Origin of the sequence: Limnohabitans sp. (assembly GCF_044361985.1) — a bacterium.
Taxonomy (GTDB): domain Bacteria; phylum Pseudomonadota; class Gammaproteobacteria; order Burkholderiales; family Burkholderiaceae_C; genus Limnohabitans_A.
On the sequence record NZ_JBIKHV010000012.1, the window covers coordinates 1 to 54973 of the forward strand.

The following is a 54973-nucleotide window of genomic DNA, read 5'->3' on the forward strand; positions in this document are numbered from 1 at the left end:
CACCTCAAAAGCCAGACCAAAGGCCAGGAACATGGACAACACAAAGCTCAAATACGCCTCGATGTCAGGTGCGGCGGTGATGCTTTTGGGCGCAAAGCTCTGAATGAAGCTGAACACCTGACCGAACACAAAAAAGTAACAGAAAGCCACGCCAATGAAAAACAGCAAAGTGCTGGACACCACCAGAGGCATCACCAGTTTCTTCTCGTGGGCGTAAAGGCCTGGCGCAATGAAGGCCCACACCTGGTAAAGCACCACGGGCAGTGCGATCAGGAATGCGGCCATCAGCAAAATTTTGAGGGGCACCATGAAAGGCGAGATGACCGAGGTGGCGATCAGCGTTGCCCCTTTGGGCAAATGCACCACCAATGGCGCAGCCAAAATGTCGTAGAGATTGCCGGGCCCTGGGTAAATCGCCAAGGCAGCCGCGGCAACAGCTACCGCAGCGACGGCCCACATCAACCTGTCTCGCAACTCGATCAAATGCGCCACAAAAGGTTGCTCTGAACCTTTGAGTTCGTCGTCGGGCTGGGAAGGGGTTTCAGACATTGGATGGGTCAGTCAAACGGGCGCGCAACAATCGCGCCAAAGTCAAAAGGAATTGAGAGGCTTGGGCCGGTAACGGGCAACGCGGGCAGCACCCGACAAGGCTTTGGTGCGAACCCCGGAACGGGCTTTGTACCACTGAGGCATTGCACCGCGCTTCAGACGCCAGTTTTTGGCAGGGCGGACGTAATAAGGTGGCGGTGGCTCAAGGGCAGGCAAATCAGTGCCCAACCCCGCCGTCGTGTCTGCCCAGTCTTTTTCAAAATCAGAGGCCGTGGTTTGAACCGACTGCTCAACATCTCGAGCCGCCGTCTCCATGGTCTCTTTCATTTTTTTGAGTTCTTCCAGGTCCATGGACCGGTTGACCTCGGCTTTGACATCGGCCACATAGCGCTGGGCTTTGCCCAGTAAAGCGCCCAGCGTACGCGCCACTTTGGGCAGCTTTTCGGGACCGATGACAATCAGCGCCACCACCCCGATCAGCGCCATTTTGGAAAAACTTAAATCCAGCACAATGAAGCGTTCAGTCGTTCAAAAGATCAAGACTTCGTCTTGGCTTCGACGTCAATGGTGGTTTTTTCAGCTTGTGAAGGTGTAGAGGCCGTCACCTGACCTGCAACGGGCGCTGCCTCATCGCCTTTAGTGCCGCCCTCTTTCATGCCATCCTTAAAGCCTTTGACGGCTCCACCCAAGTCAGAACCCATATTTTTGAGCTTTTTGGTGCCGAACACCATGATCACAATCAACAGCACGATCAACCAATGCCAGATGGAAAAAGTACCCATGAAAATCTCCTGTTAATGCTCGGATTCTAAGGGGATCGACCCCCCTCTGAGGTTCGGCCCTGATGAATGAAGGATTTGAGGGACAAAGCCCTGATTTCAAGCCCGCATCAGGCCCGCAACCAAGGACGCGGACCCCCCATGACATGCATGTGCAAGTGGTGCACTTCTTGTCCGCCCTCGCTGCCGTTGTTGACCACAATGCGAAAACCGCCTTCCGGGTAAGGGGTGCAACCCTCTTGCAAGGCCAATTTGGGGGCCAAAGTCATCATATGCCCCATCAAGGCCGCATGCTCGGGCGCCAGTTGCGCCATCGAGGGGATGTGCAACTTGGGAATGATCAGAAAATGGACCGGTGCCCAAGGGGCAATGTCATGGAAGGCGAACACATGGTCGTCTTCATGGACTTTGCGCGAAGGGATCTTGCCCGCGATGATTTTGCAAAAAAGGCAGTGGTCGTCGGTCATGGTGAAATCAGGTAAAAAAATCAGCAGGCTTCAGTCCGTCACGGGGCGTTGCCCGTTCAGGCGCACCATGCCCAACACGATGCGGTACAAAAACCAGATGGAGATGGCCACCCAGGCCAGCCATCCAGGAAAAACAAAGAAAAACCACAAGGGCAAAGTCAGCAGATAGAGCAAGCCCGCCCACAGCACGGTACGAATGCGAAAACCAAAATGCGTGGCCTCCCAGCCGCGCGCATCGCCTTTTTTGACCAGATCAATGACCAGCGCGACCACCAACAAAGCCGGGCCCATTTGCGCCCCGGGGACGATGGCGCTGACGGCCACCAGCAGGTGCAGGATGTAGCTTACCCAGCTGATGGTCTGGGTGCTGTCGTCCAGGGGTTGGTCGTTCATGGCTTATTCGCCCAGGCGCTCGCGTTCGGTGGCTTTGCGCAAGGCTTTTTCTTCGAGCCCGCTCAGGCCTTCACGACGGGCCAGTTCATTGACCACGTCAGCGGGTTTGAGGCCATAGTGCGCCAGGGCGATCATGCTGTGGAACCACAGATCGGCCACTTCATAGACCAGCTTGGAGGCATCGCCCCCATGGTCGACATCTTTCGCGGCCATCACGGTTTCGGTCGCTTCTTCGCCGATTTTTTTCAAAAATGCATCAGGGCCTTTGTGCAAAAGGCGCGCCACATAGCTTTTCTCGGGGTCGCCGCCATTCGCCACTTTGCGGGTTTCGATGATGGCCGCAAGCCGTGCCAGCGTGTCGTCGGTGCTCGGGGCCAAGGTGGGATTAGGGCTCATGGCAGTCATTTGTATATGGTTTCGGGGTCCTTCAGGACCGGTTCGATCGCTTGCCAGCCTTCTGGCTGCAGACTCTGAAAAAAGCAACTGTGGCGGCCCGTGTGGCAGGCAATGCCCGGCTCGTGGCCCAATTGCGTCACCTTGAGCAGCACCACATCGTTGTCGCAATCGGTGCGGATGTCGTGCACCGTCTGCACATGGCCCGACTCTTCGCCCTTGAACCAGAGCTTGTTGCGCGATCGACTGAAATACACCGCGCGCTTGAGCTCGGCCGTTTTTTGCAGGGCCTCACGGTTCATCCAGGCGAACATCAACACATCGCCGCTGTCTTTTTCCTGAGCGATGACCGGCACCAGGCCTTGGTCATCCCATTTAATTGTGTCGAGCCAGTTCGTGTTCACAGTCGCACCGGTATGCCACGTTCGCGCATGCGCGCTTTGGCTTGTTGCACAGTGTATTCACCATAATGGAAAATGCTGGCGGCCAGCACGGCGTCGGCCCCACCCAAGCTCACGCCGTCGGCCAAGTGGTCGAGGTTGCCCACGCCACCCGAAGCGATCACGGGCACGCTGACCGCCTCGCTCACGGCGCGGGTCAGCTGCAGGTCAAATCCGCTTTTGGTGCCGTCGCGGTCCATGCTGGTGAGCAGTATTTCACCCGCACCGTACTCGGCCATTTGGGTGGCCCAGGCCACGGCGTCCAGGCCGACGTTCTTGCGGCCGCCGTGGCTGTATACGTCCCAGCCGGGGCCCATGGGCAAACCATGCGCGCCGATGCGCTGTTCGTCCTCTGCGCTGCGGCGTTTGGCGTCGATGGCCACCACGATGCACTGCGCGCCATATTTGGCCGAGGCATCGCGGATCACCTGTGGGTTGCTGATCGCAGCCGAGTTGAAGCTGGTTTTGTCAGCCCCGGCATTGAGCAAGCGGCGCACGTCTTCAACGGTGCGCACACCGCCACCCACGGTGAGCGGAATGAAGACCTGGCTGGCCACGGCTTCGATGATGTGCAAGATCACGTCGCGGCCGTCGCTGGTCGCTGTGATGTCCAGAAAAGTCAATTCGTCGGCGCCCTGCTCGTTGTAGCGGGCAGCGATTTCGACCGGGTCTCCGGCATCGCGCAGTTCGACAAAGTTGACGCCCTTGACCACGCGACCACCGGTCACGTCAAGGCAAGGAATGATGCGTTTGGCAAGCATGGAAAAATCGTTGTGCGTTGAAATTTGGTGAAAGCGTTGTGAAAGCATACGCGACAAGTACGCACCTTACACCACGGACAGGCGCTGTCCGCCCTGCCAAAAATCACCTGCTTGCAACCGAACAGGCTCGAACACCTGCGCGGCTTCGACACACAGCATGTGCTGCCAAGCTTCTGCAGGCATGTCGACAAGCGTTGAACATTTCGCAGCCCCCGGATTCCAGACGACGGTCTGGGCCCAGGCCTGGTCTTGCTGGATGGAAAGCCTGTGCGGGCCGTCGTGCAATACATAGCCCGCATCGGAGGCGGCATAGACACGGTCAAATTCACCCACGAAGCGCAATTCGGGTGCCCCTGAGGCGTGACGGTCTGTCACTGCATCCCATTCGGCGTGACCGCCCAGCCCCAGCAAGCGGGTCTGGGCCAAATCACTGACGGAGAAATAGGTGTGCAGTGCGCCAGTAAAGCAAAGCGGTTTGCTGTCGGTATTACGCACCACCAATTGCACTTGCAAGTCACCCGGTGTCAAGTCAATCAACAAAAGGGCTTCAAAGGCCTGCCCCCACCACTGGCGCGTACTGACGCTGTCACTCAAACGCAGTGCCAGGTGCGCCTGGTCGGCCGCCAGCCGGACAGGCTGGGTTGTCCAGCAAAGATGGCGCGCAAAGCCGTGCTTGGGCAGGTCACCGCGCTGGTTAAATTGGGGAAAGCAAACCGGAATACCGCCCCGGATGGCAGCATGGCCGTCCATCACACTTTGAGGACTCAGGTAAAGGCGCTCACGCCCCCCAGCCAGCCAGGACAACACATGCGCACCGTGGTGGGCCACGACCACACGATCACCACAAGGCAATAGCAATTCGGTGGCGGGCAGTCCTGCAAAGTCAAGCTCACGGCTGGTGGCGCCCGTGCTCATGTTCAGCCGTTAAGCTCATCGGCACGTTGCTGGGCCAGCGCAAAGTCAAGATCGCCCGAATACACGGCACGGCCACAGATCACACCTTCCACACCTTCGTCTTGCACGGCGCACAGTTGCTCGATGTCGGTCATGTTGGACAGGCCGCCCGAAGCGATGACGGGAATGGTGAGGGCTTGCGCCAGCTTGACGGTGGCGTCAATGTTGATACCGCTGAGCATGCCGTCACGACCGATGTCGGTGTAGATGATGGACTCGACGCCCCAGTCCTCGAACTTCTTGGCGAGATCCACCACCTCGTGACCTGTCAGCTTGCTCCAACCATCGGTGGCAACCTTGCCATCCTTGGCGTCCAGCCCGACGATGATGTGACCGCCAAACGCAGTGCAAGCGTCTTTCAAAAAGCCGGGGTTTTTCACGGCCGCCGTGCCAATGATGACGTAGCGCAAGCCGCTGTCAATGTATTTTTCAATCGTATCCAAGTCACGAATGCCGCCACCCAGCTGCACCGGGATGTCGTCGCCCACCGCCTTGAGGATGGATTTGATGGCGCTGAAATTTTGTGGCTTGCCAGCGAATGCACCGTTCAGATCGACCAGGTGCAAGCGTCGGGCGCCTTTTTCGAGCCAGCTGCGGGCCATGGCAGCGGGGTCTTCCCCAAAAGTCGTGGCTTGGTCCATATCGCCTTGCTTGAGGCGAACGCAGTGGCCGTCTTTGAGGTCAATAGCGGGGATCAGAATCATGGCAAATTAACAGCAGGTGAAAGAAACGGCAGTGAAAACCAGTCAAGGCTGCCAGTGGAGGAAATTGCGGAACAAAGCCAAGCCTTGGGACGCACTTTTTTCGGGGTGAAACTGGGTGGCAAAAATATTATCACGTGCAATCGCGCTGGCAAAGCGGCCGCCGTAATCGGTTTCGGCGGCACAGTGCACAGGGTTAGCCACCTGGGCATAAAAGCTGTGCACAAAATAATACCAGCTGCCGTCGTCAATGCCTTGCCACAGGGGGTGCGCAAGCTGCGTATCGGGGGACGTCTGCCAGACCTGGTTCCAGCCCATTTGCGGCACTTTGTAACGGCTGCCATCGGGTTGAATTTGCCCTGCCAGCTCGAACTTGATCACCTTGCCAGGGATCAGAGCCAGGCCAGGGGTGTTGCCCTCGTCGCTGTGCTCCAGCAACATCTGCATGCCCACACACACACCAAACAAGGGCTTGCTGGCGGCGGCTTCGAGTACAGCCCCCATCAAACCCGACTCGCGCAATTCGCGCATGCAGTCGGGCATGGCGCCCTGCCCTGGCAAGACCACACGGTGCGCGTTGCGCACCACCTGCGGGTCCGAGGTAACGGTGACTTCGGCGTGGTCGACGCTGGACGCAGCATGGATCACCGCCTGTGCCACCGATCGCAGGTTGCCCATGCCATAGTCCACCACAGCAACGCGATTGGCGGTCATGTCGGCCCTTCAGCGGGCTCACCCCTGTGAAGTGCTGCGCGTGGGGGCATTACAAACTGCCTTTGGTCGACGGAATGACGCCCACCGAACGCGGGTCGAGTTCGAGTGCAGCGCGCACAGCGCGGGCGAAAGCCTTGAAGATGGTCTCGCACTGGTGGTGTGCATTGACGCCTTTGAGGTTGTCAATGTGCAGCGTGACCAGTGCGTGGTTCACGAAGCCCTGAAAAAACTCGTACACCAATTGGGTGTCAAGAGCGCCCAGAGACCCCGAGGTGAACTTCACATCCATGTGCAAACTGGGGCGGCCCGAAAAGTCCACCACCACGCGGCTCAAGGCCTCATCCAGCGGCACGTAAGCGTGGCCATATCGGCGAATGCCTTTTTTATCACCGATGGCCTGGGCAAAAGCCTGGCCAAGGGTGATGCCGATGTCTTCCACGGTGTGGTGGCCATCAATGTGCAGGTCACCCTGGCAAGAGATGTCCAGATCGATCAGGCCGTGGCGCGCAATCTGGTCCAGCATATGGTCCAGAAAACCAATCCCAGTGGCCAGTTTGGACTGCCCTGAGCCGTCCAGGTTCAGGGCAACACGGATTTGCGTTTCCGCCGTTTGGCGGGAAACATCGGCAGTACGGTCAGCGGGGCGGTTCATAGTGAATCTTTCAAGGCGGCCAGTAACTGGTCGTTTTCTTGCGCCGTACCGACGGTCAGGCGCAGGCAGTTGGACAGCAATGGGTGCATTTTAGAAACGTTCTTGATCAGCACACCGTGTGCCTTCAGACCGTCAAAGCTTTTGGCCGCATCGGGCACGCGCACCAAAATCATGTTGGCTTCGCTGGGAAAGGGTGTCACACCCGGCAAATTTGCCAGCTCTTTTTGCAAGCGCGCACGCTGCTCACGCAGGTCTTTGGCTTGGGCAGCAAAGACCTCGGCATGTTCCAGAGCAAACAAGGCGCATTCGTAATCGAGCACGCTGATGTTGTAGGGCGGACGGACCTTGTCGATCTCGGCCACCAAGGCCTTGGGGCCGATCATGTAACCCAGGCGCACACCAGCCAGGCCGAATTTGCTGAGCGTACGCATCAGCAGCACATGCCCGTGGCCTGTGATTCTGTCGATGTAGCTTTTGCTGGCAAAAGGCTGGTAGGCCTCGTCCATCACCACCAGGCCACCTTGCGCGCCTTGGGCCAGAATGATTTTCTCGATGACCTCGTCGTTCCACAGGTTGCCCGTGGGGTTGTTCGGGTAGGCCAGGTACACGATGGACGGCTTGTGCGCGTCAATGGCGACCAGCATGGCGGCTTCATCGAGCTCAAAGTCGGCTGTGAGCGGTACACCATGAAAGGCCACGCCCTGCAACTGGGCGCTCATCGCGTACATCACGAAGCCCGGCAAGGGCGCCACAATGGCAGCGCCTGGCACATCACAAGCCAACGCCAGCATCGAGATCAATTCGTCCGAGCCATTGCCCAGCATGATGTCAAAGCCTTCGGGCATGGCCGCGTAGCTGGCCAGCGCCTGGCGCAAGTCGTTCACACGGCCATCGGGGTAGCGGTTCAGAGCCAAGGCACCCAGGCGTTTGCCCAAGGCTATTTGCAAGTCGGTCGGCAAGCGGTATGGGTTTTCCATCGCATCGAGCTTGACCATGCCCGCCGAATCCTGGATGGCGTAGGCGTGCATGGACTGCACGTCCTGGCGAATACGTTGCATCAATTTTGGGCTGACGGTCATGGGGCTTCTCTCATTGGCGGCACAGGGTTCAGGCGCAGTTCAGCAGCTCGGGCATGGGCTTGCAAGCCTTCTCCATAGGCCAGTTCGGCAGCAATTCGGCCCAATGACTGGGCGCCCGCCTCACTCACTTCGATCAGGCTGGAACGCTTTTGAAAGTCATAGACACCCAAAGGTGAAGAAAAACGCGCAGTGCCGCTGGTGGGCAGCACATGGTTCGGCCCAGCGCAGTAGTCGCCCAAAGACTCGCTGGTGAATGCCCCCAAAAAGATCGCCCCGGCATGGCGCAAGAGTGGCTCCCACTGGTGCGGGTCGCGGCTAGAGACTTCGAGGTGTTCAGGGGCAATGCGGTTGCTGATGGCGCAAGCCTCTTGCATGCTGCGCGTGTGGATCATGACACCCCGGTCATTGAGCGACTTGGCAATGATGGCAGCGCGCGGCATGGTGGGCAGCAAACGGTCTATCGCAGCTTGCACTTGAGCGATATAGGCCGCATCGGGGCACAACAAAATACTTTGTGCCAACTCGTCGTGCTCGGCCTGGCTGAACAAGTCCATCGCCACCCATTCGGCAGGCGTTGTGCCGTCTGCCAGCACCAAAATTTCACTGGGGCCGGCGATCATGTCAATGCCCACAGTACCAAACACACGTTTTTTGGCACTGGCCACATAAGCGTTGCCGGGGCCAGTGATCTTGTCTACTTTGGGAATGGTGGCTGTGCCGTAGGCCAATGCGCCCACCGCTTGGGCACCGCCCACAGTGAAGGCGCGGCTCACACCCGCCACACAAGCGGCGGCCAGCACCAACGGGTTGCGCAAGCCCTGAGGGGTTGGCACCACCATGATGATCTCTTGCACCCCCGCCACATGGGCAGGGATCGCGTTCATCAGGACCGATGAGGGGTAAGCCGCCTTGCCACCTGGCACGTAGATGCCCACGCGGTCGATTGGCGTGACCTTTTGGCCGAGCAGATTGCCGTCTTCGTCGCGGTACGACCAGCTCTCACCAGACGCTTTTTTTTGCGCTTCGTGGTAGGTGCGGACACGGGCAGCCGCCGCGATCAAAGCATCGCGCTGTGCCGCGGGCAGGCTCTCCAGCGCGGCTTGCAGTTCGGCCTGGGTGATTTCCAAGGCCTTCACGTCGGCAGCTTGCAGGCCGTCAAAACGCTGGGTGTACTCCAGCACCGCCTCGTCTCCGCGCTGCTGCACATCCGCCAGGATGTCGGCCACGCGCCGCTCAATGGCTGCGTCGGTCTCGGCAGACCAATGCAGGCGTGCCGCAAAGGCCTCTTCAAAACCGGCGTCGCCCGTGTTCAGTTGCAATGGTTTGGCTTGCAGACCCATGTTTTTTAATCTTTCTTCACCGCACCAGCAAAGGCGTTAATGATCGCGCGGATGGGTGCCTGCTTGAGTTTGAGCGCAGCCTGGTTGACCACCAAGCGAGAGCTGATGTCCATGATGCGTTCAACCTCAACCAGGTGGTTGGCCTTGAGTGTGCTGCCGGTGGACACCAGGTCCACGATCGCATCGGCGAGCCCCGTCAACGGTGCCAGTTCCATGCTGCCGTAGAGCTTGATCAGGTCCACGTGCACGCCCTTGGTGGCAAAAAAGTCACGGGCAATGGTGGTGTATTTGGTGGCCACTTTGAGGCGCGAGCCGGTGCGCACAGCACGGGCGTAATCGTAGTCGGCCCGCACCGCCACGCTCATGCGGCATTTGGCGATGTTCAGGTCCAGCGGCTGGTACAGGCCCTGACCGCCGTGCTCGATCAGCGTGTCCAGACCGGTCACACCCAGGTCGGCCCCCCCATATTCCACATAGGTGGGGACATCGGTAGCACGCACCAGCACCACACGCACATGGGGCTGGTTGGTGGGCAAGATGAGCTTGCGGGACTTCTCGGGGTCTTCGAGCACCTCGATGCCAGCGGCCTGCAGCAGCGGCAGGGTTTCGTCAAAAATGCGTCCTTTGGACAGGGCGAGGGTGATCATTTCACTCTTTCAATGTCGGCGCCCAGGCCGCGCAGTTTCAACTCCATCCGGTCATAGCCGCGGTCCAGGTGGTAAATCCGCTCGATGGTCGTCTCGCCATCGGCCACCAGGCCCGCAATGACCAGGCTGGCAGAGGCTCGCAAATCGGTGGCCATCACGGTGGCACCCGATAGCTTTTCAACGCCTTCGATCACCGACACCTTGCCGTCGATCTGGATGTGCGCACCCAGGCGCACCAGTTCGTTGACGTGCATGAATCGATTTTCAAAAATGGTTTCAGTCACTTTGCTGGTACCTTGAGAAATGCAGTTGAGCGCCATGAACTGGGCCTGCATGTCGGTCGGAAAGCCAGGATATTCGGTGGTGCGAAAGCTCTGGGCTTTCAGACGGCCAGCAGACCTGACCCGAATAAAACCCTCACCCACCTCGATGGTCACGCCGGCATCGCGCAATTTTTCGATCACGACCTCCAGGTGATCGGCACGACCATGACGCAAGACCACATCACCACCCGTCGCGGCCACAGCGCACAAAAAGGTGCCCGCTTCAATGCGGTCTGCCACCACCTGATGCTCGCAGCCCTGCAAACGATCCACACCCTGGATGCGAATGCGGCGAGTGCCATGGCCTTCGATCTTGGCGCCCATCTTGATCAGCATCTCGGCCAAATCAGGGATTTCAGGTTCCTGTGCCGCATTCTCAAGAATGGTCTCGCCTTCGGCGAGCGCCGCTGCCATCATAAAATTCTCGGTGCCGGTCACGGTGACCATGTCGGTGGTGATGTGCGCACCCTTCAACCGGGTGCGGCCTGCCGCCAGGCTGGCCAGCATGTAGCCATGCTCCACCGCGATCTCGGCACCCATGGCCTGCAGGCCCTTGATGTGCTGGTCTACCGGGCGCGAGCCGATGGCACAGCCACCGGGCAAGGACACTTTGGCTTGGCCAAAACGCGCCAGCAAGGGCCCCAGCGCCAACACCGAGGCCCGCATGGTTTTCACCAGTTCGTAAGGCGCTTCAGGCTTATTCAAACCGCCCGCATCAAGGATGACGCGGCCGTCTTCATGGTGCTCAGCACTCACGCCCATGTTGCGGATCAGCTTGAGTATGGTCGACACATCCTGCAGGCGGGGCACATTGGCCAGCGTGACAGGCTCGGCGCTGAGCAAGGCCGCGCACAACTCCGGCAAGGCGGCATTTTTGGCGCCGGCCACTTCCAGCGTGCCTTGCAGGCGCTTGCCGCCACGAATGATCAGTTTGTCCATGGGTACGTTCTTGTGCGTTCAGTGCGCTTGGGCTGCCCACTCGGCAGGCGTGTAGGTTTTCATCGACAAGGCGTGCACTTCGTCGGTGTGCATTTTTTGGCCCAAGGTGGCATAGACACGTTGGTGGCGTGCGATGGGGCGCATGCCGGCAAAGGCTTCGGACACGACCACAGCACTCCAGTGACGGCCATCACCGTCCACTTCGAGGTGGGTGCAATCGAGACCTGCGGCAATGATGGCTTGAAGTTGCTCTGCATTCATGGGGTTTCAGCTCCGGATTTTGTAGCCGGTGCGCAAAAGGTAAAGGGTGAGGCTGCTGACCAAGACCAATGCCGTGGCGACCACGGCCAGACTGATCCAGGGAGAAACATCGCTTTGGCCAAAAAAGCCATACCGAAAACCGTCGATCATGTAGAAAAACGGGTTCAGATGGCTGAGCTTTTGCCAAAAAGGCGGCAGCGAATGGATGGAGTAAAACACCCCTGACAAAAACGTCATGGGCATGATGATGAAGTTCTGAAACGCGGCCATCTGGTCGAATTTTTCAGCCCACAATCCGGCGATGACCCCCAGTGCCCCCATCATCGCGGCACCCATGAAGGCAAAGGCCAGAATCCAGAGCGGGTAAACAAAACTGATGTTCACCATCCAGCCGGTGATGACGAAGACGCCCAAGCCCACCGCCAGGCCACGCACCACCGAAGAGCCCACGTAGGCGACAAACCAGCTGCGATGCGACAGCGGCGTCAGCAACAAAAAGACCAGGCTGCCCATGATCTTGCTTTGCACCAAGCTCGATGAGCTGTTGGCAAAAGAGTTTTGCAACACCCCCATCATGATCAGACCGGGAAGCAGGAAAGAGGTGTAGGGCACCTGGTCGTAGACCTTGACATGGTCTGCCAGCACATGGCCGAAGATGAGCATGTACAGCACCGAGGTGAGCACAGGGGCAGCGACTGTCTGGAACGCCACTTTCCAAAACCGCAGCACTTCCTTGTAAAGCAGTGTTTGCCAACCCAACATGAACCCGCTGCGCGCCATCACGGCCAGTGGCTCACGGTCCAAGGTGGCGGGCTTGGTGACAGGAGAAGACTCTGTGTTGCTCATGCGGCAAGCCCTTTTCGGTTCATGACTTCAAGGAACACGTCTTCCAGATCGGCTTGGCGAATTTCAACATCTTCGACCACCAGGCCCGCTGAGCGAAGGGTGGCCAAGTGGTTTTCAATTTCCAGGGCGTTGTGCACCGGCAATTGGACAATTCGGCCCGTGACGCGGGCAATGGCCGCCACATCGGGTGGCAACTCGCCATCCAGCTTGAATCGCAAGACCTGGCTGGTGGCTGCACGCAACAAATCCGAAGTGCGCTCCAAAGCCACCACCTGACCGCGTTTGAGCATGGCGATGCGTCCGCAAAGAGCTTCGGCTTCTTCGAGGTAATGGGTGGTCAGCAAAACCGTGTGGCCTTGCTTGTTGAGTTTGGCGATGAACTGCCACAGCGTCTGGCGCAATTCGACGTCGACACCGGCCGTAGGCTCGTCCAGCACAATCACCCGCGGCTTGTGCACCAGGGCTTGCGCTACCAGCACCCTTCGCTTCATGCCGCCAGACAACTGGCGCATGTTGGAGCCCGCCTTGTCGGCCAAGCCCAGACTGTCTAGCAACTCATCAATCCAGGCATCGTTTTTCTTGACACCAAAATAGCCAGACTGGATACGCAAGGATTCGCGCACAGTAAAAAACGGGTCAAAAACAAGCTCTTGAGGCACCACACCCAGCAAGCGGCGGGTGGTGGCGTATTCGGTCTGAACATCGCAGCCATGCACCAGTACGCGCCCCTCTGTGGGTCGGGTCAAGCCAGCCAGGGTGCTGATCAAGGTGGTCTTGCCAGCGCCATTTGGACCCAGCAGGCCAAAGAATTCACCTTCTTCCACATCAAAACTGACTTGGTCGAGTGCTTTGAACGCGGTTGCACCGGCCTGTTTGGCCAGGTAAGTTTTGGAAACGGATTGGAATGAAAGCGCGGGCATGGAAGAGAAGTATTTTAAGTGCTGGCCCGCTGACCCCGAGCCAATGCAGGGTGATCTGGGCAAAAAGACCCTGAAACCTGGTGTTCAGGCCTGCTCAAGCAGGTCAAGTACGCCATACAGGCTGGCCAATTCACTCAAACGTGGGGTCATGCCGTTGATTTGCACTGTACCGCCGCGCGACAGGACAAGCCGCCGCAAACCCAACAAGACTGCCAAAGCGGAAGAGTCAAACTCAATGAGCGCCGACGCATCGACCTGCACTGTGGGCTTCGGATCCAGTGGCAATTGCGCCACCCACCGGGCAAGACAGGCATCTGCCTGATCGTGCAGCAAGGTGTTGGGCAACTTCAAGGTGCTCATGTCGAAAGGCAATCAGGGCGCTTTGGCGTTGGTTTTGTTGCGTGCAGCCAAACTGGCGACCAGCGCGTCGATGCCACCGGCATTGATTTCTTTGGTAAATTGCGTGCGGTAATTTTCGATCAACCAGACACCGAGCACGTTCAGGTCAAAGATCATCCAGCCGGCCCCTTCACCAGGTGTTTTTTCAAGGCGGTAATCTAGCTGAATCGGGTCGCCCTTGCCTCGCACCTCGGTGCTGACCACCAGGTTTTTGTTTTCCTGACCTGCACGCAATGGTTTAACCACCACCATCTGATCACTGACTTGACTCAGCGCGCCTGAGTAAGTTCGCACCAACAAGATTTTGAATTCATCTTGCAAACGCTTTTGTTGTTCAGGGGTCGCTTTTCGCCATGCGGGACCGGTTGCCAAGGCCGTCATTCGGCGAAAGTTCACGTGCGGCATCAGTTTGGCGTCGACCAACTGGATGATTTTGGTCATGTCTCCATTGCGCAATGATTTGTCAGCCTTGATCGTTTCCAGCGTTTCATGGGTGATGCGCTGGATGAAAGCCTCAGGGGCTTCATCGGCTGCCCACACGGGCGACATGGCCAAGCACCCTGCCAAGGCAACGGCCGTGGCAGTAGCCAAAAAATCACGGCGGTTAAAGGGCAATGCGGCAGTGGGCTTCATGGGTGAACTGTAGGGTCAAAAAACAAGCTTGTTACAAAATATTGTAACCAAAGCTTGCTTGAATTCATGGGGCGAAAATCAGGGCGCCTCTGACTCGGAGTAGTCAAAAATTGAAGGCGGGTTGCCGTCGTAAACGTCGCTTTCACGTTTTTGCAAATACCCGTCGCGCACAAATGTGTAGGGGTCCAAGGCCGCTGCCTTGATGACATCCAAGGTCTGAAGCAAGCCTGAACGGACATCCATCACACGCGTGACGGACAAAGCACTTCGGGTCGAAGCTTCGTTGAACTGCTGTACCAAATCACCCTTGATATCAAGTGGTATGGCCAAGGTGTCGCGCAAAGTGGAGGGGCCAAAAACGGGCAGCACCACATAGGGGCCCGGCTTGACACCCCAATAGCCCAGGGTCTGGCCAAAATCTTCTTTGCGTTTATCAAGTCGCATTTCAGTGGCCACATCGAGCACACCACCTAAGCCTATAAAAGTGTTGACCTGGATGCGCATCAAAGTTTCAACCGTGGCTTGGCCTTTCAATTGAAGGGCACTGTTCACCATCGACCACACATCGCCCAGGTTGCCCAGGAAGTTGTGAATGCCTTTGCGAACCGGGCTCGGCAGGGCATCGGCGTAAACCTTGGCAGCCGGCTTGATGGCCACGTTGTCCAACACATCGTTGAAGGCGTAGATACGCCGATTCATTGACTCCCAAGGGTCACGCGCATCGGCATTGGGCACACTCGAGCAAGCTTGCAAAGCCAACACAACGCAGAGGGCCAGCAATGTACAAATTCTTCGCTTAAAGGGGTTCATGGTTTCCGACCTTCTGCCGCAGGTTTCTCGGCTTGGCTGTAAAGAAACTGGCTGATCAGGTTTTCAAGAATCACCGCCGACTGGGTGGAGCCAATGCGGTCACCAGCCACCAGATTTTTTTCGTCTGCTCCTGGCGAGACATCCAGATATTGCTCACCCAGCAATCCACTCGTCAAAATTTTCAGGGAACTGTCCTGTGGGAACCCCACACCTGACTGCAAGGCCAGGGTGACCTTGGCTTGGAATGACTCGCCATCGAATTCGATTTTCTTGACGCGCCCGACCACCACCCCTGCGCTCTTGACGGCAGCGCCAGGCTTGAGGCCGCCGATGTTGTCGAATTTTGCACTGACTTCGTAAACTGAATTGAAATTCAGGGTCAATAAATTAGCCGACTTGAGCGCCAGGAAAAGCACCGCAATGGCACCGATCAAAACAAACAAACCCACCCACACGTCATTTTTTGAACGTTGCATACCGTCTTCCTCAAATGCTAAACATCATCGCGGTCAGGATGAAATCCAGTCCCAACACCGACAAAGAAGAAACCACCACACTGCGTGTGGTGGCATTGGCCACACCTTCGGGCGTGGGTTTGGCCACGTACCCTTGAAGCAAGGCGATGAAGGTCACTGCGACGGCAAACACCACGCTTTTGACAATGCCGTTGCCCACATCCTTGAAGACATCGACACCGCCCTGCATCTGGCTCCAGAAAGAGCCTGAATCCACACCGATGAGCAACACGCCCACCACGTAGCCGCCCAAAATGCCCACCGCACTGAACACCGCAGCCAGCAAGGGCAAGGCAATGATGCCGCCCAAAAAGCGTGGCGCCAAAATGCGCTGAACCGGGTCAACCGCCATCATTTCCAAAGCTGTGAGCTGCTCGCCAGCGCGCATCAGGCCAATCTCAGCCGTGAGCGACGCCCCGGCTCGGCCTGCATACAACAAGGCAGCGACCACAGGGCCCAATTCACGCACCAGGCTGAGCGCCACCAGCAGGCCCAGCGCCTCGGCCGAACCGTAGCGCTGCAGCGTGTAATAACCCTGCAAACCCAACACAAAGCCCACAAACAGGCCCGAGACGGTGATGATGGCCAGAGAGTAGTTGCCCAGAAAATGCACCTGGTCGCGCACCAGACCAAAGCGCTTCAGCGCAGCACCTGACAGGGCCAACAACTTCAAGAACAAGCGTGCAGCAAAGCCCCAGTCGGCCATCATCTGACGGGTGGTTGCCCCCAAGGCGGCCAAAAGACTCAAAACCTTGTTCATGCCGATCTCCGGTCATAGTCCTCAGCCACCGAAGGGGCCGGGTAATGAAACGGCACAGGCCCATCGCTCAGCGCATGCACAAACTGGTGAATCAAGGGATCGGTGCTGGCACGCAACTCGGCAGGTGAGCCCTGCTGCGCCACGCCGCCATTGGCCAAAATAACCACATGGTCAGCGATCTCGAAGGTCTCAGTCACATCGTGCGAGACCACCACGCTGGTGATGCCCAAACTGTCGTTCAGGCGCCGAATCAGGCGCGCTGCGGTGCCCAAGGAAATCGGATCAAGGCCAGCAAAGGGCTCGTCGTACATGATCAGGTCAGGGTCCAGTGCAATGGCACGGGCCAGTGCCACGCGTCGGCTCATGCCTCCGGATATTTCCGATGGCCGCAGGTCTCGCGCACCGCGCAAACCGACCGCATCGAGCTTCATCAGCACGATGTCGCGAATCAGATCTTCTGACAAGCGGGTGTGCTCTCGCAAGGGAAAGGCCACATTGTCGGACACACTCATGTCGGTGAACAAAGCGCCAAACTGAAACAGCATGCCCATGCGGCGACGGGCAGCGTACAACTCGGTCTGGTGCATGGTGGTGATGTCATGGCCATCAAACAGCAACTGACCTTGGCTGGCGCGAATCTGCCCGCCGATCAGACGCAACACCGTGGTCTTGCCACCGCCCGACACACCCATTAGAGCCGTGACTTTTCCCCTCGGCACATTGAAGCTGAGGTTCTTCAAAATGACACGGTCGCCGTACCCAAAGGTCAGATCGCGCAGTTCAACAAGGGGGGGGGTGGCTGTGGTGTTCATGAAAAACAAAAGCCGGTTGGACCGGCTCTTGTGGGGTTATGGCGCCCGGGCCAACAGTCTGTCGGCCGGGTCTTGCAGGGATTTTACCTAGAACCGCATGCACTCAGCGCGGCAGGTCGCTGGCGCCCATCAAGAACTCGTCCACCGCCCGCGCCGCCTGGCGGCCCTCACGGATGGCCCAAACCACCAAAGATTGGCCACGGCGCACATCACCTGCAGCAAACACCTTGTTCACATTGGTGGCGTAACCGCCAATGAAGTCTGTGCTCGCCTTCACATTGCCACGGGCATCTTTGTCCACACCAAAGGCTTCAAGCACGGAGGCCACCGGGTTCACAAAACCCATGGCCAGCAAAACCAGGTCGGCTTTGTATTCTTTTTCGGTACCGGGCACCTCGACCATCTTGCCGTCCTTGAACTCGACATGCACAGTCTTCAGACCCGTGACCTGGCCTTTTTCACCGATGAAGGCCTTGGTGGAAACCGCAAACTCACGGTGCAACAGACCTTTTTCGGCACTTTCTTCGTGGCTGGAGCTGGTGCGCAGCTTCATGGGCCAATAAGGCCAGACCATTGACTTGTTTTCCTTTTCGGGGGGCTCGGGCATCACCTCGAACTGGGTGACGCTGGCCGCGCCATGCCGGGTGCTGGTGCCCACACAGTCGCTGCCAGTGTCACCGCCGCCAATCACGATCACATGTTTGCCATCGGCACGCAACTGGCCTTTGATCTTGTCACCCGCATTGACCTTGTTTTGCAAAGGCAGAAACTCCATCGCAAAGTGAATGCCGTCCAGGTCACGGCCGGGCACGGGCAGGTCACGTGACTGCTCGGAGCCACCGGCCATCAACACAGCATCGAAGTCTGACGTGATCTGTTCAGCACTGATGGTTTCCTTGGCCCAGTTGATGACCTTCGAATCCTTGGGCCAGGTTCCGATCAAGGTGCTGGTGCGGATGGTGACGCCTTCGGCTTCGAGCTGCTTGACACGGCGGTCGATGTGCGTCTTTTCCATCTTGAAGTCAGGAATGCCATAACGCAACAAGCCACCCACACGGTCATTTTTCTCAAACAGCGTCACATCGTGGCCAACGCGGGCCAACTGCTGCGCTGCAGCCAAGCCTGCAGGGCCCGCACCGATCACAGCGACTTTCTTGCCGGTCTTGACCTTGGCGGGGCGCGGGGTGACCCAGCCCTCGGCCCAGGCGCGGTCGATGATGGCGTGCTCGATCGACTTGATGCCCACCGCATCGTCGTTGAAGTTGACCACACAAGCCGCTTCGCAAGGTGCCGGGCAGATGCGCCCCGTGAACTCGGGGAAGTTGTTGGTGCTGTGCAGCACTTCGATCGCGTTCTTCCAGTCGCCCTGGTACACCAGGTCATTGAAGTCAGGAATGATGTTGTTGACCGGGCAACCGCTGTTGCAAAAGGGCGTCCCGCAATCCATGCAACGCGATGCCTGAGTTTTAGCTTGCGCATCGGTCAACCCGATCACGAACTCACCGTAATTCTTCAGGCGCTCGGCAACCGGCTTGTAGCCTTCCTCGATGCGCTCGTGTTCCATGAAGCCTGTGATTTTTCCCATGATGATGTTCCTTCAATCTTGACGTTGGGCTCAGGCGGCAACCGTTGTGCCAGCCGCGGCTTGGGCAGCCTTGCGGGCATTGATTTCACCCAGGGCACGCTTGTATTCGTTCGGGAAGACTTTGACGAACTTGGCGCGTGCCGTGGCCCAGTGGTCGAGCAACTCGCGGGCCCGCTGGCTGCCCGTCCACTTGTGGTGGTCTTCCAGCAATTTCTTCAACTGTGCTTCGTCGGTCTGGTCGCGGTGCCACACATTGCGGTCAATTTGCGCTTGCTGCTCGGCGGCTGTCAGCACCTTGTCCATGCTGACCATGGCGGTGTTGCAACGCGTTGCAAACTGACCGTCTTCGTCGTAAACGTAAGCGACGCCTCCGCTCATGCCAGCGCCGAAGTTGCGGCCAGTTTTGCCCAGCACAGCCACGGTACCGCCGGTCATGTATTCACAGCCGTGGTCGCCCGTGCCTTCCACCACCGCAGTGGCGCCCGACAAACGAACCGCAAAACGCTCGCCTGCCACGCCGGCAAAGAAGGCTTCACCGGTGGTGGCACCGTACATCACGGTGTTGCCCACAATGATGTTTTGTGCAGCAACACCACGGAACTCCAGGCTGGGGCGGACCACCACGCGGCCACCCGACAAACCTTTGCCGGTGTAATCGTTGGCTTCACCGATCAAGTACAAGGTGATGCCTTTGGCCAGGAATGCACCAAAAGACTGTCCGCCAGTGCCTTCCAGCTGAATGCGCAGCGTATCGTCTGGCAGGCCGTCAGGATGCACCTTCGTCACAGCGCCCGACAGCATCGCACCCACTGAACGGTTCACGTTGCGGGCAACCTCCATGAACTGGACCTTCTCGCCCTTGTCGATAGCGGCTCGGCTCTTGGCGATCAACACGTTGTCCAGCGCCTTTTCGAGGCCGTGGTCCTGGGTGGACACATGGCGCACGGCGACCTCGGAACCCACTTGAGGCACAGCCAGCAAGCGGCTGAAATCGAGGCCCTTGGCTTTCCAATGCGCCACGCCAGCTTTCATGTCGAGCAAGTCGGCACGCCCCACCAGATCGTCAAATTTGGCAATGCCCAGCTGGGCCATGATCTGACGCGCTTCTTCAGCGATGAAGAAGAAGTAATTCACAACGTGCTCAGGCTTGCCAGTGAATTTTTTACGCAGCGCCGGGTCTTGTGTGGCCACACCCACTGGGCAGGTGTTCAGGTGGCATTTGCGCATCATGATGCAGCCCTCGACCACCAGCGGTGCGGTGGCAAAGCCGAACTCATCCGCGCCCAGCAAGGCGCCGATGGCCACGTCTCGGCCTGTCTTCATCTGGCCATCGGCCTGCACACGGATGCGGCCGCGCAAACCATTGAGCACCAGCGTCTGCTGGGTTTCGGCCAGACCGATTTCCCAGGGTGAGCCCGCGTGCTTGACCGAGGACCAAGGCGATGCGCCCGTGCCGCCGTCGTGACCAGCGATCACCACGTGATCGCTTTTGCACTTGGCCACACCCGCAGCGATGGTGCCGACGCCAATTTCAGACACCAGCTTGACGCTGATGTCGCTGTGCGGGGCCACGTTCTTCAGGTCGTGGATCAGCTGGGCCAAGTCCTCGATCGAATAGATGTCGTGGTGCGGTGGCGGCGAAATCAGGCCCACACCGGGCACCGAGTGACGCAGCTTGCCGATGTAATCGGACACCTTGCCACCTGGCAACTGGCCGCCTTCACCGGGTTTGGCACCTTGGGCCATCTTGATCTGGATCTGGTCGGCGCTGGAAAGGTATTCGGCAGTGACACCGAAGCGTCCTGAAGCCACTTGCTTGATGCGCGAACGCAGCGAGTCACCAGCCTGCAAGGGCAAGTCGACTTCGACGTTTTCTTCGCCGATCACGCTTTTGAGGGAGTCCCCCAGCTTGATCGGTATGCCTTTGAGTTCGTTGCGGTAACGGGCCGCGTCTTCGCCACCTTCACCCGTGTTGCTCTTGCCGCCAATGCGGTTCATGGCCACGGCCAGAGTAGCGTGCGCTTCGGTGGAGATAGAGCCCAGCGACATCGCACCAGTGGCAAAACGCTTGACGATCTCGCTGGCAGGCTCAACCTGATCCAGCGGTATGGCCTTGGCCGGATCGATCTTGAACTCAAACAGGCCGCGCAGCGTCATGTGCCGCTTACTCTGGTCATTGATGATCTGGGCGTATTCCTTGTAGGTGCTGAAGTTGTTGGCACGGGTGGAGTGCTGCAACTTGGCAATCGCGTCCGGCGTCCACATGTGCTCTTCGCCCCGGGCACGCCAGGCGTATTCGCCCCCTGCATCCAGCATGGTGGCCAGCAACGGGTCATCGCCAAATGCTGCGTTGTGCATGCGGATGGCTTCTTCGGCGATTTCGAACACGCCAATGCCCCCCACCCGGCTGGCGGTGCCGGCGAAATACTTGTCGATGGTGGGGCTGTTGATGCCAATGGCCTCAAACAATTGCGCACCGCAATACGACATGTAAGTGCTCACGCCCATCTTGGACATGATCTTGGACAAGCCCTTGCCGATCGCCTTGACGTAGTTGTAGATGGCCTTTTCTGCAGACAGATCTGCCGACAACTCTTTGTGCAACGCCGCCAGGGTTTCCATGGCGAGGTAGGGGTGAACCGCCTCGGCACCGTAACCGGCCAGCACAGCAAAGTGGTGCACTTCGCGCGCGGTACCGGTTTCCACCACCAGACCCGCCGTGGTGCGCAGGCCTTCGCTGACCAAGTGCTGGTGAATGGCCGACAGGGCCAGCAAGGCGGGGATCGCCACCTGGGTTGCGCTGACGTGGCGGTCGCTGATGATCAGGATGTTGTGACCGCCCTTGATGGCGTCAACAGCTTCTGCGCACAAAGATGCCAGCTTGGCCTCCACCCCCTCATGGCCCCAGGACACGGGGTAGGTGATGTCGAGCGTGGCGCTCTTGAACTTGCCTTTGGTGGCTTGTTCGATGTTGCGCAGCTTGGCCATGTCGGCGAAGTCCAGCACAGGCTGGCTGACTTCGAGGCGCATGGGTGGGTTGACCTGGTTGATGTCCAGCAAGTTCGGCTTGGGGCCAATGAAGGACACCAGCGACATCACGATCGCTTCACGAATCGGGTCAATCGGTGGGTTGGTCACTTGCGCGAACAACTGCTTGAAGTAGTTGTACAGCGGCTTGTTTTTGTCCGACAGCACCGCCAGCGGGCTGTCGTTGCCCATGGAGCCCAGCGCTTCTTCGCCAGCTTGGGCCATCGGGGCCAGCAAGAACTTGATGTCTTCCTGGGTGGTACCGAAAGCTTGTTGCAGATCAAGCAATGCCACAGCAGAAGCAGGCGCCACGGGAGCTGCGGCCACGTCGTCCAGCTTGACGCGCAGGTTTTCAATCCACTGCTTGTAGGGCTTGCTGCTGGCCAAGCTCGACTTGAGCTCTTCGTCGTCGATCATGCGACCTTGTTCCAGGTCGATCAAGAACATCTTGCCGGGCTGCAAACGCCACTTGCGCAGGATCTTGCTTTCGGGGATCGGCAACACACCGGTTTCCGAACCCATGATGACCATGTCGTCGTCGGTGATGATGTAACGTGATGGGCGCAGGCCGTTGCGGTCCAGCGTGGCGCCGATCTGGCGGCCATCGGTGAACACAATCGATGCCGGGCCGTCCCACGGCTCCAGCATCGCTGCGTGGTATTCGTAAAAAGCTTTGCGGCGCTCGTCCATCGTGGTGTGTTGCTCCCAAGGCTCGGGAATCATCATCATCACCGCCTGGCTGATGGGGTAACCCGCCATCGTCAACAGTTCCAGACAATTGTCAAAAGTGGCGGTGTCGGACTGACCGGCAAAGCTGATGGGGTAGAGCTTTTGCAAGTCATTGCCCAGCACCGGCGAAGACATCACGCCTTCACGGGCCTTCATCCAGTTGTAATTGCCCTTGACCGTATTGATCTCGCCGTTGTGCGCCACATAGCGATAAGGGTGCGCCAGCGGCCACTCTGGGAAGGTGTTGGTGGAAAAGCGCTGGTGCACCAAGCCCAGGGCCGAAACGCAGCGCTCGTCTTGCAGGTCCAGGTAATAAGTGCCGACCTGATCGGCCAGCAGCAAGCCCTTGTACACCGCGGTGCGGCTGGACATGCTCGGGATGTAGTACTCGTTGCTGTGCGTCAGGTTCAGATTTTGAATGGCGGCGCTGGCGGTCTTGCGGATCACATACAGCTTGCGCTCCAGCGCGTCTTGCACGATCACATCAGCACCACGGCCAATGAAGATTTGGCGCATGATCGGCTCTTTTTCGCGCACGGTGGGCGACATGGGCATGTCGCGGTTCACGGGCACATCGCGCCAGCCCAACACCACCTGGCCTTCGGCCTTGACGGCACGCTCCAACTCTTGCTCGCAAGCCATGCGTGAAGCATGCTCTTTGGGCAAAAACACCATGCCGACGCCGTATTCGCCAAATGGCGGCAAGGCAATGCCCTGTTTGGCCATTTCGTCGCGGTACAGCGCATCGGGCAGCTGAATCAGGATACCGGCACCGTCGCCCATGAGCGCATCGGCTCCCACAGCACCCCGGTGGTCCAGGTTTTGCAAAATCAACAGCGCTTGAGTCACGATGGCGTGGGTCTTGTGTCCCTTGATGTGCGCCACAAAGCCGACACCGCAAGCATCGTGCTCATTGGCCGGATCGTACAGACCGGTCTTTTGGAAATGTTCTTTTTCAGATGCCTTGGTCATGGCGCACTCCTAAGGGTTTTTACGCAGATCGCGGAGTGTAGTGCACTGCAGCATCCATGCCAAGCGAATTAATTGGGGTCAGATCCTAATTAATTTCATTATTATTTCAATGACTATTTAATTGGGGACAGATTTATTCGACCGTCTTTTTAGCAGGTCGCCCGGCTTTACCCGGCAACAGACGGCGCAGGGTTGACTGCTGCAAGTCAGCCACAAAAGCCGGGGAGCCCAACGCCCAGCCCGACAAGGCACTGCGTGTGAGTTGGACTTGGTCGGTATGCGCCGAACCGGATTGAATGAGGTCGTTGTACGCCGCTTCCCGGGCGAACGGGGTGTTGCCCAAGCCCCAAAATAGGGCGTGCGGCGTCACCAATTTGTCGCTCAGCTGCCCAATACAGTGCCGATGGCTGGACCACTTGAAGTCAGCCGCTTGCCCCACCATGCCCGCACGCACCGGGTTCAGGTCGATGTAAACCATGCAGGCCAAAAGATAGCGCTCACTCTCAATCAGATTGCTGCGGTAGCGCCCTTCCCACAAGGTGCCCGTCCGCTGATGCCGCTGGTTGAAGTAGCGCACATAGGCCCTGCCGACCGCCTGCATCATCTGCGGCAGACCTTGGTCGGTCGTGGGGGTGACCAGCAAATGAAAGTGGTTGTCCATGACCACATAGGCATGGATCGCCAGCTTGAAGGTCTTCGCATGCTCATGCCACAGCGCCAGCAGGCGCTCACGGTCAGCGTCATCGCGCACGATGGCCTGGCGGTCATTGCCGCGCTGGATGACGTGGTGCGGGTAAGCGGCAACGGTGAGGCGGGGTTGGCGTGCCATGAGGGACTCCCTCCAAATGAGAAAAGCTCAGTTTAATAGGGATCTGACCCCGATTAATCAAGGCCAACGGCCATATGCGGATACCGCCCCCCCATCAGATCCGCCACCCCGAACTCCTGGAGCAGCGCCACCAATCGGTCCCCGGAGGCGCGCTTTTTCTGGCCGGTGTACTTGGCCAAAATCAGCTCGTTTTTCATGCTGTGCTCCCAGCCGACCAGTTCGGTCACGGTCACTTGGTAGCCTTGTGATTCCAGGTAAAGGCAACGCAGCACATTGGTGAGCTGGCTGCCCACTTCGCGGGTGTGCAAGGGGTGACGCCAGAGCTCGGCCAAAGGGGTGCGCTGCAGGTTCAGCGCTTTGTTCTGGTTGAGAGCCCGCGCCAGTTCGGCCTGGCAGCAGGGCACCAACACCATGTATTTGGCTTTCTTTTGCAGGCCAAAGGCAATGGCGTCGTCGGTGGCGGTGTCGCAGGCGTGCAGCGCGGTGACCACGTCGATCTGATCGGGCATCTCGTCGCTTTGGGTGGACTCGGCCACGCTCACGTTCAAAAAGCGCATGCGCTCAAAGCCCAGCTTCAGGGCCAGTGCCTTGGACGATTCGACCAATTCGCTGCGCGTCTCGATGCCGTAGATGCTGCCGTGGCCCAGCGCTTTGAAAAACAGGTCGTAAATAATGAAACCCAGGTACGACTTGCCTGCACCGTGGTCGGCGAGCGTGGGGCCTTGGTCGCTGACAGGCAACTCAAGCAACAGCTTTTCGATGAACTGGAACAGGTGGTAGACCTGCTTGAGTTTGCGGCGTGAGTCCTGGTTGAGCTTGCCGTCTCGGGTCAGGATGTGCAGTTGCTTGAGCAGCTCAATGGACTGCCCTGGGCGGACTTCGGGGGGAAGTTCAGAAACAGACGCTGCAGATGGGCTTTTTTTCATGGTGTTTGATGTTGTAGCGGTCCCCGACCGCGGTGCATGACTGCCTTTTTTTCGGCCAGAGACCGTTGCTGAAAGCTCAGTGGGACCGCGGCTCAGTCAGTCTTTCGGGCTTCAGTCATGCGGCCCGACGTCGAGCGCTTTCCAACCCTGCGCTCCCAACTTCTCCATCGTGGCGATGTTGGTTTCGTAGATCATTTCGGCCTCAGGAAAGGCCTCCACCGCCCGGTCGATGCTTTCCTCGCGGATCAAATGCAGTGTGGGGTAAGGCGATCGGTTGGTGAAGTTGCCGACATCGTCGGGTTCGGTATCCGCAAACTGGAATTGAGGGTGGAAACTCGCCACTTGAAATTCGCCTTCCATGTCCAGCTCTTGCAAGACCGCATCCGCCTCGTCCAGAAAATCGTTGAAAGCCAGAAAATCTTGCAGCATCTGGGGAATGATGAGCAAAACGGTTTCACGTTCATCGGCAGGTGCCGCCGCCAAAGCTTGCAACTGTTCAATCAACTCATCGCGCAAGCCCTCCAGCCCTTTGGCCTCGCTCACCACGCAATGGATCAGACCCTTGACGTGCGGGGCTTTCGCAAAAGGACACAGGTTCAGGCCGATCACGGCGCGTTCCAGCCAGCGCACGGTGTCAGCGATTTCAGGGGTATTTATATCGTTCATAGCGGTCATTTTGCCTGCGTGTGCAAGCGCCCAGCCGCCCAAGCCAACACCGCCCCCACCACACAACATCCCACCGTGACCCAAGGCGTGAACTGCCAGCCACCCGCATGAGCGGCCACCGCGGCCACCACGGGTGGACCCACAAACTGGCCCAGGGCCGAGAGCTGCTGCACCCAGCCCACGGTGGTGGCCACTTGCTGCTCCCCCGGGGCCAGGCGAACCGCCAAACTGAACAGCGTGCCCGGCACCAGACCGCCCATGCCCGAAAACAGCAGCACCCCGGCAAAGCGCAACCAAGGCTGGCCTTGGGTCAGCGCGGCAAAGGCCACGGTGCTGCCCAGCGCCATGGCGCCAAAGCCCAGCCACAGCGTAGCGCGAGGTGCCCAGCCACGCTGCAGCAGGCGGCCTGACACCAGGTTACCGATGATGTTCACGGCTGCCGCTAGGGCCGTGAGGACGCCCAGCAGCGCACCGCTCACGCCGGCAGCGGCATAAATGGAGGGCAGAAAACCGACCACAGCCAGCCACTGGCCCGAATACATGGCAAAAGTCAGCGCCACCAGCCAAGGGCCAGGGGCTCGCAGTGTGCGGCGCAAGCGCTGCCACGCACCGTTGTGTCTTCGGGTTTCATCAGACATCTGGTCGCTGAGTTGGCCCACAGGCGGATCAGAAGGCACGCTGTGCAGCAGCAACATCGCCATGCCCAGGGACACAGCGGCAAACAGCCACCACCATGCGCCCCAGCCCCAAGCCGGAATGAACAGCGGTCCGACCAACAGGGCCAGCGCGGTGCCGGTGGGCATGTAAGCACCCCACACGCCCAGCATGCCGGACAGTTGCGCTGGCGGCACCAAGCGGCGAATCAGCGCGGGTGCGGGCAGTGCCACCCATAAAAAGCCCAGGCCTTCGATGGCCCGCAGCGCCAGCAAGGCGGTGACCGAAGTCGCAAAGCCGCCCAGCGCGCTGGCCAGCGCCAGCAGGCACAAGCCGCTCAGCATGCTGCGCTTGAGGCCCATGCCATCGGCCCACAAGCCCATGAACACCGCCAGGCTCAAACCGGCCAATTGCACGATGGACAAGAGGAAACCGGACTGCACCAGCGTCAGGCCCAGATCGGCCTGCAAGGCGGGCAAAGCCGGGGGCAACTTGCCCACCTGCAAGGCTGCGACCACGCCCGCCAGCACCACCAGCCAGGCGGTGTGGTCAGTGCGTGACGGACTCACAGCAGTTTTCTCCCCGTGAGGCGTTCTTGTTCGCGCAGTGCAAAGCGGTCCGTCATGCCCGCGATGTAGTCGGCCACGGAGCGGTGCAGGTCAGCGCCCGAGGCAAAACCCGTGGGCATTTCTGTGGGTTGGTCCACATACGCCCTGAACAATTCGCGCACGGCTTGCTGGGCCTGCAAGGTGTTCTGCATCACCTGAGGATGGCGGTACAAACTGGTGAATAGAAATTTCTTGAGCGCAGCGGAGCGCGTCTTCATGTCGGCACTGAAGGCCACCAGCGGTCCGGCCTGGCGGGCTTCGTCCACCGTCTTGACGCCAGCCTGCGCCACCGCCAAACGGGTGGTGTGGATCACGTCGTACACCTGGTCGCTCAGCATGCGGCGAATGGTTTCGTACAACAGGCGACGGGGCTTTTGCGCCAACGCAGGGTGCTCGGCCAGCGCTTGCTGGTGGTAGTGGGCAAACAGCTCGACCGCCAGCAACTGCTCCATGCTGATCAGGCCTGAGCGCACGCCGTCGTCGATGTCGTGCGCGTTGTAGGCAATGGCATCGGCCAGGTTGCACAGCTGAGCCTCCAGACTGGGCTGAGTGTGGTCAATAAAGCGCCGCCCCACTCCGCCCGGCTCGGTCTGCTCCAAGTGCTCGGCGTTGATGCGAGAGCAATGCTTGAGCACGCCCTCACGGGTTTCAAAACTCAGGTTCAGCCCGTCAAACGCAGGGTATCGTTCTTCCAGTTTGTCGACCACGCGCAGGCTTTGCAGGTTGTGCTCAAAGCCGCCGTGCCCGGCCATGCATTCGTTCAACGCGTCTTGCCCCGCGTGCCCGAAAGGCGTGTGGCCCAGGTCGTGCGCCAGCGACACAGCCTCGACCAGGTCTTCGTTCAAACCCAAAGCGCGGGCAATCGAACGGCCCAGCTGCGCCACTTCCAGTGAATGTGTCAAGCGGGTGCGGAACAAATCGCCTTCGTGGTTCAGGAACACCTGGGTTTTGTAAACCAATCGCCGAAAAGCGGTGGAGTGCACGATGCGGTCACGGTCACGTTGAAACGCGTTGCGAGTGGGCGCAGCGGGCTCGGCAATGCGGCGCCCTCGGGTCTGCGCAGGATGGCAAGCCAAGGCATCCAGGCTGCCCATGCCCTGCGGGGTCAAGCCTGGCCATTGCATGGCATTGGCGTGCATGGGGTTCAGGCGCAGCAGGCGTTGATCACGTCGCGCACCATGTCATCGGGGGCACCGCACACGGTGGCCTGACCGGGACCGTCGATCACCACAAACTGGATGTCACCCGCCACGGATTTTTTATCCAGTCGCATGTGCGCGATGTAATGCCCGGCGTTATCGGCAGCATCGATCACGGGGCCGCGAACCGGCAAACCGGCGCGCACAAGCAAGGTTTTGAGTCGGGCCACAAATGCGGCATCGACCTTGCCCAGCCGATGCGACAGTTCGGCGGCCATGACCATGCCACAGCCCACGGCCTCACCATGCAGCCAGACGCCAAAGCCCAACCCGGCTTCAATGGCGTGGCCAAAGGTGTGGCCAAAGTTCAGGATGGCGCGCAGCCCGGCTTCGCGCTCGTCTTGCCCGACGACCCAGGCCTTGATCTCGCAGCTGCGTTTGACGGCATGGGCCAGGGCCTGGGGGTCTTGCCCCATGAGCGCGTCGATGTTGGCCTCCATCCAATCCAGAAAGGCCATGTCGGCAATCGGGCCGTATTTGATGACTTCTGCCAGACCTGCGCTCAGCTCACGCTGTGGCAAGGTCTTGAGTGTGCCCAAATCACAGACCACGCGGCGCGGTTGGTAAAACGCGCCAATCATATTTTTGCCCAGCGGGTGGTTGATGGCGGTTTTGCCACCCACCGACGAATCAACCTGCGCGAGCAGCGTGGTGGGGACCTGCACAAAAGGCACCCCGCGCATATAGCTGGCAGCGGCAAAGCCGGTCATGTCACCCACCACACCACCGCCCAGCGCAAACAGCACCGTCTTGCGATCACAGCCTTTGGACAACAGCGCGTCAAAAATGAGGTTCAAGGTTTGCCAGTCCTTGTGGGCTTCACCATCGGGCAGCACCACGGTGTGCACTTGTTTGTAATGCGGGCTGATGGCGTTGCGCAAAGCGGCTTCATAAAGTGGCGCGATCGTCTCGTTGGTGACGATCATGGCGGTCTGGGCCTTGGGCAAACCTGACCAGGTTTCGGGGTGACTCAGCAGGCCCTGCCCGATGTGGATGTCGTAACTGCGGTCATCCAGTGAAATGGCGACCTGTTCAAGGGTGGGTTTTTGCTCGGACATAGGCCGCAAGTGTAGGGGCTTTGGCCAAATTTCAGGGGCTGGCGGGTGGTGCAGGGGTGCTGCACAGGGGCAAGTGTCCTGCCAGTTCAAGTTGCATGACGATCATGTTGACCAAGGTGGCCACCGAAGGGCGCCCGGTTTCGATGACGAAATGCGCCGTCTCTCGGTACAAAGGGTCACGCGCCTCAAACAAATCACGCAAGCGGCCAAGCGGATCGTCCACCTGCAGCAAAGGCCTCGCCGTATCACGGCGCACCCGGCGAAACACGTCTTCCGGCGTCGATCGCAGGTAAAGCACATGGCCTCGCTCGCGCAAATGGCGCCGATTGGCTTCTCGCAAGACAGCACCACCGCCGGTGGCGATCACACCCTCGTGGGTACGGGTCAGATCGTCCAGCACCTGTTGCTCCACATCGCGAAAACGGTCTTCTCCTTCGCGGGCAAAGAACTCGCGGATCGAGCAGCCCAAACGCTGTTCGATCACATGGTCAGAGTCGACAAAAGGCAGGCCCAATCGGCGTGCCAACTGCCTGCCGATGGTGGTTTTGCCCGAGCCAGGAAGGCCCACGAAGATGATGCTCAAGGAAGTCTCACACTGAAAATATCTGCCAGGTCACAGCCAAAAATGGCCAACGGCTCCATGCATTCAAGTGTATTCGACCCGCCCGGCAGCTGCGGGCCTAGAGGCTGAGGTGTCGGGCAAGACGGCGCGCACCTTGACACGCCTCAGGGCGGCAGCGTGGCGGGCCCATCGGCCATCACCCGGGGCGTCAGGAAAATCAATAACTCGCTTTTGCGCTGGGTGTGGTCGCGGTTTTTGAACAGCCAGCCCAAACCAGGCACATCGCCCAGACCCGGCACTTTGGCTTCATCCTGGCGATTGGTTTCTTCGTAAATGCCGCCCAGCACGACCGTGCCACCGTCTTCCACCCGCACCTGGGTCTTTACATGTTTGGTGTTGATGGCGTAGCCAGCGGGCGTGATTTGCCCCACGCTGTCACGATTCACATCCACATCCAGCACCACCGAGCCATCGGGGGTGATTTGGGGGGTGACCTCCAGCTTCAAGTTGGCCTTCCTGAAAGAAATCACCGTCACGCCATTGCCTGCAGCGGTTTGGTAGGGCAACTCGGTGCCCTGCTCAATCAGTGCTTTGGTCTGGTCGGCGGTCACCACGCGGGGACGCGACACCACCTTGCCCAGCCCCGCCGCCTCCAGGGCCGAAATCTCCAGATTGATGAAGCGGTCTGCGGCCGCATTGAACAGCGACACGGCAAATGTGGCCGGTGCATGGAGGGTTTGCCCCGCTGAGCCTGCAGGCAGGTTGACCTGATTGCCAACCAGCGTGCCAGCCGCGGCGGGCTGGTTGCTGGCCCCCACGGCCAAAGTGCTGGACTTGCCCTGTGACCGCAAAGGAATCGCCAGACCAGCGCCCAGTCGTACGCCCAGCGACTGGCCAAACTGGTCATCGGCCTCCACGATGCGCGCCTCGATCAGAATCTGACGGACCGGCACATCCAGTTGTGCCAACATTTTTTCAAGATTCAGCAAACGCTCGGGCAGGTCTGAAATAAAAAGCTGGTTGGTTCTGGGCTCCGCCAGCACACTGCCGCGAGGACTCAACCAACGCCCACCTGCACTGCCCACTGCGCCACCTTGCAAGCGCTGAGCCACTTCGGTGGCCCGGGCATATTGCAAACGCAAAGACAGCATGTGCAACGGGCTCACCGCATCCAAGGCGGCTTGTGCATCGAGTTTCTTTTTTTCACGAAGCGCCCATTCGCCCTGTGGCGCCACCCACAACACGCCCCCCTCCTGACGCGAAACCAGGCCCTTGGATTGCAAAACAATGTGCAGGGCTTGCTGCCACGGCACCTCATTGAGCCTGACACTCACCAGTCCGCTGACGCTGTCAGACGGCACCAGGTTCCAACCCGAAAAATCAGCAAACACCTGCAGCAAGGCTTTCACGTCGATGTTCTGAAAGTTCAAGCTGATGGGCTTGTCGTCGTGTGCGGGCAAGGGCTTGGCCGTCGTCTGCAGTTCAAGCGGCATGGTCAGAATCGTTGAGATGCCGATGGTTTGCGCCTGCGCCTGCGCCGACAAGACGGCGCAAAAGCACATGGCCCACATGCGCGGGTGAAAGCGGCATTTTTTGAAGTCCATCATCATTTTTTTCCGTTCCCTGTTGGGCTGTCAGCCGTTGTCGCATCCCAATAAAGACCCACCAAGGGCTCTTGTGCCCGGCGCAAACTCACCCCTGCATCGGTGATGGCAACGACCCGGTGCCCCTCCAGCGTCACATGTTGGCCCTTGGACACCTTGGTCCAATGGGGTCCAGCCGACAAGATCGCTTGCCGATCTGTCCCTTGACGCCAAAGCCCCATCAGGCGCACACGGTCCAGGGGCCAATGCCGCGGGTCTTGCGGCAACGTCTCTTGGGCGAACGCGCCCGCAGTGCCCGGCACATTTGACGGTTTGAGGTCCATCTTTGCCAACGCCAGCGCAGCATCGCCCGCCTTGGGCAAAGCCACTGCATGCGCCAGTGCAAACAGCGCTGCGCGCCCTTGCACCGCCTGTGTGTTCTCTATCGGTGCGGGGGTCAACCACCCAGCCTGAGCAGACCCCTCAGGCACCGCAATCTCAAGTGGGCGCATCCAGACGCGCAGCACGGCATCGATCTGCACCTCGTCAGGGTTGGCCGTCGCCACCACGCTGATGCGGTCCAGGGCGCACAACGGACCGGTCCAGACGCACGCAGCCCACATGCGCGCCCAATCCTCAAACCGCCCGCGCAATTGAACGGTCATGACTTGGCTGGACAATCCGCCATGGTGGGCATCAGCCACTGTGGGTGGCATGGGCCGCAAAGACAGCAACTGCAAACCATGCTGGATCAACACCTGTTGTACATCACTCCAAATATTTTCTTGCCGAGTCGCATCTGGCAAGCTGGTCAGCATGCTCCTTTCGACTGACGACAGCGACTTTGCAGTTGGGGCCGACAACACGCTAGGCAATGTCGCCATTTGCTGGCGCAAGCCTGCCACGGCCAGCACCGACTTGGCATGCCCCTCACTCTGCTCGGCGTGAGACAACCACACGCCCCACAGGCCCAAGGCCAAACCAGACAGTGCAAAACCCCAACGGCGCAGCCAACGCTCGGCGAGCCTTTGCAGGTGCGGCCAGCGCAATGTCCCCATGGGGCTGGCGTCCTGGTTCATGGCTTGGATGCAGGCGTGAGTGAGGGTGGGGTCTTCAAGGCGCCGTTGACTGCAGGCCAGGGGGCTTGCCAGACAAAACTGACCTCTTCGCCAGGCCCGACCGTGATGCTCGTCAGAGCAACCGTTTGGTCCAGTTGATCAGACAGGTTTTGCCGGGTTTCGGTCATGGCATCGAAACGGGCGATCGTGCCTTGCAGCTCGATTTTTTCGGCCTGTGCTTGTAGGCGCTGCAAACGAAGGCCATGCCTCTGGGACTCTTTGTGCAATGCGTCGTGCAACGAAACCCACGCCTGCTGGTGCAGGGCAATTTGCTTGAGCTGGCCCAGTTGCTCAGTCTGCAAGCGCGATCGGGTTTGGCGCTCGACGGCTTCTGTGACCCGTTGTGAGCGCGCAGCCAAAGCCTCTTGCAATTGGCTTTGCTCTTGCAGCAGCCGCGCGGTCTGAACCGCTTGCCATTGCTGCGCCCCCCAAGCCAGCGCACCGCCCAAGAACAGCCCGGCCAGCCCACTCCACCAGCGGTGGAAAACTTTGTTTTGCCGGGCCAGTCCCGGATACTGAAGCAGATTGAGGTCGCGCATCACAGCCAAGCCTTCAGGGCCAGGCCAGAGGCCACCAAACGGGGGCCCGTCGGCGTAGCCAGGACTTGGCGAGCGGCCTCTTGGATGACCCCATCCAGTTCCATGGGAATGTATTCCTGGACTGAACGGCTCACGCTGCTCAGCCGAAATTGCCAGTCTTGCGGCGGCTGGGTCAGCAAACTGGCCACCCCACCCTGTAAAGCCAGCAAGGCGCGCTCTGCCGCCTGGAATTCGGACTCGACAGTCGCCAGCCGCCATCCCGCAGCGCGCGTGCAACTCTTAAAACGGTTCAGGAGGGCCTGTGCACAGCCCATCCAATGCACACGCTGCACAAGGCCCCCGGGGGATGGCTCAAGTTCAAAATCAAAATTCACCGCTTCGGGCGCCAACTGCAGGGCCTGCGACACCTCCAACTGGACCTCGTACAGCCACTCTGTTTTGGGTAAATGTGCTGGGAAATCGATGTGGCCTTTTTGCAGTTGGTCGGCGGGCAATGCCATGTTCAGACGATGACGGAACCCGCCACGTGAGCGGCCCTTTTGACGCAAGTGCTGACTCAACCAACGCATGTCAGAGACATCCATCTCCACAGGGGGTTGCAAAGACAAGCTGGTGTGGACTTTCACCAAGTCTTGCTTTGGCCGCATCAAGCCGACCAAAGCCCAGGCCTCGCCTTCAGGAGCCAAGCCCCAGGCATGTCGGCCAGAACCCAGGGCCAAACGCCGCCACCACTGCGCCAATGCCTGCATGCTGAGCCTCCCTGGAAACGGCCTGAATGGTCTTTGCAAAAAGGTTTTGTAACATGAATAAGCGTTCGTGACAATTTTTTTGAAAACAAAATAGTTTGTTTTGATTTGCAAAAGATCTCTGCAACAGGTGCGGGATTTTTATAATGGCCAGCAGCCCGCACCTTGTTGGCTGCCCCAACAGCCCACCTATGCCATCCAAAGACACCGCCTCCTCAGAAAAGCAACGCCATGAAGGGCTTTACCCTTCGCCCACCTTCATGTCGTGGGTCGTCAAGCTGGTCTTGTGGGCCGCGGGCCTCATGGTCGCCGGGCTGTTGTCCATCCTCATGGTGGTGGGTGTGGCCATGGTGATCGCCTACCCGAACCTGCCCGATATTTCCGACCTGGCGGACTACAAACCCAAATTGCCCCTGCGTGTTTTCACAGAAGATGGCCAGCTGATGGGCGAATTCGGCGAAGAACGCCGTAATCTCACGCCCATCAAGGAGATACCGCAAGTGATGAAAGACGCGGTTTTGTCCATCGAAGACAACCGGTTTTACCAACATGGCGGTGTGGATTACCTGGGCATCTTGCGCGCGGGCATCGCCAATTTGGGCCGCATGAAGAGCCAGGGCGCTTCGACCATCACCATGCAAGTGGCACGCAACGTGTACCTGTCTTCCGAAAAAACATACACCCGCAAAATTTATGAAATTTTGCTGACTTACAAACTCGAGCACATGCTGACCAAGGACCAGATCCTTGAGATCTACATGAACCAGATTTTCTTGGGCAACCGGGCTTACGGTTTTGCCTCTGCCGCAGAAACCTACTTTGGCAAACCGCTCAAGGACATCAGCATTGCCGAAGCCGCCATGCTGGCAGGACTGCCCAAAGCACCCTCGGCCTACAACCCGATCAGCAACCCCAAACGTGCCCGCTCGCGCCAGCTCTACATCATCGAGCGCATGGAAGACAACAAGTACATCAGCGCAGCCCAGGCAAAAGCCGCCAAGACAGAGCCCCTCAAGTTGCGCTCGGCCGCTGACAAAAAAATCCTGCACGCCGAATACGTGGCCGAAACCGTGCGGCAAATGGTCTTTGCCCAATACGGCCAAGAAACCTACACACGGGGTTTGAACGTTTACACCACTGTGCAATCGACCGAGCAGATGGCCGCCTACAAGGCCTTGCGACAGGGCATCATGGACTTTGAGCGCCGCCAGATTTACCGGGGCCCAGAGAAATTCATTGACCTGCCCGCAGACCCCAAAAAAATGGAAGATGCGATCGATGACGCACTGGAAGACCACCCCGACAACGGCGATGTGCTGTCGGCGGTGGTGCTCGAAGCCTCCCCCCGCAAAGTGGTGGTGATTCGCCAAAACAGCGAGCAAATCACCATCACGGGTGACGGCCTCAAGCCAGCGCAATCGGGCCTGTCGGACAAGACGCCCCCGGCCAAACAAGTTCGAAAAGGCGCCCTGATTCGCATCACGCAAACACCCAAAGGCGCCTGGGAAATCACCCAGCTACCCGAGGTGGAAGGCGCCTTGATCGCAATCACCCCCCAGTCTGGTGCCATTCGGGCCTTGGTCGGGGGATTTGACTTTGCCAAAAACAAGTTCAACCATGTCACGCAGGCCTGGCGGCAGCCGGGCTCCAGCTTCAAACCCTTCATTTATTCGGCAGCACTCGAAAAAGGCTTCACACCCGCCACCATGGTCAACGATGCGCCTTTGTTTTTTGACAGCGGCATCACCGGGGGGCAGCCCTGGGAGCCCAAAAACTACGACGGCAAATTTGACGGCCTCATGAGTTTGCGCACTGGCCTGGCCAAGTCCAAAAACATGGTTTCGATCCGGGTGTTGCAGGCGGTGGGTGCGCGCCCAGCTCAAGAGTGGGTCACCCGCTTTGGTTTTGACGAAGACAAACACCCTGCCTATTTAACGATGGCACTGGGTGCTGGCTCGGTCACACCCATGCAAATGGCGACGGGCTATTCGGTGTTTGCCAATGGGGGTCACCGGGTTCAGCCGCACTTGATCACGCGCATCGCCGACTACAAGGACCGGGTGCTGGTAGACAGCCCTGCGGTGACACAACTGGGCGAGACCCCGGCCATTCCTGCGCGCAATGCCTATGTCATGACCAGTTTGTTGCAAGAAGTCACGCGCTCGGGGACAGCAGCGCGCGCCCAAAGCACCCTCAGGCGACCGGATATTTACGGCAAAACTGGCACCACCAACGATGCAATGGATGCTTGGTTCGCAGGCTACCAGCCCAATCTGGCAGCGGTGGTCTGGATCGGCTATGACACCCCACGCAAGCTGGGTGACCGTGAAACAGGTGGGGGCCTGAGCTTGCCTGTCTGGATCAGCTTCATGGAGACTGCTTTGCGCAGCTTCCCCGTTTCAGAGCTCCCCGTGCCAGGGGGATTGGTGAACATCGGGGGCGATTGGGTGTACGAGGAGTACGCCAAGGGCGGTTCCGTCACCAGCCTGGGTGCGGGCGGCGATGGCTCGGGCAAAGCCCAGAACGCCCTGCCCCCGGCCGAAGAACGCAACCGGATTCTGGATCTGTTCAGGAATTGAAGAACAGTAAGAAACGCCCACCCCTCAGGCAAGGGGTTGGCCTTTGGGTAAATTTCAGGGCTTGAAGGACAGGTTTTGACCCGCTTGTTCCGTGGCATACCGCGACAAGCTTTCCCAAAATTCGCCTTGCCCCTTGCTGTCCATCCAGTGCTCGCCGTCAAACCTGTAATGGAAGCCTCCGCAGCGGGCGGCCAACCACACCTCTTGCAGGGGCTTTTGCAGGTTGATCACGATCTGGCTTCGATTGGGGAAAGTCAGTGTGACCATGCCGCCCGTGCGCTGGTTGTCGATGTCCGCATCGGTGTCGTCGTTCAGGCGATCACTGCTGATCTCTACGCCCGCCAACAGGCGTTCAGCTTGGTCCAGAAATTCAAGGTCGGTCATTACAATCGCAGCATGTTGAAGAACTTGAAGATTCTAGTCACCGCGCATGCCCTTGTTGGCGGTGCGGCGATGTTGGGCGCATGCGGCCAAAAAGGCCCCTTGTTTTTACCCAACACACCGGAGTCGGCCGGTCGCGCCACCTTGCCTAAGACTTTGAAGCCCTGGCCTCAGCAAGCTACGCCTGCCATGCCCGACGTGACGCCCCGTTCTCCGACCGAAACCACTGCACCGGTTGTCGCACCATCGGGTGCCCCCGTCACAGCCCCCCCGACTGCTCCTTCGGCCCCAAAAGCCACCCCACAATGAACGCATCTGTCACACCCCAAGGCCTGCCTGGCCAGCCACACATCGCCTATGCAGGCGGTCAACTCATGGTCGAGGGCGTGCGCCTGTCTGATCTGGCCCGCGAGTACGGCACCCCACTTTTTGTTTATTCCAAGGCGGCCATGCTGTCGGCACTGGGCGCTTACCAGCGCGGCTTTGCCGGGCGCAAGGCCCAAATTTGTTATGCCATGAAGGCCAACTCCGGCCTGGCGGTGTTGCAGGTTTTTGCCGAAGCGGGCTGCGGGTTTGACATCGTTTCCGGTGGTGAGTTGGCCCGGGTGCTGGCCGCAGGGGGCGATCCGGCCAAAGTGATTTTTTCAGGTGTGGGCAAAACCCGGGCCGAGATGAAACAGGCCCTGCAAGTCGGCATCGGTTGCTTCAACGTGGAAAGCGAAGCCGAACTTGACGTGCTGAGCGCGGTGGCGACTGGTTTGGGCATGACAGCGCCCGTCAGCCTGCGTGTGAATCCCAATGTGGACCCCAAAACCCACCCATACATTTCAACTGGCCTGAAGGGCAACAAATTCGGCATTGCGCACGAAGACACTTTGCGCGCCTACCGCCACGCCGCCAGTCTGCCAGGCCTGAAAGTGGTGGGCATCGACTGCCACATCGGCTCGCAAATCACCGAAGCCACACCCTATCTGGATGCCATGGACCGGGTGCTGGACTTGGTGGCTGAGATCGAGGCAGCAGGCATTGCCATTCACCACATCGACTTTGGCGGAGGCCTGGGCATCAACTACAACGGCGATACGCCGCCCGAGGCCGATGCCCTGTGGGCACAACTGCTGGCCAAGCTGGATGCGCGCGGCTATGGCCAGCGCCAGCTCATGATCGAGCCAGGCCGCTCCCTGGTGGGCAATGCCGGGGTGTGTCTGACCGAAGTGCTCTACCTCAAGCCCGGTGAACAAAAGAACTTTTGCATCATCGACGCGGCGATGAACGACTTGCCGCGTCCTGCGATGTACCAGGCTTTTCACCACATCGTGCCGGTGATGCCCCAGCCAGGCCAAGGCAGCCTTTATGACGTGGTGGGCCCAGTGTGTGAAAGCGGCGACTGGATTGGCCGTGACCGCCAACTGCAAGTTCAGACCGGTGACACACTGGCCGTGCTGTCTGCAGGCGCGTATTGCATGAGCATGGCCAGCAACTACAACACCCGAGGCCGGGCCGCTGAAATACTGGTGGACGGCACCCAAGCCCATTTGATTCGCCAGCGCGAATCGGCGTTTGACACCTTTGCGCTGGAGCAACTGGTCGGCTGATGCTGGGTGCGCGGAAAGGCCCGCCAAGCCATGCGCCAGACCGCGGTGCAGACACCCTCAACACAAAGGATCAAGCGATCAAGCGCTTGACGGACTGCGCATGCGCCGCGCCAGCCGCCAGCCCAGCAAGCCGATGAGGATGGCCGCGTAAACCAGCACCTCGGCAAAATTTTGTTTGCCCGCACGCATCCACCAAAAATGCAGGATGGCCAGCACAGCTACCACGTAAATCCCGCGGTGCAGGGCCTGCCAGCGGCGTGCACCCAGCCAGCGGATGGCACGGTTGAACGAGGTGGCAGCCAGCGCCAGCAAGATCAAAAAAGCGCTGAAACCCACCAGTATAAAAGGCCGTTTGGGGATGTCCTGGACGATGTCGCCCCACTCAAAACCCATGTCAAACCACGTGTAGCACAGCAGGTGCAAACAGACATAAAAAAACGTCAGCAAACCCAACATGCGCCTGAAACGAACCAGTTCGGGCCAAGCCAGCAGCTGGCGCAAGGGCGTGACCGCCAACACCACACACAGACTGCGCAGTGTCCAGTCACCAGTGGCACGGATCAGGGCTTCGGCCGGGTTGGCTCCCAGCTGGTCTTGCCAGATTTGCCCCCCCAGCCAAGCCATGGGCAGCAAGCCCAGCACCAGCAATGCCCACCAAGTGGCAGGGTGACGCAAGGCCTGCCTCATGCGGCCCAGGCTTTGGCACGCCCAGCCCCCATCTGTTCAAGCCCCATCCACAAGGGCCTGCCAGGATCGGCCAAGCCCTGCATCAGAAAAACTTTTTCAGGTCCATGCCGGCATACAACTGGCCCACTTGCGCCTCGTAACCGTTGAACATGAGCGTTTTGCGTTTTTTAGCCAGCAGCCCGTCTTCGCCAATGCGCCGCTCAGTGGCCTGGCTCCAGCGGGGGTGGTCCACCAAAGGGTTGACGTTGGAATAAAAGCCGTACTCTTGCGGTGCAGCCTTTTCCCAGGATGACACGGGTTGCTTGTCGGTGAAGCGAATCTTGACCAAACTCTTGCCGCTCTTGAAGCCGTACTTCCACGGCACCACCAAGCGCAGCGGCGCGCCGTTTTGCTTGGGCATGACTTCGCCATACATGCCAAAGGCCAGCAGGGTCAGCGGGTGCATGGCTTCGTCCATGCGCAGACCTTCCGCATAAGGCCAGTCGAGCGACCCACTCCGAAGGCCTGGCATGGTCTTGGGGTCAGCCTGGGTGATGAATTCAACAAACTTGGCCCCGGGCAAAGGCTCCACACGCTGGATCAGTTGGGCCACTGAATAGCCTATCCAGGGGATCACCATCGACCAGCCTTCCACACAGCGCATGCGGTAGATGCGCTCTTCCATCGCGCTGATCTTCATGAGGTCTTCCAGGCCGTAGCGCCCTGGCTTTTTCACCAGCCCTTCAATCTCCACGGTCCAGGGCTGGGTGATGAGGGTGTGTGCCCTCTTGGCGGGGTCGGACTTGTCGGTACCGAATTCGTAAAAATTGTTGTAGGTGGTGGCGTCTTTGTAGGACGTGGGCTTGTCCATGGTCATGGCACCCGGGACGGCTGAAGCGCCCGAAGCCAACGCGGCCAATTGGCCGGACCGTGCTGTTTGCGCCTGGGCCTCGCGCAGCCCCCATGCTGTTAAGGCAAGACCTGCAGAGCCTGTGGCCAAAGTCCGAATGAGGTCTCTGCGGGTTTGGTAAATCGGCTCGGGCGTGATTTCACTGGACAAGGGCGTAGTGAAACCGGATCGATTGGAGTAACTGCGCATGGAAGCTCCTTGGTAGAAAAATGGCACGAGGTGGGGACACTGAACAGTTCGCCGGACAAGGCAAGAAAGTTACACCCAGGCCAGCACTACAAAGTGCCGTAGCTGTGCAAGCCGCTCAAGAACATGTTGACGCCCAGGAACGCAAAGGTGGTGACCGCTAAGCCCATCAAGGCCCACCAAGCCGCTACCGTGCCGCGCAGGCCCTTCATCAGGCGCATGTGCAGCCAAGCTGCGTAGTTGAGCCAGACAATCAAGGCCCAGGTTTCTTTCGGATCCCAGCTCCAGTAACCGCCCCAGGCCTCAGCGGCCCACAAGGCACCCAGCACCGTGGCGATGGTAAAGAAAGCGAAGCCGACTGCGATGGATTTGTACATCACATCGTCCAGCACCTCAAAGGAGGGCAAGCGCTCGGCAATGCGGCGACGACCTAACAAAATACCCGCCACGATCAGGGCGGAAATGCCGAAATAGACCATCCAATAACCACTGCCACCTTCGGTGGGTGACTTGCGAAACACCACAGGCTCAAAACACAAGACAATGCCCAGCAACCACAAAGGCGCGAGCTTGTACCAACGGGTTTCACCCGCCGTTTGCTTGATCAGGTACGCAAAGGCCACCATCGCGGCCAGCGCAAAGGTGCCATAGCCAATGAAGTTGGCAGGCACATGCAATTTCATCCACCAACTTTTGAGGGCGGGCACCAGGGGCTGAATGGCGTGCGCCTCACGCACCAGCGTGTACCACAGCAAAAAGCCCACGGCAGCACTGACCACCAGCATCACAAAAGCACCCAGAGCGCGGGTGCGGTAATGGTCTTCGTAATACAGGTAAAAGCCCGCTGTCATCCAGCAAAACATGATGAACACTTCGTACAGGTTGCTGACCGGGATGTGCCCAATGTCAGGCCCCAGTTGATGGCTTTCGTACCAACGCACCAGGGTGCCAATCAGGGCCAGACCGACGGCTACCCAGGCCATGCGCGAACCCAGTAACTCCAGTGCGTCGCCTTGGCCGCGCACAAACATGCCCGCCCAGTAAAAAACGGTGCTGATGAAAAACACCATGCTCATCCACAAGATGGCAGACTGGCTGGACAGGAAATACTTGAGGAAAAACACTTGCTCTGAACGCGCCAAGTCGCCCTGGTACAAAAAGATGGCAAACAAGGACAGGCCCGTAACCACCAGCATCAGGGTGCGCAACGGACGCCAAAACCAGGCCAGCCAGGTCACGGCCGGCACGGTGCCCACCAAAATGGCTTGCTCGTAAACATCCATCGCGTGCTGGTAACGGGTGAAGGCAAACACCATGCCCACCAGTGCCAGCAAGGCAAAGCCCCAATCGAGCGGACTGCGGCGAGAGAAATAGCCAGGATTCAAAGTCAAAGTAGTCATGCTTGGTTTTTCTCGGGACGGCCCAGCAAACGGGCTGCCAATTGGTCAAATTCTCGGTCAACGTCCAGGGTTTTTCGGTTGGACGACAGCGCCAGGGTGACATTGGCCCCCTCGGCTTGGGGCGACAACCAGACCCACAAACGACGCTCACGCACATAGAGCATCGCAAAAATCCCCAGAATCAGGAAAAAACAGCCCAAATAAACCACGTTTTTTCCCGGGGCTCTGGCCACCTGAAAAACACTGGCCTGCACTTGTTTGAAGTCTTTCAGCAAAAACGTCATGGGTGCGGGGTAGAAAGGCGCATCGGACAGCGCCAGCACCGCTTGCGACATGAACCCCTGCACCTTGTCTTCGGGCAGCGGCTTGGCTTTGGCTTGCTCGCGGGCCAGCCCATCCAACTCCAGCAGCGTGCCATTCAAGATGCGTACAAACATCTCGCCTGCGCGCGCGCGCTCAGCCTCGGGCACATTGGCCTCCAGGAAGTCCGCCAGGGCCTGCAGGCCCGCCACCTTTTTGCCCTGCACCGACTCCAGGCCGGCAAACAAGCCCAATGCACGGGCGGCAGAGCCCGCCAATTGCTCGGTCAATTCAGGCCGTTGCGGGTCGACCGCCTTGCGGGCATAGCGCTGCACCGCACGCTCGCGCATGCCGGCATCGGCCAATGCCGAGCGCAAGCGCATAAAACCTTCCAGCTCGCCATTTTCATCCGCCGGTGGGCGCAGGTATCGGTAGGGCTCGCTGGGGTTCTCGCGCATGCCCAATAAAAATACGGGTACGCCATCGCCCGCATCCACCGGCAGCATGTAGTTGTTGTATTCGCGGGCCTGGCCTGCGGCATCGCGCAACTTGTAGCTCACGCTCGGGCCCACGTTGCGCAGCTCTTTGGTCTCGGTGGTTTTGTTGCCCGCCCCCAGGCGCTGGTCTATGGCACTGCGCAGATCGACTTTGCGCACATCCACAGCCTGCCCACTCGCGCCATTGCCTGACATGTTTTCCACATTGATCACACGAAGGCCAGTGAACTCTAGGCTCATTTTTTCGGGGCCATTGCTCAACTCGGTGCTGCCACCGATCGTGCCGTCCACTTCAAAAGCCCGGCTGGCCGCGGTCATCGGGATCGCACGCAGTTTCACACTGGAGCCGCCATCGTCAAAGCTGGACTGGTAAATCTCAACACCCTTGTAGCTGGCGGGGTGGTTGACCTCTACACGGGCTTCTTTTTTCTCGCCGGTGGCCTTGTCGTGGATCACGATTTCACTGGCAAAAAGTTTGGGCATGCCGGTCGAGTAATACTCGACGATGAATTTTTTGAGCTCAATGGCAAAGGGCAACTCCTGCAGCAAGATGCCGTTGGACTGGTTCAAGATCGCGGTGCTCGCTGCCGTGTCCTCGGCCACCATCAAGTTAGCGCGAAAGGCCGGGTTGCGATCCGACAACCGGTGCTGCGCTGGCACGTCCGCGATCATGCCCCCGCCGCTGTAAATGGCCTTGCCACCAAACCACATCTGGGCGCGCACCATCAAATCACCGTCCAGCAAGCCACCCACGCACACCAGCACGATGGCCGAGTGGGCCGCAATGTAGCCCAGCTTGTTGGCCGCACCGGCTTTGGCCGCCAGCATCCAGCCCATGCCCTCTGGTGTTTGACGAGACTGCAAACGCACCTTCCAGCCCCCCGTGGCCAACAATTGGCCCAGACGTTTCGCAGCCACTTCGGGCGATTCGTTCAGCTGGCCTTCTGCCTTGTGGTGAAACGCCTTGAGGCTTTGCTCACGGATATTTTCTTTGTAGGTTTTGAGATCAGCCAGAATTTTGGGCGTATTGCGGGCAATGCACAAACTGGTACTGAGTACCAGGAAGGCCAAAATCAGCAAGAACCACCAGGCGCTGTAAACCGTGTTCAGTTTCAGGGTGACAAAAAATTCGGCCCAAAACGGTCCGAACTGGTTGACGTAATTGTTGCTGGGTTCGTTTTGCTTGAGCACCGTACCGATCACCGATGCCACGCAAATGATGGTCAGCAGGGAAATCGCAAAACGCATGGACGACAAGAGTTCCAGCACAGCTTCCCGGCGAGGCGAGCCACGGTCGGATACAGCGTTGGAGGAAACAGACGTCATGGTGAAAAGGTGTCCACAAGCAAACAAAAGCGGGCCTGGGGCCCGCCAACAATGAAAAAGGCCGGAAATCCGGCCTGGGTTGTCGCATCACAGCCGGGAGTACGATTGTGGCTCAGCCAGATGATGTCCGACTGAAGACCCCATGGGACCAAGGGATTGCCCTTGGTTCAGGGGTCTCGGATGGCTGCTTAACGCAAGCCGGCAATGTAGTCGGACACCGCCTTGATTTCGCGGTCGTTCATCTTGGCAGCCACCTGGGTCATCTGGATGCTGTTTTTGCGAATACCGTCACGGAACTGCAACAGCTGCGAGATGGTGTAGTCAGCGTGCTGGCCTGACATGCGGGGGTACTGGGCAGGCATGCCTGCGCCATTGGGCGAGTGGCAGCTGGCGCAAGCGGCGATCTGGCGGTCTGGAATGCCGCCGCGGTAAATTCGCTCACCCAGGGCCACCGTGTCTTTTTCTTTGGCAAAACCAGGCTTGGCAGGCTTGGAGGCGAGCCAATAAGAGATGTTGCGCATGTCGTCATCGCTCAAACCCGCGACCATGCCGCTCATCACGGCATTGGCACGCTTGCCCGATTTGAATTCGTGCAACTGCTTCATGAGGTATTCGGGGTGTTGCTGCGACAGCTTGGGGTTGACCGGGGTGGTCGAGTTGCCGTCGGCAGCATGGCAAGCCACGCACATGGCAAAAGCGGCTTCGCCTTTGGCCAGATCAGGCTTGGCCACCACAGGTGCCGGGCCAGCTGCCATTGCAGTACCCGCCACAAAAACGGAAAGGGTGGCAGACATCAGGAGAGAAACAATTGACTTCATGGTCGTCGTCCAAAAGTTGGAAGAATGGGCGCAAAACCCAAGGATTCTACAATGAGGTCTGCGTCAGTTCCCTGACGACCCAAGGTCCCCCTGATTTATGAGCTCCAGCCCCCGCATTTCAAACTCTTCGCCCCAAGCTGCGCCTGCCACCCCTCCCGTGGTCACGCCCATGGGCTGGATGCACACCGCCCGTTTTTTGACCACTGCTGCGCAACTGCACCATTTGCCCGCGATGGACACCCCCGAAATCGCCTTTGTCGGGCGCTCCAATGCGGGCAAATCCACCTGCATCAACACGCTGACGCAAAAGAAGCAGCTCGCGTTTGCTTCCAAAAAACCCGGCCGTACCCAGCACATCAATCTTTTTGCCCTGGGCAAGCAAGGCATCACCGACACCGTCTTGGCCGATTTGCCGGGCTACGGCTACGCCGCCGTGGCCAAGATGGACAAACTGCGCTGGCAGCAAGTCATGGCCAACTACCTGGTCAGCCGCGAAAATCTGACCGGCATTGTGATGATGTGCGACCCGCGCCACGGCCTGACCGAGTTGGACGACATCCTGCTCGAAGTGATCCGTCCTCGCGTGGAGCAAGGCCTGAAGTTCCTGATCGTCCTGACCAAGGCCGACAAGCTGACCCGCGCCGAACAGGCCAAGGCCTTGTCGATTGCGCGGCTTCAAGCCGGCGGTGGCGAGGTGAAACTCTTTTCTGCCCTGAAGAAACAAGGTGTCGACGAAGTGGCCCAACTGCTGTGGGATTGGACGCATCCCGTTGCGGGCGCTGCACCTGCTGAGCCGCAAGCCCCACCCGAGGACGAACCCGAGGCAGTTGACGAGTGATCAGGGCCGGGTCTGACCTCGCCTGACCCGTCTGCTGTGGGTCTCAATGCCTCAATTGGAAGCGTTATTTCCTGTGAACAACCCCATTCAGACCTGGCAACAAGTCTTGCCCCACGGCATCACCCTCAGTTGCCGCGCCTGCGGCGAACCCGGTCGCCCTGTTTTGCTTTTCTTGCATGGCTTTCCGGAAGCCGCCTGGGTCTGGGACCCGTTGCTGTTGCATTTTTCGAAACCAGAAAACGGCGGTTATCGCTGCGTGGCCCCCCATTTGCGGGGGTACGAACGCTCCAGCGCTCCAGAAGACGTCAAGGCCTACCGGGCCAAATACCTGGTGCAGGATATCCTGGCCTTGACCGACATCGAATGCGGCGCCATGCCACTGGCCGCGCTGATTGCCCACGACTGGGGCGGCGCGGTGGCATGGAACCTGGCCAACCAGCACCCTCTGCGCCTGCGCCAACTGGTCATCATCAACTCCCCCCACCCCGGTCCACTGCTCAAGGCACTGCAAGACAACCCGGCGCAGCAAGCGGCCAGTGCTTACATGAATTTTCTGGTGCGGCCCGATGCCGCTGCCCAATTGGCCGACAACGACTTTGAACGCCTGTTTGGTTTTTTGACCGGACAAGACAACACGCTGACGTCACTGACCGCGCGGTCAACCGAGCCTGCCGCACAAGCCGCCCCTTGGCTCACCCCAAAGCTCAAGGCGCAATACCGACAGACCTGGCAACACGGCCTGCAAGGCGGGCTCAACTACTACCGCGCATCCCCTCTGCGCCCGGCGACTGCGGCCGATGCGGGCGCATCCACCGTGCAAATTCCGCCAGAAGCGCTTCGCATCGACGTGCCCACGCTGGTGCTCTGGGCACAAGACGATGTGGCCTTGCTGCCCTGCCTGACCGAGGGGCTGGACACGCACATCGCCGATTTGAAGTTGGTACCGATCCAGGGTGCCACGCATTGGGTGGTGCATGAGCAACCCGAACGTGTGATCGCTAAAATAGCCGACTTTTTAAAGCCCCAGGCTCAGTAAAACCCGGCCTCACCCTCAGGCCGGGTCTTCAAGCGCTTGTGCACCCAGTAATACTGCTCTGGCATGGTGCGCACCCAATCGGCCAGCAAGCGGTTCATGCGGGTGGTGTCCTGCACCAGGTCTTCACCAGGAAAGTCCGCCAGGGGGGCATGCACTTCGATGGCATAGCCACCCGACGTCATGCGCGTGACCACCGGGACCACCCGCGCACCTGCGGCCTTGGACAAGCGCGACAAGGAGGGCACGGTGGCGGCATTTTCGGCCCCCATGAAGGGCACAAAAATCGATTCGGTCCGCCCAAAATCCATGTCGGGTGACAGGTGCAAAGGCTCACCCTTTTTGATGCCTGTCAGTATTTGGCGCATGCCCTGGTGCCGAAAATAAGGCCGCACATTGCCCGAACGCTCGCGCCCCTGGCGCACCCAATCCTCGACCGCAGGCCGTGACTGCCCGACAAAAATGAAGGCCACAGGCCCGGGCACATCCAGTGACACGGCCATGCCACCCGCATCAAGTCCGACAAAATGCGGGGCAAACATGACCAAGGGGCCCGGTTGCTTCAAAGCCTGCACATCCCCCACCCAGCGCAGGCGCTGACGAACCAAAGCCTCGGGGGCGTGCCACAGCCAAGACCGGTCCATGACCGACTGGCCGAATGCGATGAAATGCCGATACGCCAAAGCCTTGCGCTCAGGCTCGGGCAACTCAGGCATGCACTTTTGCAGATTGACCAGCACAATCTTGCGGCGCATGACCGCGAAATGCCACAGCAACCACCCCAGGCCATAACCCACCGCCCGCACCCATGCCAGGGGCAGACGGGCAAACAAGCGCAACACACTGATCAACAAATTCACCATGGAGATTTTCAGGCCGCAGCCTGCCGCGGGTTTTTGTAGCGGGCATAACCCCAGATGTACTGCGACGGACACTGCAAGATGAGGGACTCCATGGCCTGGTTGATCTGCACCACGGCGGTGTCCAGATCGGCGGGCAATTCGTGCCCCAAGGCTTGCGTGTGCAAGCGGTAACCGCGCCCCCAAGGCAAACGCTCGCCCCAGATCAGGACGATCCGGGCACCGGTTTGCAAAGCCAAGCGGGCTGCCAAGGTCATGGTGTAGGCCGGTTTGCCAAAAAACGGCGCCCACTGGCCCATGCCCTCGGGCGGCACCTGGTCGGGCAGCAAACCCACGGCGCGGCCTGAGCGCAGGGCCTTGATCATTTGCCGAACGCCGGCCAAGTTGGTGGGCACGGCCTCCAGCCCCGGGCGCTGGCGGGCGATGCTCATGACCTCACCCAAACCGGCATGACGAGCAGGGCGGTAAAGCACGGTCAAGGGCCCGTGCCGGTCAGAAAATCGCCGGGCCAATGCCTGTGCGGTGATTTCAAAACAGCCCATGTGGGGGGTCAAAAACAGCACCCCCTGGCCACTGGCGTAAGCCTCGACCGCTGCACGCTCGTCGGCCCACTCCAACTTTGGCGTGGCACCCAACCACAAACGCGGCAGCTCGGCAGACATGCGCCCAGCGTGCCCCACAGCGCGCAAAACCGTGCCCCAGCCCAAACCGGCCTGGCGCACGTTGTCCATGAACCTGCGCCTGTAACGCCCTGAAAAGCACCAAGCCAGCCAGCCGCCCAAGCTGCCCAGCGCGTGCAGGGCCCACAAAGGCCAACGGGAAAAAAATCGAAACCAACTCAGCATGGGGGTGATTTTGCCCTGAACTGACCGAGGCACAGCGCAGCGGTCGGCGCTGCAGGCGATGGCTGTGCCTGAACGCGTCCAGACCGGCCGCGCCAGGCTGACTACCTGTTTTTTCCCCGGTCACTACCGGTTCATGCAAGCCCGCAACAACTGGCGCTGCCATAACATTCAAACAAAGCAAAAACTTCAAAACACAACTTTCACACCACTGCCGAGGAATTCACCTTGAAAAACACCCAGATCAACCAAGCCTATTTCAGCACCAGCCAGGCCGCCAAAATGCTGGGCCTTTCGGTGGGCACCATCCAGCGGATGGTCGAGAACGGCGTTTTCAAAGCCTTCGTCACCCAAGGTGGGCATCGGCGCATACTGTCTTCTTCGCTGAACCAATATTGCAAACAAAAAGGCTTTGCGACCCCGCTGGAAGCCACTGACAAACCCTTGATTTGCATCCTGCATGACTGTGAACACGTGCCCCCCGACTTTGAGCAAATGAGCCAATGGGAGCAGGTCAGGGTGATTGCCAACCCCCTGGATTTGATGGGCATTCATCAAACGGTGGAGTCTTTTTTTATTGACGCCCGGATTCCATGGCTGCACACGGCCCCCCTGCACCTGCAAGACAACTTGATGCAAAACGCCCACCTTGTGGTTTACAACAGTGCCCACCTGCCCGCCAACAGCCCTTTGCGCCTGGCCAAAAAAATCAACCTGTTCGAAGGCGACATCAGCACTGGCCTGGTTTATGGCTACATGCTGGGCAGTGCGCACGCCAGCGAGACCGCAACTTACCGCCCGACCCACCAGTAAAAAAACGATCGGGCCTTGAAATGGGCCCAAATGCCCTTATCATTAGCACTCGATGGAGTTGAGTGCTAACAACACCCCTCCTCAGTTTTAAGTGGCACCCTTTGCAGGTGCTTTTGTTTTTCAACCCTTGTTTCTAATCCAGGAGATTCCATGAAACTGCGTCCTTTGGGCGATCGCGTGATCGTCAAACGAGTCGAAAGCGAAACCAAAACTGCTTCGGGCATCGTGATCCCCGATTCCGCTGCTGAAAAGCCCGATCAAGGTGAAGTCTTGGCCGTCGGCCCCGGCAAAACCAATGACAAAGGCGAGACCAAAGCCCTGACCGTCAAGGTCGGCGACCGCGTCTTGTTCGGCAAGTACAGCGGCCAGACCGTCAAGGTCGATGGCGACGAGTTGCTCGTCATGAAAGAAGAAGACCTCTTCGCGGTAGTCGAATAACTTGCGGGACAGACCGAACGACGCGCGAAGCGCCCGTTCGCTCTGTCCTCAACCGATCAAATCAATTTTGGAGTTAAAAAATGGCAGCAAAAGACGTAATTTTCGGCGGCGAAGCCCGCGCACGCATGGTTGAAGGCGTGAACATTTTGGCCAATGCGGTCAAAGTGACTCTGGGCCCTAAAGGCCGCAACGTGGTTCTGGAGCGTTCTTTCGGCGCCCCTACCGTGACCAAAGACGGTGTGTCCGTCGCCAAAGAAATCGAACTCAAAGACAAACTGCAAAACATGGGTGCGCAGATGGTCAAGGAAGTCGCTTCCAAGACTTCTGACAACGCTGGTGACGGCACCACCACAGCCACCGTGCTGGCGCAAGCCATCGTGCACGAAGGCATGAAGTACGTGGCCGCCGGCATGAACCCGATGGATCTGAAGCGCGGCATCGACAAAGCAGTGACTGCTTTGATCGAAGAGCTGAAGAAGGCCACCAAGGCCACCACCACCACCAAAGAGATCGCCCAAGTCGGTTCGATCTCTGCCAACAGCGACCACAGCATCGGCGACATCATCGCTAAGGCCATGGACAAAGTGGGCAAAGAAGGCGTGATCACGGTCGAAGACGGCAAGTCTTTGGACAACGAACTCGACATCGTCGAAGGCATGCAGTTTGACCGCGGCTACCTGTCGCCTTACTTCATCAACAACCCTGAAAAGCAAGCTGCTTTGCTGGACAACCCCTTTGTGTTGTTGTTCGACAAGAAAATCAGCAACATCCGTGACTTGCTGCCGACCTTGGAAGCCGTGGCGAAAGCCGGCCGTCCATTGCTGATCATTGCCGAAGAAGTCGAAGGCGAAGCCTTGGCTACTTTGGTGGTCAACACCATCCGTGGCATCTTGAAGGTTGTCGCCGTGAAAGCCCCTGGCTTTGGTGACCGTCGCAAAGCCATGTTGGAAGACATCGCCATCCTGACCGGCGGCAAAGTGATCGCTGAAGAAGTCGGCCTGACCCTCGAAAAAGTGACTTTGGCTGACCTCGGCCAAGCCAAGCGCATCGAAGTGGGCAAGGAAAACACCATCATCATCGACGGTGCCGGTGCTGCCATCGACATCGAAGCCCGCGTCAAGCAAGTGCGCATGCAAATCGAAGAAGCCACTTCTGACTACGACCGCGAAAAGCTGCAAGAGCGTGTGGCCAAGTTGGCTGGCGGTGTGGCCGTGATCAAGGTCGGCGCTGCCACCGAAGTCGAAATGAAAGAAAAGAAAGCCCGCGTTGAAGACGCCCTGCACGCCACCCGCGCTGCAGTGGAAGAAGGCATTGTGGCTGGCGGCGGCGTGGCTTTGCTGCGTGCACGTCAAACTGCTGGCACCATCAAAGGCGACAACGCTGACCAAGAAGCCGGCATCAAGCTGGTGATGAAAGCCATCGAAGCACCTTTGCGCGAAATCGTTTACAACGCTGGCGGTGAGCCATCGGTGGTGGTGAACGCTGTGTTGGCCGGCAAAGGCAACTACGGCTTCAACGCCGCCAACGACACCTACGGTGACATGATCGAAATGGGCATTCTGGACCCCACCAAAGTGACACGCACTGCTTTGCAAAACGCAGCGTCTGTGGCCTCTTTGATGTTGACCACCGAGTGCATGATTTCTGAAGCACCGAAAGAAGAGTCCGGCGCTGGCGGCATGCCTGACATGGGTGGCATGGGTGGTATGGGCGGCATGGGCATGTAATTGCCCCGCTGTCTGGACTGAGGGTTTCGGCCCTCACCCCACACAATCAAAAGCCCCGCAAGGTTCACGCCTTGCGGGGCTTTTTCATGGGGCCACGCGCATTGGGTTCAAGCCAAGATCACGCGTCTCAAAAACCACACGGTCAATGGCTGTGGCCATGGTGTGCGTCTGGAACATGGGCGTGCGAGTGCCTCAGCGGTTCATGTTTGTGCCGATGGCTGTGCATGCCTGTGGGCATGGGCTGATGGACATGGTCATGGTGTCCATCGTCATGCCGGTGAGCGTGTTCGTGCTCCAGCGCGGCGTGTGTGTGCGCGTGGTCATGGGCTTCCATCAGGTGCAATAGAACACCCAGCAGCATCAGGAATCCGGCAATGAGCATCCCCCCACTGCCCGAACGGTCCCCATAAGCAAAGGCGCCAAGGGCACCGATGAATGGGGCAAATGCAAATACAGAGCCTGTGCGCGCTGCACCGAATGTGCGCTGTGCCAGCAAATAAAACCGCAAGCTCAAGCCATAACCGGTGGCACCCACCAGCACCAACCCGATGGCGTTCACGGCAAGTGGGAGCGGCTCATCAAAAAGTTTGGCTAAACCCAGTGTGCACACCGCACCCAATGCGGCTTTCACAAGGACCACCTGCCCAGGATCACGGTCGGCCACACCACGCGACAGCGTGTTGTCCACACCCCAGGCCAATGTGGCCAGCATCACGGCGAGCAAGCCCAAAAGCTGAACCTGACCCAAAGCGCCCTGCTCCATGACCAAAACTACGCCGCCAGCCGACAACAAGACAAGCGCCAAGGCCACCCTTTTGTCCAAGGTCTCCCCGTAGCACCGCCAGGCCAGAAGAACGGTGAAAACAGCCTCCAGCGTCAGCATCAAGGATGCACTGGAGCCACTGGTGTGCTGCAGCCCCCAGACCAATGCGACCGGGCCGATCACCGCACCGGTCAGGGCCATGGCCAGCAGTCTGGGTCCATCTTTTTTCTGAACAGCAGCCTCATGTGTCGTCGCTTGTCTTAAAACCCAAGCCACAACCGCAGCACCGGCATACAGCAAAAACGCGGTCGTGAATGAACCCACCCCCTTGCCCAGGCTTTGCACCACGGGTGTGCTCAAACCGAACAGGGCAGCTGCCAGCAAAGCCAGCAGCCCGCCTTTCAGAGCTGGATGGGCTGACACCTTGGGCATCGTCTATTGACCGGTGAAATTGGACGCGATGAAATTGCCAGGCGGGGTGAAGAACATATAGAGCGTTTCCTTGGTTTTATCCTTGGCAGCGGCGTCCTTGAAGGTGACTTTCCATTCTTTGCTCTTTTTACCTTCAACCATTTCTATTTTTTCTGGTTTTACAGCGCTCCAAGCGGCGTCGAGTTTGCCGCTTTTGACCAAGGCGTCTTTGCGCTGGGAAGCGCAACTGCTCACGGTGGCTTCGGCGGCAGGCTTGTTGCCATGGAAGTGGCAGCTCCCGCCTGCAGATGCAAAAACAACGGGGGTCCAAAAAGCAGTGCTGAGGGTCAGGAAGGCAACGATGATTTTTTTCATGATGAATCTTCGAGTGTGTGAATTAAAAATGAAATGGGTTATTTCAACGCGTTGCGACTATCGTCTGTTGTGTCTTCGATGGCCATGTCTTCGTGGGCGTGTCGGTGCTCTTGCGCCGGGAAACGGAAGCTATCGGGCTGGCTGTCATGCTGGTAGCCATGCAACTGCGTGAACAACAGGTAAATGCCGGCATAGATCAGACCCAGGTTGGCGATGCGGCTGAAGCGCTTGAACGAGGGGCGATTTCGCCACAAGGCCAGTACCGCCACCATCACACTCAGGGCCGCGATCTGACCGACTTCTACGCCCACATTGAAACTCAGAATGCGCCACAACATGGCCACCGGGTCGTCGCCCAAGGGGAGTTGCTGCAAGCGGGTAGACAGTCCAAAACCATGCAATAGACCGAAACCAAATACGGCCACCAACAAGTTGGGCGACTTCATGTCGAAGTGTTTTTGAAAGCCCCCGTTGTTGTCAAACCCTTTGTAGATGACGCTGATGGCGATGATGGCGTCCACCAAATAAAAGTTCCAGGTGATCTTGAAGTAAGTCGCCAAGATCAGCGTGATGCAGTGCCCCAGCGTGAACGCGGTGACAAATTTGGCAATGTCCTTGAAAGTGGTCAGAAAGAAAACCACCCCAAACAGGAACAGCAGGTGGTCATAGCCCGTGAGCATGTGGCTGGCACCCAGGCCCACATATTGGAAGTAACTGCCGTCCAGCATGCGCTGACGGTCTTCTTGCGAAATGCCATGCGCCCAAGCCAAGGGGGTAAGGGTGCACAGCAACAAGGCCATGAGTCGCCCGGAAAAAATGTTCGTCATCGGTTGGAAAAATGAATTGACACAATGGATCGTGTTGGGTGGCATGAGGGCCTCACATGCCCACCACTTCGATTTGCACCACCCAGTAGGCACCGTTTTCCTGAACCGCCTGAAAGCGCACCTTCTGGCCTACCCGCAAGGTTTCAAGCTGTTCGGTATTTTTGACCTGAAACACCATGCTCATGGGCGGCATATCCAGATTTTTGATTTCGCCGTGTTTCAACGACACCTTGCGCGCCGCCTTGTCGATGCGCCGCACCTCTGCCGTGGCCCAGGGCAAGGTGCTTGCCCCATCGCTTGCGCGTTGCAGGCCGCCTTGCTGCGCCATGCGGCGCACGCCGGGGTAGTGTTGAAAGCTTTTGCTGCTGCCATCTTTTTGCACCAGCAGCACGTCATAGGCGTCTTTGCGGCCCTTGTATTCAGGGCCGTCCATGCCAGGGCTGCCAATGGGCATGCCAGGCACCGACAGGCCCAGGGCGAGTGGCCGCTCCTTGATCAGGCGGTGGATGTCGGCGGCGGGCACATGGCCTTCGATGACATAGCCACCCACGGTGGCGGTGTGGCAAGAGCCGAGTTTTTCGGGCATGCCCAGTCGCTTGCGGGCGGCGGTGTTACCCACGTCGCGCACCTCGACCTTGAAACCGCTGGCCTGCAGGTGCTCCACCCACAGGTGGCAGCAGCCGCAGTTGGGGTCTTTCCAGACCTGCACGGTGGTCGCTTGCGCCAGTGCGTTGCGTTGAAAACCGGTGAGAGCCAACAAGGCGGCAGCTGCAAGCCAATGGCGTCTTTGCATGACGGTGAATGTTGAATTGGGCATGGTTTTTTCCCTCACTTAACGCTGATGCGACCGATCATGCCCGCTTCAAAATGGCCTGGAATCAGGCAGGCAAATTCAAAGGTCCCTGCGCGGTTGAAAGTCCAGACAATTTCCCCTTTCAGGCCTGGGTCCACATGCGCCATATAGGGCTCGTCATGCGCCATGCCGGGGTGCTTTTTCATCATCGCGGCGTGTGCTTTGAGTTCTTGCGGGGTTCCGATCACGATCTCGTGCAGCACTTTGCCCGTGTTCACCGCTACCAGGCGCACCGTCTCACCCAGCTTGACCTGGAGATGGTTGGGTGTGAAACGCATGTCGTCGGTCATGCGGATTTCAATACTCCGTTTTATTTTTTTCAGATCTCCAGCAATACCCCAGTCTTTTTGCTCAGCGGGCGCAACGTCCTGCGCTTTGGCATGGTGCGCCTGATGGGCATTGGGAGCGTGCGCGTAGACCATTGGCAACGTCAGCAGGCCAACGATCAGCAACAAAAAATGGCGTGATTTCTTCATGAAAATTCCTGACAGATCAAAGTGGAGGTTCAAGTTTCGAATCGAGACAAGCGGTCATAAGCACCCTCAGTGGTGTTTGTGACTTTCAGGCTTGCGTGCACTGCCTGCGGGTGCCGCAGTCGGCGTGCTGGCTGCATCCGGTGCACGCGATGTAGCCCCCACCGGGCCAAT

60 protein-coding genes and 1 pseudogene (1 of these 61 cut by a window edge) are annotated in these 54973 nt (G+C 58.9%); 8 read left to right on the forward strand and 53 right to left on the reverse strand.

What is annotated here, in order from left to right; genetic code table 11:
• The 38 genes from tatC to ACIQ3A_RS04310 form a co-directional block, all read right to left on the reverse strand.
• Nucleotides 1-549 (reverse strand): twin-arginine translocase subunit TatC (gene tatC, locus ACIQ3A_RS04125; protein ID WP_396430492.1); only part of this gene is annotated, 549 nt, incomplete at its 3' end.
• 42 nt (nucleotides 550-591) lie between these two features.
• Complete coding sequence (tatB, locus tag ACIQ3A_RS04130) at nucleotides 592-1059, reverse strand: Sec-independent protein translocase protein TatB (protein WP_396430493.1); 468 nt, start codon at nucleotides 1057-1059, stop codon at nucleotides 592-594.
• A gap of 26 nt (nucleotides 1060-1085) precedes the next feature.
• The gene (gene tatA, locus ACIQ3A_RS04135) at nucleotides 1086-1331 is read right to left on the reverse strand and encodes a Sec-independent protein translocase subunit TatA (protein WP_396430494.1); all 246 of its coding nucleotides are present in this window, start codon (nucleotides 1329-1331) and stop codon (nucleotides 1086-1088) included.
• 107 nt (nucleotides 1332-1438) lie between these two features.
• Entirely contained in the window at nucleotides 1439-1795 is a 357-nt protein-coding gene (locus tag ACIQ3A_RS04140) for a histidine triad nucleotide-binding protein (protein ID WP_396430495.1), read from the reverse strand.
• 30 nt (nucleotides 1796-1825) lie between these two features.
• The gene (locus ACIQ3A_RS04145; protein WP_396430496.1) at nucleotides 1826-2188 is read right to left on the reverse strand and encodes a DUF4870 family protein; all 363 of its coding nucleotides are present in this window, start codon (nucleotides 2186-2188) and stop codon (nucleotides 1826-1828) included.
• Between the two features lie 3 nt (nucleotides 2189-2191).
• On the reverse strand, nucleotides 2192-2584 hold the full coding sequence (locus tag ACIQ3A_RS04150) for a phosphoribosyl-ATP diphosphatase (protein ID WP_396430497.1): 393 nt from the start codon (nucleotides 2582-2584) through the stop codon (nucleotides 2192-2194).
• A 5-nt stretch (nucleotides 2585-2589) separates the two neighbouring features.
• Nucleotides 2590-2985 carry a phosphoribosyl-AMP cyclohydrolase gene (gene hisI, locus ACIQ3A_RS04155; protein WP_396430498.1) on the reverse strand — a complete coding sequence of 132 codons (396 nt, stop codon included), beginning with the start codon at nucleotides 2983-2985 and terminating at the stop codon, nucleotides 2590-2592.
• Nucleotides 2982-3782: an imidazole glycerol phosphate synthase subunit HisF gene (gene hisF, locus ACIQ3A_RS04160; RefSeq protein WP_396430499.1), complete on the reverse strand. Its 801-nt coding sequence runs from the start codon at nucleotides 3780-3782 to the stop codon at nucleotides 2982-2984. Before hisF ends, hisI begins: the two co-directional genes overlap by 4 nt.
• Before the next feature lie 66 nt (nucleotides 3783-3848).
• Complete coding sequence (locus tag ACIQ3A_RS04165) at nucleotides 3849-4697, reverse strand: D-hexose-6-phosphate mutarotase (protein WP_396430500.1); 849 nt, start codon at nucleotides 4695-4697, stop codon at nucleotides 3849-3851.
• A 2-nt stretch (nucleotides 4698-4699) separates the two neighbouring features.
• The gene (hisA, locus tag ACIQ3A_RS04170; protein ID WP_396430501.1) at nucleotides 4700-5440 is read right to left on the reverse strand and encodes a 1-(5-phosphoribosyl)-5-[(5-phosphoribosylamino)methylideneamino]imidazole-4-carboxamide isomerase; all 741 of its coding nucleotides are present in this window, start codon (nucleotides 5438-5440) and stop codon (nucleotides 4700-4702) included.
• Nucleotides 5441-5482: 42 nt separating this feature from the next.
• Nucleotides 5483-6151: an imidazole glycerol phosphate synthase subunit HisH gene (hisH, locus tag ACIQ3A_RS04175; RefSeq protein WP_396430502.1), complete on the reverse strand. Its 669-nt coding sequence runs from the start codon at nucleotides 6149-6151 to the stop codon at nucleotides 5483-5485.
• Nucleotides 6152-6200: 49 nt separating this feature from the next.
• Entirely contained in the window at nucleotides 6201-6803 is a 603-nt protein-coding gene (gene hisB, locus ACIQ3A_RS04180; protein ID WP_108407453.1) for an imidazoleglycerol-phosphate dehydratase HisB, read from the reverse strand.
• Entirely contained in the window at nucleotides 6800-7882 is a 1083-nt protein-coding gene (gene hisC, locus ACIQ3A_RS04185; RefSeq protein WP_396430503.1) for a histidinol-phosphate transaminase, read from the reverse strand. Before hisC ends, hisB begins: the two co-directional genes overlap by 4 nt.
• Complete coding sequence (gene hisD / locus ACIQ3A_RS04190; RefSeq protein WP_396430504.1) at nucleotides 7879-9222, reverse strand: histidinol dehydrogenase; 1344 nt, start codon at nucleotides 9220-9222, stop codon at nucleotides 7879-7881. The genes hisC and hisD overlap by 4 nt, the downstream gene beginning before the upstream one ends.
• 5 nt (nucleotides 9223-9227) lie before the next feature.
• Nucleotides 9228-9869, reverse strand: coding sequence for an ATP phosphoribosyltransferase (gene hisG, locus ACIQ3A_RS04195; protein WP_396430505.1), 642 nt, complete (start codon nucleotides 9867-9869; stop codon nucleotides 9228-9230).
• Nucleotides 9866-11131: a UDP-N-acetylglucosamine 1-carboxyvinyltransferase gene (gene murA, locus ACIQ3A_RS04200; protein ID WP_396430506.1), complete on the reverse strand. Its 1266-nt coding sequence runs from the start codon at nucleotides 11129-11131 to the stop codon at nucleotides 9866-9868. The genes hisG and murA overlap by 4 nt, the downstream gene beginning before the upstream one ends.
• An 18-nt stretch (nucleotides 11132-11149) precedes the next feature.
• Nucleotides 11150-11392: a BolA family protein gene (locus tag ACIQ3A_RS04205; protein WP_396430507.1), complete on the reverse strand. Its 243-nt coding sequence runs from the start codon at nucleotides 11390-11392 to the stop codon at nucleotides 11150-11152.
• Nucleotides 11393-11398: 6 nt separating this feature from the next.
• Entirely contained in the window at nucleotides 11399-12154 is a 756-nt protein-coding gene (locus ACIQ3A_RS04210) for an ABC transporter permease (RefSeq protein ID WP_396430550.1), read from the reverse strand.
• Nucleotides 12155-12234: 80 nt separating this feature from the next.
• The gene (locus ACIQ3A_RS04215; protein WP_396430508.1) at nucleotides 12235-13158 is read right to left on the reverse strand and encodes an ABC transporter ATP-binding protein; all 924 of its coding nucleotides are present in this window, start codon (nucleotides 13156-13158) and stop codon (nucleotides 12235-12237) included.
• Nucleotides 13159-13242: 84 nt separating this feature from the next.
• Complete coding sequence (locus ACIQ3A_RS04220) at nucleotides 13243-13518, reverse strand: STAS domain-containing protein (protein ID WP_396430509.1); 276 nt, start codon at nucleotides 13516-13518, stop codon at nucleotides 13243-13245.
• 12 nt (nucleotides 13519-13530) lie between these two features.
• Nucleotides 13531-14190 (reverse strand): phospholipid-binding protein MlaC, encoded by a 660-nt coding sequence (locus tag ACIQ3A_RS04225; protein WP_396430510.1) that lies wholly within the window; start codon nucleotides 14188-14190, stop codon nucleotides 13531-13533.
• A 78-nt stretch (nucleotides 14191-14268) separates the two neighbouring features.
• Nucleotides 14269-15000, reverse strand: coding sequence for a VacJ family lipoprotein (locus ACIQ3A_RS04230; RefSeq protein ID WP_396430511.1), 732 nt, complete (start codon nucleotides 14998-15000; stop codon nucleotides 14269-14271).
• A complete protein-coding gene (mlaD, locus tag ACIQ3A_RS04235) occupies nucleotides 14997-15476 on the reverse strand; it encodes an outer membrane lipid asymmetry maintenance protein MlaD (RefSeq protein WP_396430512.1) in 480 nt (159 codons plus the stop codon). Before mlaD ends, ACIQ3A_RS04230 begins: the two co-directional genes overlap by 4 nt.
• Nucleotides 15477-15486: 10 nt before the next feature.
• Nucleotides 15487-16275: a lipid asymmetry maintenance ABC transporter permease subunit MlaE gene (gene mlaE, locus ACIQ3A_RS04240; RefSeq protein WP_396430513.1), complete on the reverse strand. Its 789-nt coding sequence runs from the start codon at nucleotides 16273-16275 to the stop codon at nucleotides 15487-15489.
• The gene (locus ACIQ3A_RS04245) at nucleotides 16272-17087 is read right to left on the reverse strand and encodes an ABC transporter ATP-binding protein (RefSeq protein WP_396430514.1); all 816 of its coding nucleotides are present in this window, start codon (nucleotides 17085-17087) and stop codon (nucleotides 16272-16274) included. The genes mlaE and ACIQ3A_RS04245 overlap by 4 nt, the downstream gene beginning before the upstream one ends.
• Before the next feature lie 103 nt (nucleotides 17088-17190).
• Nucleotides 17191-18672: a glutamate synthase subunit beta gene (locus ACIQ3A_RS04250; protein ID WP_396430515.1), complete on the reverse strand. Its 1482-nt coding sequence runs from the start codon at nucleotides 18670-18672 to the stop codon at nucleotides 17191-17193.
• A 30-nt stretch (nucleotides 18673-18702) separates the two neighbouring features.
• Complete coding sequence (locus ACIQ3A_RS04255; RefSeq protein ID WP_396430516.1) at nucleotides 18703-23400, reverse strand: glutamate synthase-related protein; 4698 nt, start codon at nucleotides 23398-23400, stop codon at nucleotides 18703-18705.
• 133 nt (nucleotides 23401-23533) lie between these two features.
• Nucleotides 23534-24229 (reverse strand): transposase, encoded by a 696-nt coding sequence (locus ACIQ3A_RS04260; protein WP_396430517.1) that lies wholly within the window; start codon nucleotides 24227-24229, stop codon nucleotides 23534-23536.
• A gap of 53 nt (nucleotides 24230-24282) precedes the next feature.
• Nucleotides 24283-25155, reverse strand: a complete 873-nt coding sequence (locus ACIQ3A_RS04265) for a class I SAM-dependent methyltransferase (RefSeq protein WP_396430518.1) — start codon at nucleotides 25153-25155, stop codon at nucleotides 24283-24285.
• A gap of 111 nt (nucleotides 25156-25266) precedes the next feature.
• The gene (locus tag ACIQ3A_RS04270) at nucleotides 25267-25821 is read right to left on the reverse strand and encodes a DUF1415 domain-containing protein (RefSeq protein WP_396430520.1); all 555 of its coding nucleotides are present in this window, start codon (nucleotides 25819-25821) and stop codon (nucleotides 25267-25269) included.
• Between the two features lie 5 nt (nucleotides 25822-25826).
• Complete coding sequence (locus tag ACIQ3A_RS04275) at nucleotides 25827-27044, reverse strand: CynX/NimT family MFS transporter (RefSeq protein WP_396430521.1); 1218 nt, start codon at nucleotides 27042-27044, stop codon at nucleotides 25827-25829.
• A complete protein-coding gene (locus ACIQ3A_RS04280; protein WP_396430551.1) occupies nucleotides 27041-28177 on the reverse strand; it encodes a deoxyguanosinetriphosphate triphosphohydrolase in 1137 nt (378 codons plus the stop codon). The genes ACIQ3A_RS04275 and ACIQ3A_RS04280 overlap by 4 nt, the downstream gene beginning before the upstream one ends.
• A gap of 50 nt (nucleotides 28178-28227) precedes the next feature.
• Complete coding sequence (gene aroB / locus ACIQ3A_RS04285; RefSeq protein ID WP_396430522.1) at nucleotides 28228-29340, reverse strand: 3-dehydroquinate synthase; 1113 nt, start codon at nucleotides 29338-29340, stop codon at nucleotides 28228-28230.
• 31 nt (nucleotides 29341-29371) lie between these two features.
• Nucleotides 29372-29923 carry a shikimate kinase gene (locus tag ACIQ3A_RS04290; RefSeq protein ID WP_396430523.1) on the reverse strand — a complete coding sequence of 184 codons (552 nt, stop codon included), beginning with the start codon at nucleotides 29921-29923 and terminating at the stop codon, nucleotides 29372-29374.
• A gap of 143 nt (nucleotides 29924-30066) precedes the next feature.
• A complete protein-coding gene (locus tag ACIQ3A_RS04295; protein WP_396430524.1) occupies nucleotides 30067-31506 on the reverse strand; it encodes a type IV pilus secretin PilQ in 1440 nt (479 codons plus the stop codon).
• 2 nt (nucleotides 31507-31508) lie between these two features.
• Entirely contained in the window at nucleotides 31509-32564 is a 1056-nt protein-coding gene (locus tag ACIQ3A_RS04300; RefSeq protein WP_396430525.1) for a hypothetical protein, read from the reverse strand.
• Complete coding sequence (locus ACIQ3A_RS04305) at nucleotides 32561-33142, reverse strand: hypothetical protein (protein ID WP_396430526.1); 582 nt, start codon at nucleotides 33140-33142, stop codon at nucleotides 32561-32563. The genes ACIQ3A_RS04300 and ACIQ3A_RS04305 overlap by 4 nt, the downstream gene beginning before the upstream one ends.
• Complete coding sequence (locus tag ACIQ3A_RS04310) at nucleotides 33142-33891, reverse strand: hypothetical protein (RefSeq protein WP_396430527.1); 750 nt, start codon at nucleotides 33889-33891, stop codon at nucleotides 33142-33144. Before ACIQ3A_RS04310 ends, ACIQ3A_RS04305 begins: the two co-directional genes overlap by 1 nt.
• A 188-nt stretch (nucleotides 33892-34079) precedes the next feature.
• Between ACIQ3A_RS04310 and ACIQ3A_RS04315 the strand changes: the two genes are divergently transcribed.
• Nucleotides 34080-36467: a penicillin-binding protein 1A gene (locus ACIQ3A_RS04315; RefSeq protein WP_396430528.1), complete on the forward strand. Its 2388-nt coding sequence runs from the start codon at nucleotides 34080-34082 to the stop codon at nucleotides 36465-36467.
• Between the two features lie 54 nt (nucleotides 36468-36521).
• Here the strand turns inward: ACIQ3A_RS04315 and cyaY are convergent, their stop codons facing one another.
• Nucleotides 36522-36851: an iron donor protein CyaY gene (gene cyaY / locus ACIQ3A_RS04320; protein WP_396430529.1), complete on the reverse strand. Its 330-nt coding sequence runs from the start codon at nucleotides 36849-36851 to the stop codon at nucleotides 36522-36524.
• A gap of 12 nt (nucleotides 36852-36863) precedes the next feature.
• Here cyaY and ACIQ3A_RS04325 point away from each other — a divergent pair, with 12 nt between their 5' ends.
• A complete protein-coding gene (locus ACIQ3A_RS04325; RefSeq protein ID WP_396430530.1) occupies nucleotides 36864-37157 on the forward strand; it encodes a lipoprotein in 294 nt (97 codons plus the stop codon).
• A complete protein-coding gene (gene lysA / locus ACIQ3A_RS04330; RefSeq protein WP_396430531.1) occupies nucleotides 37154-38443 on the forward strand; it encodes a diaminopimelate decarboxylase in 1290 nt (429 codons plus the stop codon). The genes ACIQ3A_RS04325 and lysA overlap by 4 nt, the downstream gene beginning before the upstream one ends.
• 78 nt (nucleotides 38444-38521) lie before the next feature.
• Here lysA and ACIQ3A_RS04335 read toward each other — a convergent pair whose 3' ends face one another.
• The 5 genes from ACIQ3A_RS04335 to ACIQ3A_RS04355 all read right to left on the reverse strand — a co-directional run bounded on the left by ACIQ3A_RS04335 (nucleotide 38522) and on the right by ACIQ3A_RS04355 (nucleotide 44546).
• Nucleotides 38522-39130: a sulfite oxidase heme-binding subunit YedZ gene (locus ACIQ3A_RS04335; protein WP_396430532.1), complete on the reverse strand. Its 609-nt coding sequence runs from the start codon at nucleotides 39128-39130 to the stop codon at nucleotides 38522-38524.
• Nucleotides 39131-39212: 82 nt separating this feature from the next.
• Nucleotides 39213-40208, reverse strand: a complete 996-nt coding sequence (gene msrP / locus ACIQ3A_RS04340) for a protein-methionine-sulfoxide reductase catalytic subunit MsrP (protein ID WP_396430533.1) — start codon at nucleotides 40206-40208, stop codon at nucleotides 39213-39215.
• An 86-nt stretch (nucleotides 40209-40294) separates the two neighbouring features.
• Complete coding sequence (gene ccsB / locus ACIQ3A_RS04345) at nucleotides 40295-41605, reverse strand: c-type cytochrome biogenesis protein CcsB (RefSeq protein WP_396430535.1); 1311 nt, start codon at nucleotides 41603-41605, stop codon at nucleotides 40295-40297.
• Nucleotides 41602-43728, reverse strand: coding sequence for a cytochrome c biogenesis protein ResB (locus tag ACIQ3A_RS04350; RefSeq protein WP_396430536.1), 2127 nt, complete (start codon nucleotides 43726-43728; stop codon nucleotides 41602-41604). Before ACIQ3A_RS04350 ends, ccsB begins: the two co-directional genes overlap by 4 nt.
• Nucleotides 43729-43916: 188 nt before the next feature.
• Nucleotides 43917-44546, reverse strand: coding sequence for a c-type cytochrome (locus ACIQ3A_RS04355; protein ID WP_396430537.1), 630 nt, complete (start codon nucleotides 44544-44546; stop codon nucleotides 43917-43919).
• Nucleotides 44547-44715: 169 nt separating this feature from the next.
• Here ACIQ3A_RS04355 and yihA point away from each other — a divergent pair, with 169 nt between their 5' ends.
• Nucleotides 44716-45384 (forward strand): ribosome biogenesis GTP-binding protein YihA/YsxC, encoded by a 669-nt coding sequence (gene yihA, locus ACIQ3A_RS04360; RefSeq protein WP_396430552.1) that lies wholly within the window; start codon nucleotides 44716-44718, stop codon nucleotides 45382-45384.
• 46 nt (nucleotides 45385-45430) lie between these two features.
• Nucleotides 45431-46420 (forward strand): alpha/beta fold hydrolase, encoded by a 990-nt coding sequence (locus ACIQ3A_RS04365; protein ID WP_396430538.1) that lies wholly within the window; start codon nucleotides 45431-45433, stop codon nucleotides 46418-46420.
• Here the strand turns inward: ACIQ3A_RS04365 and ACIQ3A_RS04370 are convergent.
• Nucleotides 46414-47280 (reverse strand): lysophospholipid acyltransferase family protein, encoded by an 867-nt coding sequence (locus ACIQ3A_RS04370; RefSeq protein ID WP_396430539.1) that lies wholly within the window; start codon nucleotides 47278-47280, stop codon nucleotides 46414-46416. The genes ACIQ3A_RS04365 and ACIQ3A_RS04370 overlap by 7 nt on opposite strands.
• Before the next feature lie 8 nt (nucleotides 47281-47288).
• A complete protein-coding gene (locus ACIQ3A_RS04375) occupies nucleotides 47289-48122 on the reverse strand; it encodes a lysophospholipid acyltransferase family protein (protein WP_396430540.1) in 834 nt (277 codons plus the stop codon).
• A gap of 225 nt (nucleotides 48123-48347) precedes the next feature.
• Here ACIQ3A_RS04375 and ACIQ3A_RS04380 point away from each other — a divergent pair, with 225 nt between their 5' ends.
• From ACIQ3A_RS04380 to groL, 3 genes are all read left to right on the forward strand, one after another.
• Complete coding sequence (locus ACIQ3A_RS04380; RefSeq protein ID WP_396430541.1) at nucleotides 48348-48932, forward strand: helix-turn-helix domain-containing protein; 585 nt, start codon at nucleotides 48348-48350, stop codon at nucleotides 48930-48932.
• Nucleotides 48933-49082: 150 nt separating this feature from the next.
• Nucleotides 49083-49370 (forward strand): co-chaperone GroES, encoded by a 288-nt coding sequence (groES, locus tag ACIQ3A_RS04385; RefSeq protein WP_396430542.1) that lies wholly within the window; start codon nucleotides 49083-49085, stop codon nucleotides 49368-49370.
• 80 nt (nucleotides 49371-49450) lie between these two features.
• A complete protein-coding gene (gene groL / locus ACIQ3A_RS04390) occupies nucleotides 49451-51097 on the forward strand; it encodes a chaperonin GroEL (RefSeq protein WP_108407837.1) in 1647 nt (548 codons plus the stop codon).
• 142 nt (nucleotides 51098-51239) lie between these two features.
• Here groL and ACIQ3A_RS04395 read toward each other — a convergent pair whose 3' ends face one another.
• From ACIQ3A_RS04395 to ACIQ3A_RS04425, 7 genes and pseudogenes are all read right to left on the reverse strand, one after another.
• Nucleotides 51240-52292, reverse strand: a complete 1053-nt coding sequence (locus ACIQ3A_RS04395) for a DMT family transporter (protein ID WP_396430543.1) — start codon at nucleotides 52290-52292, stop codon at nucleotides 51240-51242.
• Nucleotides 52293-52295: 3 nt separating this feature from the next.
• Nucleotides 52296-52646 (reverse strand): DUF6488 family protein, encoded by a 351-nt coding sequence (locus ACIQ3A_RS04400; RefSeq protein ID WP_396430544.1) that lies wholly within the window; start codon nucleotides 52644-52646, stop codon nucleotides 52296-52298.
• Nucleotides 52647-52684: 38 nt separating this feature from the next.
• A complete protein-coding gene (locus ACIQ3A_RS04405) occupies nucleotides 52685-53473 on the reverse strand; it encodes a HupE/UreJ family protein (RefSeq protein ID WP_396430545.1) in 789 nt (262 codons plus the stop codon).
• 52 nt (nucleotides 53474-53525) lie between these two features.
• Complete coding sequence (locus ACIQ3A_RS04410; protein ID WP_396430553.1) at nucleotides 53526-53801, reverse strand: copper-binding protein; 276 nt, start codon at nucleotides 53799-53801, stop codon at nucleotides 53526-53528.
• Nucleotides 53802-53816: 15 nt separating this feature from the next.
• Nucleotides 53817-54290 (reverse strand): annotated as a pseudogene (locus ACIQ3A_RS04415) (DUF411 domain-containing protein); the annotation flags it as partial.
• An 11-nt stretch (nucleotides 54291-54301) separates the two neighbouring features.
• A complete protein-coding gene (locus tag ACIQ3A_RS04420; protein ID WP_396430546.1) occupies nucleotides 54302-54802 on the reverse strand; it encodes a plastocyanin/azurin family copper-binding protein in 501 nt (166 codons plus the stop codon).
• A gap of 66 nt (nucleotides 54803-54868) precedes the next feature.
• On the reverse strand, nucleotides 54869-54973 hold the 3' portion of the coding sequence (locus ACIQ3A_RS04425) for a multicopper oxidase family protein (RefSeq protein ID WP_396430547.1). Its footprint extends 1299 nt past the window's final position; 105 of the gene's 1404 nt are visible here — the last part of the coding sequence; its start codon lies off the right edge, out of view; it ends in the stop codon at nucleotides 54869-54871.

What these genes read in the sequence shown, in the direction of transcription:
- tatA (WP_396430494.1), bottom strand. Translation starts at nt 1,331, where the DNA reads ATGGGTACTTTTTCCATCTGGCATTGGTTGATCGTGCTGTTGATTGTG.
- ACIQ3A_RS04140 (WP_396430495.1), bottom strand. Translation starts at nt 1,795, where the DNA reads ATGACCGACGACCACTGCCTTTTTTGCAAAATCATCGCGGGCAAGATC.
- ACIQ3A_RS04145 (WP_396430496.1), bottom strand. Translation starts at nt 2,188, where the DNA reads ATGAACGACCAACCCCTGGACGACAGCACCCAGACCATCAGCTGGGTA.
- ACIQ3A_RS04150 (WP_396430497.1), bottom strand. Translation starts at nt 2,584, where the DNA reads ATGAGCCCTAATCCCACCTTGGCCCCGAGCACCGACGACACGCTGGCA.
- hisF (WP_396430499.1), bottom strand. Translation starts at nt 3,782, where the DNA reads ATGCTTGCCAAACGCATCATTCCTTGCCTTGACGTGACCGGTGGTCGC.
- ACIQ3A_RS04165 (WP_396430500.1), bottom strand. Translation starts at nt 4,697, where the DNA reads ATGAGCACGGGCGCCACCAGCCGTGAGCTTGACTTTGCAGGACTGCCC.
- hisA (WP_396430501.1), bottom strand. Translation starts at nt 5,440, where the DNA reads ATGATTCTGATCCCCGCTATTGACCTCAAAGACGGCCACTGCGTTCGC.
- hisH (WP_396430502.1), bottom strand. Translation starts at nt 6,151, where the DNA reads ATGACCGCCAATCGCGTTGCTGTGGTGGACTATGGCATGGGCAACCTG.
- hisB (WP_108407453.1), bottom strand. Translation starts at nt 6,803, where the DNA reads ATGAACCGCCCCGCTGACCGTACTGCCGATGTTTCCCGCCAAACGGCG.
- hisC (WP_396430503.1), bottom strand. Translation starts at nt 7,882, where the DNA reads ATGACCGTCAGCCCAAAATTGATGCAACGTATTCGCCAGGACGTGCAG.
- hisD (WP_396430504.1), bottom strand. Translation starts at nt 9,222, where the DNA reads ATGGGTCTGCAAGCCAAACCATTGCAACTGAACACGGGCGACGCCGGT.
- hisG (WP_396430505.1), bottom strand. Translation starts at nt 9,869, where the DNA reads ATGATCACCCTCGCCCTGTCCAAAGGACGCATTTTTGACGAAACCCTG.
- murA (WP_396430506.1), bottom strand. Translation starts at nt 11,131, where the DNA reads ATGGACAAACTGATCATTCGTGGCGGCAAGCGCCTGCAAGGCACGCTG.
- ACIQ3A_RS04205 (WP_396430507.1), bottom strand. Translation starts at nt 11,392, where the DNA reads ATGAATGCAGAGCAACTTCAAGCCATCATTGCCGCAGGTCTCGATTGC.
- ACIQ3A_RS04210 (WP_396430550.1), bottom strand. Translation starts at nt 12,154, where the DNA reads ATGTTGGGTTGGCAAACACTGCTTTACAAGGAAGTGCTGCGGTTTTGG.
- ACIQ3A_RS04215 (WP_396430508.1), bottom strand. Translation starts at nt 13,158, where the DNA reads ATGCCCGCGCTTTCATTCCAATCCGTTTCCAAAACTTACCTGGCCAAA.
- ACIQ3A_RS04220 (WP_396430509.1), bottom strand. Translation starts at nt 13,518, where the DNA reads ATGAGCACCTTGAAGTTGCCCAACACCTTGCTGCACGATCAGGCAGAT.
- ACIQ3A_RS04225 (WP_396430510.1), bottom strand. Translation starts at nt 14,190, where the DNA reads ATGAAGCCCACTGCCGCATTGCCCTTTAACCGCCGTGATTTTTTGGCT.
- ACIQ3A_RS04230 (WP_396430511.1), bottom strand. Translation starts at nt 15,000, where the DNA reads ATGAACCCCTTTAAGCGAAGAATTTGTACATTGCTGGCCCTCTGCGTT.
- mlaD (WP_396430512.1), bottom strand. Translation starts at nt 15,476, where the DNA reads ATGCAACGTTCAAAAAATGACGTGTGGGTGGGTTTGTTTGTTTTGATC.
- mlaE (WP_396430513.1), bottom strand. Translation starts at nt 16,275, where the DNA reads ATGAACAAGGTTTTGAGTCTTTTGGCCGCCTTGGGGGCAACCACCCGT.
- ACIQ3A_RS04245 (WP_396430514.1), bottom strand. Translation starts at nt 17,087, where the DNA reads ATGAACACCACAGCCACCCCCCCCCTTGTTGAACTGCGCGATCTGACC.
- ACIQ3A_RS04250 (WP_396430515.1), bottom strand. Translation starts at nt 18,672, where the DNA reads ATGGGAAAAATCACAGGCTTCATGGAACACGAGCGCATCGAGGAAGGC.
- ACIQ3A_RS04255 (WP_396430516.1), bottom strand. Translation starts at nt 23,400, where the DNA reads ATGACCAAGGCATCTGAAAAAGAACATTTCCAAAAGACCGGTCTGTAC.
- ACIQ3A_RS04260 (WP_396430517.1), bottom strand. Translation starts at nt 24,229, where the DNA reads ATGGCACGCCAACCCCGCCTCACCGTTGCCGCTTACCCGCACCACGTC.
- ACIQ3A_RS04265 (WP_396430518.1), bottom strand. Translation starts at nt 25,155, where the DNA reads ATGAAAAAAAGCCCATCTGCAGCGTCTGTTTCTGAACTTCCCCCCGAA.
- ACIQ3A_RS04270 (WP_396430520.1), bottom strand. Translation starts at nt 25,821, where the DNA reads ATGAACGATATAAATACCCCTGAAATCGCTGACACCGTGCGCTGGCTG.
- ACIQ3A_RS04280 (WP_396430551.1), bottom strand. Translation starts at nt 28,177, where the DNA reads ATGGGCAGCCTGGATGCCTTGGCTTGCCATCCTGCGCAGACCCGAGGG.
- aroB (WP_396430522.1), bottom strand. Translation starts at nt 29,340, where the DNA reads ATGTCCGAGCAAAAACCCACCCTTGAACAGGTCGCCATTTCACTGGAT.
- ACIQ3A_RS04295 (WP_396430524.1), bottom strand. Translation starts at nt 31,506, where the DNA reads ATGGACTTCAAAAAATGCCGCTTTCACCCGCGCATGTGGGCCATGTGC.
- ACIQ3A_RS04300 (WP_396430525.1), bottom strand. Translation starts at nt 32,564, where the DNA reads ATGAACCAGGACGCCAGCCCCATGGGGACATTGCGCTGGCCGCACCTG.
- ACIQ3A_RS04305 (WP_396430526.1), bottom strand. Translation starts at nt 33,142, where the DNA reads ATGCGCGACCTCAATCTGCTTCAGTATCCGGGACTGGCCCGGCAAAAC.
- ACIQ3A_RS04310 (WP_396430527.1), bottom strand. Translation starts at nt 33,891, where the DNA reads ATGCAGGCATTGGCGCAGTGGTGGCGGCGTTTGGCCCTGGGTTCTGGC.
- ACIQ3A_RS04315 (WP_396430528.1), top strand. Translation starts at nt 34,080, where the DNA reads ATGCCATCCAAAGACACCGCCTCCTCAGAAAAGCAACGCCATGAAGGG.
- cyaY (WP_396430529.1), bottom strand. Translation starts at nt 36,851, where the DNA reads ATGACCGACCTTGAATTTCTGGACCAAGCTGAACGCCTGTTGGCGGGC.
- ACIQ3A_RS04325 (WP_396430530.1), top strand. Translation starts at nt 36,864, where the DNA reads ATGTTGAAGAACTTGAAGATTCTAGTCACCGCGCATGCCCTTGTTGGC.
- lysA (WP_396430531.1), top strand. Translation starts at nt 37,154, where the DNA reads ATGAACGCATCTGTCACACCCCAAGGCCTGCCTGGCCAGCCACACATC.
- ACIQ3A_RS04335 (WP_396430532.1), bottom strand. Translation starts at nt 39,130, where the DNA reads ATGAGGCAGGCCTTGCGTCACCCTGCCACTTGGTGGGCATTGCTGGTG.
- msrP (WP_396430533.1), bottom strand. Translation starts at nt 40,208, where the DNA reads ATGCGCAGTTACTCCAATCGATCCGGTTTCACTACGCCCTTGTCCAGT.
- ccsB (WP_396430535.1), bottom strand. Translation starts at nt 41,605, where the DNA reads ATGACTACTTTGACTTTGAATCCTGGCTATTTCTCTCGCCGCAGTCCG.
- ACIQ3A_RS04350 (WP_396430536.1), bottom strand. Translation starts at nt 43,728, where the DNA reads ATGACGTCTGTTTCCTCCAACGCTGTATCCGACCGTGGCTCGCCTCGC.
- ACIQ3A_RS04355 (WP_396430537.1), bottom strand. Translation starts at nt 44,546, where the DNA reads ATGAAGTCAATTGTTTCTCTCCTGATGTCTGCCACCCTTTCCGTTTTT.
- yihA (WP_396430552.1), top strand. Translation starts at nt 44,716, where the DNA reads ATGGGCTGGATGCACACCGCCCGTTTTTTGACCACTGCTGCGCAACTG.
- ACIQ3A_RS04365 (WP_396430538.1), top strand. Translation starts at nt 45,431, where the DNA reads ATGCCTCAATTGGAAGCGTTATTTCCTGTGAACAACCCCATTCAGACC.
- ACIQ3A_RS04370 (WP_396430539.1), bottom strand. Translation starts at nt 47,280, where the DNA reads ATGGTGAATTTGTTGATCAGTGTGTTGCGCTTGTTTGCCCGTCTGCCC.
- ACIQ3A_RS04375 (WP_396430540.1), bottom strand. Translation starts at nt 48,122, where the DNA reads ATGCTGAGTTGGTTTCGATTTTTTTCCCGTTGGCCTTTGTGGGCCCTG.
- groES (WP_396430542.1), top strand. Translation starts at nt 49,083, where the DNA reads ATGAAACTGCGTCCTTTGGGCGATCGCGTGATCGTCAAACGAGTCGAA.
- groL (WP_108407837.1), top strand. Translation starts at nt 49,451, where the DNA reads ATGGCAGCAAAAGACGTAATTTTCGGCGGCGAAGCCCGCGCACGCATG.
- ACIQ3A_RS04395 (WP_396430543.1), bottom strand. Translation starts at nt 52,292, where the DNA reads ATGCCCAAGGTGTCAGCCCATCCAGCTCTGAAAGGCGGGCTGCTGGCT.
- ACIQ3A_RS04400 (WP_396430544.1), bottom strand. Translation starts at nt 52,646, where the DNA reads ATGAAAAAAATCATCGTTGCCTTCCTGACCCTCAGCACTGCTTTTTGG.
- ACIQ3A_RS04405 (WP_396430545.1), bottom strand. Translation starts at nt 53,473, where the DNA reads ATGACGAACATTTTTTCCGGGCGACTCATGGCCTTGTTGCTGTGCACC.
- ACIQ3A_RS04410 (WP_396430553.1), bottom strand. Translation starts at nt 53,801, where the DNA reads ATGGCGCAGCAAGGCGGCCTGCAACGCGCAAGCGATGGGGCAAGCACC.
- ACIQ3A_RS04420 (WP_396430546.1), bottom strand. Translation starts at nt 54,802, where the DNA reads ATGAAGAAATCACGCCATTTTTTGTTGCTGATCGTTGGCCTGCTGACG.